Below are 57671 nucleotides of genomic sequence, written 5' to 3' on the forward strand. Positions count from 1 at the left end.
GCGGGCGGCCGAGGAAAAGCAGCAAAGCCAGGCGGAAGAGCAACAGCGCGCCGAGGAGAAGGCTCGCCGACGCGCCGAGCGGGAGCAGCAGCGGGCAGCCGAGCAGGAAGCTCAACAGGCCGAAGAGCAGCAGAGGGCAACCCGCAAGAAGCGTCAGGCCGAGAAGCAGCGGGCGGCCGAGGAAAAGCAGCAAAGCCAGGCGGAAGAGCAACAGCGCGCCGAGGAGAAGGCTCGCCGACGCGCCGAGCGGGAGCAGCAGCGGGAAGCCGAGCAGGAAGCTCAACAGGCCGAAGAGCAGCAAAGGGCAACCCGCAAGAAGCGTCAGGCCGAGAAGCAGCGGGCGGCCGAGGAAAAGCAGCAACGGCAGGCCGAGGAGCAACAGCGCACCGAGGAGAAGGCTCGTCGACGCGCCGAGCGGGAGCAGCAGCGCGCCGAGCAGGAAGCTCAACAGGCCGAAGAGCAGCAAAACGCAACCCGCAAGAAGCGTCAGGCCGAGAAGCAGCGGGCGGCCGAGGAAAAGCAGCAGGCCGAGGAGCAACAACGCGCCGAGGAGAAGGCTCGTCGCCGCGCGGAACGGGAGCAGCAGCGGGCCGCCGAGCAGGAAGCACAACAGGCCGAAGAGCAGGAAAATGCACTCCGCAAGAAGCGTAAGGCTGAGGAGCAGCGGGCTGCCGAGGAAAAGCAGCAGCGCCGGGTCGAGGAGCAACAGCGCGCCGCTGAAGAGGCCGAAGACCAGGAAAGGGCAGAGCGCAAGGAACGTCAGGCTGAGAAGCAGCGGAGAGCCGAGCAGCAACGCGCTGTAGAGCTGATAGATGAGCGCACGCAAGAAGAGAAGCTGAAGATCGCCGAGGACCCTGCCTCCACCGATGAGACCATTGTGCTTCCTGTAGAGAGAGGCGCGGCTGTGCTCGACAGCGACAAGGATGCAGACAATATCAGCGGCAATCGTGCACGCGAGGCCCGCCGCAAGCAGCGCGAAGAGCTGCGAGCCCGGGCTGAGCAGGTGACGCTTCCGACGGACGATGCTGCGGCGCAGATGGCGATCCCGGCCGTGGTTAGAGAGGCACTGCCGCAGCGAATCGAGGCGTTGCTGAGCGAAGAAGGCGAGCGCGTCGAAGAAGTGCCGGCCTTCGCCGTGCCTGACACGACCAATATCGTAAACAATACGATCATCAACAACACGGTCATCAACAACACCACAGAGAACAACGTCACGGAAGTGACGGTCGTCGAAGAGACGGAAAACCGCGTCATCCTCGAGGCCGGCGATCGCATCTTCGTCCGCGGCGACGACCGGCCGCGGCTGCGGCGCGATGCGCAGGAAACCTTTTATGAGGAACTGCCGCGCGGTCGCTACCGTGAGACCATCGTGCGTCCGGACGGCTACCGGATCGTCACGGTCTACAGCCGCTATGGCGACATCCTGCAGCGGACGCGGATCGACAGCGACGACAATGAATATGTGCTGATCTATGCACCGGAATATGAAGAGCGTCAGCGCCCGGCGATCGTCGACGTCGGTTACGAGCTGCCGCCGATGCGGCTGACGATCCCGGTCGACGAGTACATCGTCGATTATGCCGACGAGCCGGATCGGGACTACTACGAATTCCTGGCCGAGCCGCCGGTCGAGCCGGTCGAGCGGGTCTACACGATCGACGAGGTCCGCCATTCGGCTCGCCTGCGCGACAAGGTCCGCCGCATCGACCTCGACACCATCACCTTCGCGACGGGCAGTGCCGAAGTGTCGATGTCGCAGGCCAAGACCCTGCGCAAGGTGGCGGACGCGATGGCGAAGATCCTGGACAAGGACCCGGGCGAGACCTTCTTCATCGAGGGTCATACGGATGCGGTCGGCTCCGACCGGTCAAACCTCGTGCTTTCCGACGAGCGCGCTGAATCCGTCGCTTCGTTGCTGTCCGAGGTCTACGGCATCCCGCCGGAAAACCTGGTGACCCAGGGTTATGGCGAGCGCTTCCTCAAGATCCGCACGCCGGAGGCGGAGCAGGAGAATCGCCGCGTCACCATCCGCCGCGTGACACCGCTGGTGCGCCCGGTGGCGCAACGGTAAGGCAAGAACGAGAGGATATTCCCGCCGGAGAGCGGCGACGCGACACGCTCACGCCGCTTCAGCCAACCCAAATGGGCGGGCACCTTTCCGCCAGGATCAGAGGCGAGCGCCTCGGCCGCACCTCCGGGTACGACCTCAGGCAGTCGCCCTGCCCTGTCGAAACCTTTTCCGGCTGACCGCCAGCTACACCAATTCCACGTCGACAACGCCCGGAGCGGAGCGAAGGGCAGCGGCGATCTCCGGCGAGATGCGGTATTTGTCGCTGAGCTCGACTTCTATTTCCCGCTGGCCATTGTCCTTGATGACGATAAAGGAGACGACGCCGTCCCCCCTTGCATTGAGATGAGAGGCGATGGAGCGGAGGGGACCGGAATCGCGGACATAGACGCGCAGCGCCTTCTGCATCTGCAGCGATTCCTCTTCCAGCGAACGCAGCGTCCGGATGCGAAGGCCGATGCCCTCCGGCCGTTCCTCGGCATCGACGGTCATCACCAGCGATTTGCCCGGCTCGAGGAGATCGCGGTACTGGTGCAGCATCTCGGAGAAAAGAACCGCCTCGAACTGGCCGGTCGCATCGGAGAACGCGACGATACCCATCTTGTTGCCGGTACGAGTCTTGCGCTCCTGCTTCGATGTGACCGTGCCCGCAAGCCGGCCCGCCGTTGCTCCCTGCTTCACCGCCGCTGAAAAGTCGGCGAAAGTCTGCACCCGCATTTTCTGTAGCAGATTGCTGTAGGTATCGAGCGGATGGGCGGAGAGATAGAAGCCCAGCACCTGGAACTCGCGATGCAATTTTTCCGAGGCGAGCCAGGGTGTATAGGACGGGAGCACGATCTTCTCGGGACCCGTGGCTGCGCCGGCGCCGAACATGTCGCTCTGGCCGCTGACCTTATTCTCCTGGGCACGCTGCGCGAAGCCGAGAACACGATCGAGGCCTCCGACGAGCTCCGCGCGGTCATATCCGAAACATTCGAATGCCCCGGCGGCGATCAGGCTTTCGAAAACGCGCCGGTTCAAAAGCTTCGGGTCGATCCTGAGGCAGAAGTCTTCGAGGCTTGCAAAGGGCCGATCGCCGCGAACCTCGACGATGTGATCGACGGCCGCTTCACCCACGCCCTTGATCGCCGCGAGCGAGTAATAAATGCGGTTGTCACCGGTCTCGAAATGTCGGAACGACGTCTGCACGGAGGGCGCGATCACCTCGATACCGAGACGCTTGGCGTCCTGGCGAAAGTCGTTGACCTTATCCGTGTTCGACATGTCGAGCGTCATCGACGCCGCCAGGAACTCGACCGGATAATGCGCCTTCATATAGGCGGTCTGGTAGGAGACGATCGCGTAGGCTGCCGCGTGCGATTTGTTGAAGCCGTAATTGGCGAATTTCGCGAGAAGATCGAAGATCAGGTCGGCCTGCGGTTTCGAGACGCCGTTCTGGATGGCGCCGTCGACGAAGCGGGCGCGCTGCTTGTCCATCTCCTCCTTGATCTTCTTGCCCATTGCACGGCGCAGGAGATCGGCTTCGCCGAGCGAATAGCCGGAGAGCACCTGGGCGATCTGCATCACCTGCTCCTGGTAGACGATCACGCCCTGCGTTTCCTTCAGCAGGTAGTCGATCTTCGGGTGGATCGACTCGATCTCCTCCTCGCCATGCTTCCGGGCGTTGTAGACCGGGATATTTTCCATCGGGCCCGGACGGTAGAGCGCCACCAGCGCAATGATATCCTCGATACAGTCCGGACGCATGCCGATCAGCGCCTTGCGCATGCCGGCACTTTCCACCTGGAAGACGCCAACCGTCTCACCGCGGGAGAGCATCTCATAGGTTTTCTGATCATCAAGCGGGATGCTTGCGAGGTCGATCTCGATGCCGCGCTTGGCGACGAAGTCCACCGCAGTCTTGAGCACCGTCAGCGTCTTCAGGCCAAGGAAGTCGAATTTGACCAGACCGGCCTGCTCCACCCATTTCATGTTGAACTGGGTGACCGGCATGTCGGAGCGCGGATCGCGGTACATGGGCACAAGCTGCGACAGCGGCCGGTCGCCGATGACGATCCCGGCCGCGTGAGTCGAGGCATGGCGATAAAGCCCCTCGATCTTCTGTGCGATGTCGAGCAGGCGCGCGACGACGGGCTCCTTTTCCGCCTCCTCCTGCAGGCGCGGCTCCTCCTCGATCGCCTTCGAAAGCGGCGTCGGATTGGCCGGATTGTTCGGCACCAGCTTGCAGATCTTGTCGACCTGCCCGTAGGGCATTTCCAGCACACGGCCGACGTCGCGAAGCGCCGCGCGCGCCTGCAGCGAACCGAAGGTGATGATCTGCGCCACCTGCTCGCGCCCGTATTTCTGCTGCACGTAGCGGATGACCTCTTCGCGCCGGTCCTGGCAGAAGTCGATGTCGAAGTCGGGCATCGACACGCGCTCGGGATTGAGGAAGCGCTCGAACAGCAGCGAGAATCGCATCGGATCGACGTCGGTGATCGTCAGCGCGTAGGCGACGAGCGATCCGGCGCCCGAGCCGCGGCCGGGGCCGACCGGAATGTCATTCTGCTTGGCCCATTTGATGAAGTCGGACACGATCAGGAAGTAGCCCGGGAACTTCATCCGTTCGATCACGCCCAGTTCGAAGGCGAGCCGCTCGCGGTAGTCCTCTTCCTTGAAGCCGGGCGCCATCCCGAGCCTGGCGAGACGCGCCTCGAGTCCCTCCTCGGCCTGGCGGCGAAGTTCTGCCGCTTCCGCCCGTTCCGCCTCGTTGGGATCGTCCGAGGCGCCGGTGAAGCGCGGCAGGATCGGCGAGCGGGTCTTCAGCATGAAGGAGCAGCGCCGCGCTATCTCCACCGTATTTTCCAGCGCCTCCGGCAGATCGGCAAAAAGTGCCGCCATTTCCTTGCGGCTCTTCAGGTAGTGGTCGGGCGTCAGCCGGAAACGGCTGTCATCGGAGACCACCGCGTTGTGCGCGACCGCCATCAGCGCATCATGGGCATCATAGTCGGCCGGCGACGGAAAGAAGGCTTCGTTAGTGGCGACGAGCGGCGCATCATAACGATAGGCGAGTTCGATCAACCGGTTTTCGTGACGCTTGTCGTAGCCGCCATGCCGCTGCAGCTCGACATAGAGCCGGTGCCCGAACAGCTCGATCAGGGTTTTCAAGCGCGCCTCGGCGAGAGCCGCGGAGCCGGCCTTGAGCGCTGCATCGACCGGCCCACCGCCGGCACCGGTCAGGGCGATCAAACCATCGGTTCCGCGTTCGGCAAGCCAGGAGCGCGTTATCCGGGCCGCCTGAGGCCCCTCGCCTTCCAGGTACGCGCGGCTGACAAGATCGACCAGTCGGGTGTACCCTTCGTCCGTGGCCGCAATGAGCACGATCGAGGGCAGCTTGGCGAATTGCTGGGCGTGCCCGCGCCGATCGCCATGCTCGTCCTCCATGTCGATCGAGAGCTGACAGCCAATGATCGGCTGCAACCCTTCGTCCGCGGCCTTTTGCGAGAATTCGAGCGCTGCGAACAGATTGTTGCTGTCGGCAATACCGATCGCCGGCTGGTCGTCGGCAACCGCCTTGCCGATGATCTTCTTCAGCGGGAGGGCACCCTCGAGCAGCGAGTAGGCCGAGTGCACGCGCAGATGCACGAATTGCGGATCCTCGGCACCCGCCACCCCCTGCCCAACGCCTTCTTCAACTGCCATCGCCGCACTCCGATTCTAAAGACGGTGCGAGCATATCCCGTTTCCCGTCCCGACTGTCCAGTGTTGCAGCCGGGACCGGATGAATTTCGGGCAATCAGCATCGGTCACAGGCAAGCCGTTGGGTCACATGCCGAGCGCGATCACCGAGATACCCGCGAGGAAGAGCGTCATCGATGTGAAGGCAGCAAGATCACGAACGAAATCAGTCATAACATGGCTCCTTTCCGCTATGTTCCCAGTTTGTTCTGTTTATGTTCGATAGTCAAGCACGAGCGAATGAAACGCCCGCTATTCATCGCGCATGGTTAACGCAACCAGACGGCGTGAAGGATCCTTGGTCGGGGCCAGCCGGCGCGACCCGCAATGGCGGAAAAATTGATACGCATTTCGGCGGGTTCGACTTCACCGCACAGGAGAACGTCTGGCCAATGGCGAGCCGCGCTGGTCCATCAACTATTCGGCCGAATTGCCCGTCCGCATCGATGCGCGAGAGGGGCACCGTCACTCAGAGCAGGGCTCGAGGCGGCTATCGCAATTCGACGATTTTACCGTCCTCAATGGAGACGCGGCGATCCATGAGCGCGGCGAGTTCGTGATTATGTGTGGCGATCAGCGCCGCAAGCCCGGATTGGCGGGCAAGTGCTTCCAGCGCCTCGAAAACGTAGCCGGCGGTTTCCGGATCGAGGTTGCCGGTCGGCTCGTCGGCGAGCAGGATGAGCGGCGCATTGGCGACCGCTCGCGCAATCGCGACTCGCTGCTGCTCGCCGCCGGATAGTTCGGCAGGGCGATGCGAGGCTCGGTGGCCGATGCGCATATAGTCGAGAAGGGCTGTCGCGCGCTCCGCCGCCTCCGCCTTTGGCAGACCGGCGATCAGTTGCGGCATCATGATGTTCTCGAGTGCGGAGAATTCCGGCAGGAGATGGTGGAACTGGTAGACAAACCCGATCTCATTGCGCCGGATCGCCGTGCGGCGGTCGTCGCTGAGGCCGTTGCAGGCAACGCCGTTCACGGACACGTCGCCCCCGTCCGGATGTTCGAGGAGCCCCGCAATGTGGAGGAGCGTCGACTTTCCGGTCCCGGACGGCGCCACCAGCGCAACCGTCTCGCCGCTGCGCAAGGTCAGGTCAGCGCCCTTGAGAATCGGCAGGAACGTGTCGCCTTCGCCATAGTGTCGTTCGACGGCGGAGAGCTGCAGTGCCACGCGCGCATTCATCTATTCTTGTCCTTGTTATTCGTACCGCAGGGCCTGCACCGGATCGAGGCGAGAGGCGCGCCAGGCCGGAAAGATCGTCGCCAGGAAGGATAGCGCCAGCGCCATGACAATGACGGCGATGGTTTCATCGGCGTTCATGTCGGCCGGAAGCTGGCTCAGGAAATAAAGCTCCGGATCGAACAGCGTCGCGCCGGAAAGCCAGGAGAAGAACTGACGGATCGATTCGACGTTGAGGCAGACGAGCACGCCAAGGACAACCCCGGCGATCGTCCCGGCCACGCCGATTGCGGCACCCGTCATGAAGAAAATCCGCATCACCGCACCGGAGGTCGCGCCCATCGTGCGCAGGATGGCGATGTCGCTGCCCTTGTCCTTGACCAGCATGATCAGGCCCGAAACGATGTTGAGCGCTGCGACCAGCACGATCAGCGTCAGGATCATGAACATCACATTGCGCTCGACCGCGAGCGCGGAGAAGAAGGTCTTGTTGCGATCCCGCCAGTCGGTGATGAAAATTTGCCGGCCGGCGGCCTCCTCGAGCGGCTGGCGCAAGGAGTCGACCGAGTCCGGATCGTCGACGAAAAGCTCGATCGACTGGACCAGCCCTTCCGCATTGAAATAAAGCTGCGCCTCCTCAAGCGGCATGAAGATGATCGTCGCATCGTATTCCGACATGCCGATCTCGAAGATCGCCGAAACCGTGTAGGCCTTGACGCGCGGATTCATGCCAAGCGGCGTCACATCGCCGTTCGGTGAGGTCAGCGTGATTGTGCCACCGACACGGATGCCCAGCTGTTCGGCCATTCGCGATCCGATCGCGACTCCGGTCCCGGATGCAAAGCCCACGAGGTCGCCGGATTCGATGTGGTCCGAGATCGACTTCATCTTCATGAGATCGTCAGGCCGCACACCGCGAACCAGCGCGCCCGTGGAAGCGTCGCCGACGCCCTGGGCAAGCACCTGCCCTTCGACAGTCGGGATCGCCAATCTCACGCCCGGGACCGTCGAGAACTTGGCGGCGAGATCCGCATAATCGGTGAGCGGACCATCGAGGGGCTGGACGATGACGTGACCATTTATCCCGAGGATGCGGGAGATGAGCTCGGTGCGGAAGCCGTTCATCACCGCCATGACGATGATCAGCGTCGCAACGCCAAGCATGATGCCGATGAAGGAAAAACCGGCGATGACGGAGATGAATGCCTCCTTCCGCCGCGAGCGGAGGTAGCGCCAAGCCACCATGCGCTCAAAGGCGGAGAAGGGACGGCTGGAAGCCATGGCCGATGGAGCGGCTGTCTTCAGTTGTTCTTCCGTCGCCGCGGTCATGGTTGGTCCCTTCGCCTCTTATTTTGTCGCAACCAGCTTGTTGATCGCGGCTTCGACAGTCATCGTCTCGCGCGCCCCGGTTTTGCGGTCCTTGACCTCGACCTCACCATTGGCGATCGAACGCGGCCCGACGATGATCTGAACCGGAACGCCGATGAGATCGGCGGTCGCGAATTTCGCCCCGGCACGGTCATCGGTGTCGTCCAGAAGCACGTCGAACCCGGCCTTGCCAAGGTCGGAGTAGAGCGTCCCGCAGGCAGCGTCACAAGCATCATCGCCCGTTTTCATGTTGATGACGACGACGTCGAACGGTGCGATCGACTTCGGCCAAATGATGCCGTTCTCGTCATGGGAGGCTTCGATGATCGCCGGCACCAGACGAGTCGGGCCGATGCCGTAGGAGCCCATATGCACCGTGTGCTCCTTTCCGTCGGGGCCGAGCACCTTGGCGCCCATGGCTTCCGAGTACTTCGTGCCGAAATAGAAGATGTGGCCGACTTCGATGCCGCGCGCCGACAGACGCTCGCCCTCCGCAATAGCATCGAACGCCGCCTCGTCATGCATTTCGGACGTCGCGGCATAGCGTGAAGTCCATTTCTCGAAGATCGCCTGCAGCCCGGCGACATCCTCGAAATCGGTTTCCTCGCCGGGAATATCAAAGCCCAGGAAATCCTTGTGGCAGAAGACTTCCGACTCGCCTGTATCCGCGAGGATGATGAATTCGTGGCTCAGGTTGCCGCCGATCGGTCCGGTGTCGGCGCGCATCGGGATGGCGCGCAGGCCCATGCGATCGAAGGTGCGCAGGTAGGCTGCGAACATCCTGTTATAGGCGTGCTCCGCCCCCGCACGGTCGAGGTCGAAAGAGTAGGCATCCTTCATCAGGAATTCGCGCGAGCGCATGGTGCCGAAACGCGGGCGGATCTCGTCGCGGAACTTCAGCTGAATGTGATAGAGATTGAGCGGCAGATTGCGGTACGATTTAACGTAGGAGCGGAAGATGTCCGTGATCATCTCCTCGTTCGTCGGGCCATAGAGCATCGGTCGGTCCTGCCGGTCCTTGATGCGCAGCATTTCCTTGCCATAGGCATCGTAACGGCCACTTTCCTGCCAGAGGTCCGCGGATTGCAGCGTCGGCATCAACAGTTCGATTGCGCCTGACCGGTTCTGCTCCTCGCGGATGATCGCATTGACCTTGTCCAGCACCCGCTTGCCGAGCGGCAGCCACGTATAGATGCCGGCCGACTGCTGGCGGATCATGCCCGTCCTCAGCATCAGGCGATGGGAAACGATTTCCGCTTCCTTCGGATTTTCCTTCAAAATGGGCATGAAAAAGCGGGAGAGGCGCATGACGGGTTCCAGAACTGCTGAATCTCGCACTATCGGTGGATTCGGGCGAAATGACGTTGTGCTTCAGCCCCTCCAATGCCCCGGAAAAGGGGCCTAGGCGGGCATTTGCCTTTGTTTCGGGCTCTTGATTTTCCGCCGGGCCGACGGAAGGCCTTCAAGATCGCCGTTCATAGCCGCTTCGCGCGCGGAAGAAAACCCTGCCGCAACCGTATAAACAGGCACCGCGACGGGTCTGTCGCCTACCAAATCGAGAGAGATTGCAGTCAGCCGCCGTTCTCCGTTCCTGCGCCGGGCACAGGAACAAGCTTCGAGGTAAGCCATGCCGGACCTATTACCGAGCGGAACCGGCTTTACCCTGCGTCAGAAGAGCACGGTAGTAACAGGACCTGCATGGTTGCTGTCAACCGGAAAATTTTGCCTGACTGTAGCAAAAATGCAAAAAAATCGGGTGACAGAGCCTAATGTTTGGGCTAATTTCGCCCCACAAAAGAGGCAGGAAGGCTAAATTCCTGCCAAATTTCGCGGTCAAGTCTTGGGAGGATAAGATCTTAGGCGCGCTCGCTCGCTGCCGCCGGAAACGGATGAAAGATCACGCGAAACTTTAAAAACAAGGCTTTGGCCTTGTTTTTTTTTGCTCTTGTTCCGGCGCAGACCACGAAGCACCTGCGAGAAGATGGCAATTCGTCGGCTGTCAAGGGGCCCAATACTTCTTAAAGTTGCATCAGGTCGCAGCCTCACGACTTTCCCGTACGCCACGGGCGCGTGAAGCCGGTGGGCCGTAATCCCTGGTCCGCTTGTTGCGTTTTGCCAAGTCCGCCAAAATAGGCCGCCAACCGCCTCAGGCGTCCGGACCGATGAAGCCGAACAGCGTGTCCAGGTCATAGCCGAGCTTGACCGACAGAACATACCAGCCGAGGTGAATGAGAGCGGCGATGACCGTCGTCAGCAACACGGTTCGCAGGCCACGGAATCGCGCCGGTGCACTCTCGACAGTACCGAGTACGACATCGTTTTCTTCAGCCTGCGTCCTCACGCCGAAGGGCAGTACCGCAAAGAGCGTAAGCCACCAGATAATGAAATAGACGGCAAAGGTCGAGAAAGCGGACATCCATCAGTCCTGAAAGGAAACGCTGCAAAGGCTCGCCGCCTTATAGCCCCGTTGTGGTGAAGGACGCAAATGTTAGAGCTGCGCTTGCTTGATACCAACGGTCGCAGGTCTTGGCTGCAGCGTTCGTGCAGCGCGCCTTTTCGCGTGGCGGGAAAGTCCGACTTTGATCGCGACCAGCACGGGGGCGGCGATTACAAAGAGCAATGCGACCGCATTGAACGCCGTGTCGAAGGCGATCACCGTGGACTGACTTGCCACGGCCCGGCCGAGAAGGCTCGCCGCGGCCCGGCCAGCGGCCGCTGCATCCATTCCCTTCGCCGTCAGCATTGCAGCCATGGTCGTCAGCCGCTCGATCACCGCGGCCCGCCCTGCGGTGAGGTTAGCGCCGAGGACCGCGACATTGGCGGCGACGTTGTGGTCGATCAGCGTCTGCAGCGCTGCTACTCCCAAGAGACCGCCGAGCTGGCGACCGGTATTGAAGAGGCCGATTCCAGAGGCAAGATTTCGGCTGTCGAGCTTGCCGAAAGCGATCAGGGTAATCGACAGGAACAGGAAGCCGAGGCCGAAGCCGCGCAACAGGATTGCTGCCATCATGTCGTCCGCGCCGCTCTCGCTGGTCGAGCCGGACAGCATCCACATCGCAAGCATGATCATCAGGATGCCAAAGGGTACCGTGGCGAACGGAGGAACGTGGCGGACCTGAATGAGAAAGGCCGCGATGAGGAGCGCGCCGATGAACAGCGCGCCGCTCGGCAGCAGGAGCAGGCCGGCATCGAGAGGCGTGAAGGCTAGGACGGACACGGCAAACGCAGGAATGAGGAAAGCGCTCCCGAACAATGCGGCGCCGGCGACAAAACTGACGATGAAGGCGAAGGAAAAATCCTCCGACTTGAACAGGCTGAAGTCGAGCAGACCCCTTCCCTTGGCCAGCACTTGCTGGCCGAGAAATACCAGCAGAGTGGCGGCACCGATCACGGTCAGCCACAGGATGCGCGCTTCCTCGAACCAGTCCCATCGGCTCCCCTGGCTGAAGACATAGGTGAGGCAGAACAATGCGACGGAGATCAGGCAGAAGCCGAGCCAATCAAAGGCACCGTGTGCGGTCTTGGCGGGCACCGCTACGTCCGCGAAGAGCAGGAGTCCGGCAGCCGTCAAGGCCACCGGAACAACGCTGAAGAAGATCCACGTCCAGGACTGGCTATCGAGCAACCACCCCTGAAGGGCCGGCGCAATCGTTGCCGGGGCGACCACGGACCCCATCGCGAACAGGGCTTGCAGGATCGGTTGGCGGGATCGAGGATAGGCGAGAAAAATGATCGCCTGGCCGCCCACAAGCATAATGCCCCCGGAGAAGCCCTGAATCGTTCGAAGCGCGACCAGCAGGTCCAACTGAGTCGTTATCGCGGCAATGCCGCACGCCAGCCCCATGGCAAGCGTAGAGCCGATGATCAGGCTCAGCGGATGGATACGATTCATCAGCGAAGATGCGGTCATGAAGCCGATGAGCTTGAGCGCGGTGTATCCTATATCCAGCCCGGCGAACTCGTCCGGCGTTGCGTATGTGTCGCCGGTGATGTCGCCGCGTCCGAGCGACAGGACGGTGCTGGCGATCGCCTCGGTCAGCGTGGCAAGCACGATGCCCGCGACAAGTAGGGCTCCGGTCGTCGATGTCGCGAGGCTCGGCGTGGCGGTGCGGACGGTCATCATGAGCCACTCCCCAGATCGACCCTGACGCGCGCGGAGAGGCCGGGCACGAGGCGTCCGGGCAAAGGATTGCTGGCAAAGCGGATCTTGACCGGAACGCGCTGGACGACGCGAACGAAATTTCCCGTCGCATTGTCGGTCGGCAGCAAGCTGAAAGCAGATCCGCTGCCGGGCGCAATACTGTCAACCACGCCTGCAAGCGCCTCGTTCGGGTAGCCGTCGACGGTGATTTGAACGCGCTGACCCGGCCGGATGTGTTCGAGCTGGGTTTCCTTGAAATTCGCGACGATCCAGACATTATTGACGGGAACGATATCGAGCAGGGAGGCGCCAGGTACAACCAACCGGCCGATGCGGACCTGGCGGTTGCCGATAACCCCATCGACGGGCGCGCGTACCACGGTACTGTCGAGATCGATCTCAGCGAGAGCGCGCGCGGCCTCTGCCTGCGCCAAGGCGGCCACGGCCGCTTGGCGCTCTGCAGCAAGAACGGCAATACGTTGCTGCTGCCCCTCCAGCGTTGCAGAAGCTGCCGATAGGCTCGCCTCGGCTCTCGACCGTGCCGCATCGCTTTCGTCGACAATGGCCTGGCTGATAGTGTTGCTGCGGATAAGTTCGCGCCTGCGGTCGTAGGCCTTGGTCGCCAGATTGAGCTCGGCCACCGCCGAACGTCTCTGCGCCTCGGCCTGCCGGATGAGGGCATGCTGAAGGTCTGTCTCCGCGTCGACATTGGTGAGGCGAGCCTGGGCTGCTTCGACATTGGCCACCGAGTGCGCAAGCCGTGCCCGGTAGTCCCGGTCGTCGATCCGGAACAGGACGTCACCCGCTCGGACGGCTTGGTTGTCCCGAACCGCCACGGCCGTGACGTAGCCCGCAACTTTCGGAGCGAGCGAGGTCACGTCCCCGCGGACATAGGCGTTGTCGGTCGACGCTTCGCCGCCCGACCTAGCCCAGGCCCATCCACCGGCCACGACGACCACCGCGCCGAGGCACAGAGCCAAGCCGACCATCTTTCTCTTTCTCGGTTGCGCCACGACGACGTCGGCCACGGAATCTCCGCGAGTGACGATGGCGACCTTGTCCGCGAGCGAATCCATTTTCTCAATTCCTCTTGAATGCCGATGGTTGGGAAGCAGCCCTGGAGGCGGTGGCCTCCCAGGGCTGCGGGCCGAAGCGCGTTCGTTCATTGCCCGACGGGCGTGACAAGTTCCTTTTCGTCGGTGTCGACGACGAACACCGCCAGCAACCGGGCAGGCTCCGTGTCGCTGGCATTCGCGCTTACTTCGTGATGGGAACCTGGCTCTTCGTAGAAGTTTTCGCCGGCCTTGTAGACCTTTTCCGGCGAGCCGTTGACGCTGCTTCGGATCGCGCCCTCGAGTACCGTCGCATAGATGAAGGCGGACTTCGGGTGCGTGTGGGCGGGCGAGCCGCCGCCCGGCCCGTATTCGACGAGAACGCCCTTCATGCTCTTGCCGGGGACGTTGGGAAGCGCATGGTCGAAGACGACCGTCACCTTACCCGCGGGCCGGTCGCCGGCCGAAGCTGTGGTGATCGAGAGCGCTGCGAAGGCAGCGGCCGTGAGAAATCGTGTAAACATCGTAAGTCTCCTTCGAGAGTATTTGTCGTGAAGGCGAGGCCCGGTGCCGGGCCGATGCTTTCTGATCTTGCCCTCAGGCTTAGCGCGCTTGCTGTCCGAGCCAGTCCTCGAAGCGGATCGCGCCGATGCGTGCGTTGCCGCTGGGGGTCAGCGATTGATCGTCGAGAGAGGAGCCAAAGTAGCGTGCGTGGACATCCGGCACGACCTTGCGCGTGTCCTGCATTGCGCGCAGGTAGCGCCTGACCACTTCATCGAGCGGGATCGCCTCAGGGCCGGCGACTTCGACGGTGCCGTTGACCGGAGGCGCGACCGCGACGTTTGCGAGCGCAGCCGCCACGTCGTCAGAGGCGATCGGCTGGAACAGCGCCGGCGATACGCGAATCTCGTCGCCGACCGCCCCCGCCTGCGCAATGCCGCCGACGAACTCGAAGAACTGCGTGGCGCGCAGGATGGTGTAGGGAATGCCGGATGCCTTGATCAGCTCTTCCTGGGCGACCTTCGCCCGGAAATAGCCGTTGTCGGGAAGCCGTTCGCTACCGACGATGGACAAGGCAACGTGATGGCGGACGCCGGCGGCAGTTTCGGCAGCCAGCAGGTTTCGGCCGGACGTTTCGAAGAACTCGAGAACGGCCTTGTCTTCCCAAACCGGCGCGTTCGCCACGTCGACTACGATCTGAGCCCCGTCCAACGCATGGGCCAACCCCTCGCGGGTAATGGTATTCACGCCCGTATTGGGGGCGGCTGCGAGCACGTCGTGGCCGCGCTCGCGGAGGCTTCTCACAAGCTTCGATCCGATGAGGCCGGTGCCTCCGATGACGACGATCTTCATTGCTCTCTCCTCTTTTGTCGACCGCAACCATTGCCGTCGATGTGGATGGAGAGTGCCTGCTCGCTTGCTGCAAGTCCTTGTGGGAGGCTTCAATGGTCCTTTAGGAATGCTTGGATATCTGTCCAAAAGACAGTTGCCGACCGCTGCCCTTGCGGCGGACGGACGAGCGAGCTACGCGATATCGTGCTATCAATTTCAGACCAGACGCGCCCAGCTCTGCTGCGGGCGCTCGGCCGGGGGGATGCCGACCTTGCAATTCATGTTTGGAGACTACGTGCTCGACCAGGAGCGCCGGGAACTGACCCTTAGCGGGCAGGTCGTCGCCGTTGGGCCGCAGGTCTTCGACCTGTTGCTGCATCTCGTCAGGAACCGCGATCGCGTCGTCAGCAAGGACGACCTCCTGGAGGCGGTGTGGAGCGGCCGCATCGTCTCCGAGTCGACCATCACCAGCCACATCAACGCGGTTCGCAAGGCGATCGGCGACAGCGGCGAGGAGCAGCGCCTCGTCCGGACGGTGGCGCGCAAGGGTTTCCGCTTCGTTGGTGAGATCAGGCCCCCTGGGAGCGAGGGCGCGCGACAGCCCGGCGGGTCGAGCGACATCGAATACACCGTCAGCGAATCGAGGGAGCCGCCGTCCGCGCTCGTCCTCCCGGAAAAACCGTCCATCACCGTCTTGCCCTTCCAGAATCTCAGCGGCGATCCGGATCAGGATTATTTCGCCGATGGCGTGGTGGAGGATATCATCGCTGCCCTGTCGCGCATTCGCTGGCTGTTCGTCATCGCGCGCAATTCGAGCTTTACCTACAAGGGCCGGTCGGTGGATATGAAGGACGTGGGCCGCGAGCTTGGCGTGCGCTACGTGCTCGAAGGCAGCCTGCGCAAGTCGGGGAACAAGGTGCGCCTCACCGGACAGTTGATCGACGCCATCACCGGGGCGCATCTCTGGGCGGAGCGCTTCGAAGGCACGCTCGACGATATCTTCGAACTGCAGGACCAGATGGCCGAAAGCGTCGTCGGCGCGATCTCGCCGCAGCTCGAGCGCGCCGAGATCGAGCGCGCCAAGCGCAAGCCGACGGGAAGCCTGGACGCCTACGACTACTATCTCCGCGGCGTGGCCAAGCTGCACAACGGAACCCGCGAATCAATCGAGGCGGCTCTGTCCCTGTTCTACAGGGCGATCGAACTCGACCCCGAATTTGCGTCAGCCTATGCCGCGGCGGCCTGGTGTCATTTCTGGCGCAAGCTAAACGGCTGGATGACCGATCGGCCGAACGAGATCGACGAGGGCGTACGGCTGGCGCGGCTGGCAGTGGAACTCGGCCGGGACGATGCGGTCGCCCTGACGAGGGGTGGGCATGCGTTCGCCCATCTGGCCGGCGACCTCGACGGCGGCATCGCCTTGCTCGACAGGGCCGTGCTCCTCAATCCGAACCTCGCCATTGCCTGGTTCCTTGGCGGCGCCCTGCGCGCGCTCCGTGGCGAGACGGACGCAGCAATCGAGCACCTGGCGCACGCCGTTCGCCTGAGCCCGCTGGATCCGGAAATGTTCCGGATGCAGGTCGGGATGGCGCTGGCACATTTCTTCGCCGGGCGCTTCGATTCCGCCTCCGCCTGGGCGGAAAGGGCGCTGGGAAACCTGCCTAGCCTGCTGGTCGCGGTCGCCCTGGTCGCGGCGAGCCATGCGCTTGCCGGTCGCATCGATGAAGCGCGGCAGGCGATGGAGCGCCTGCGCACGCTCGATCCATCCCTGCGCGCCTCCAATCTCAAGGATTGGCTGCCGATCCATCGCCCCGAAGATCTCGCGCGGTTCGCAGATGGGCTGCGCCTGGCCGGGCTGCCCGAGTGATACCGACGGCGGTAAAGCTCGTGAGCAATCGACGGCCTTCGGATCACACCTCTTCCAGTTCGATCAGTGTGCCTTGGAAATCCTTGGGATGCAGGAAGAGCACCGGCTTGCCATGGGCGCCGATCTTCGGATTGCCGTCGCCGAGCACGCGAGCGCCGGCCTGCCGCAATCGATCGCGCGCCGCGATGATATCCTCCACCTCGTAGCAGATGTGATGCATGGCGCCAGCCGGGTTCTTCTCCAGGAACGCGGCGATCGGCGATGCGTCGCCGAGCGGCTCGAGAAGTTCCACCTTGGTGTTGGGCAGCGTTACGAAGACGACGGTTACGCCGTGCTCCGGCAGTGCCTGCGGCTCCGTAACCGAAGCGCCCAGCGTCGAGCGATAGCTTGCCGCCGCGGCCGCCAGATCCGGCACGGCGATCGCCACGTGGTTTAATCTTCCCAACATCGAACGCCCTCCTCCAACAGAGCGGCCCTGCCAATCAGATCTTGGTGACGAAGACCGTCACGATCGGTTTCTTGCCCCAGACCTGGTTGGCCGTGCTGCGCACCGCGCGCCGGACCGCCTCTTGCAGCATCGCCAGATCCTTGCGCTTGGCCCGCGGGATGCTTTCCACCGCACCGAGCACCGCATCATAGAGCGTATCGTTCATCTCCTCGCCCTCATCGTCGAACTCGGGCAGTCCGATCGGCACGACGATCGGATCACTCAGGAAATCGTAGCGATTGTCGAGCACGACGTTGACCGACACGTGGCCCGCAAAGGAAAGCTTGCGCCGCTCGCCGATCCCCATCTCATCGAAATCGCCGATCAGCATTCCGTCCTTGAAGATCCGGCCGTGCGGCGCCTCGTCGATGACTTCCGCGGGCCCGGGCGCCAGGCGCAGCATTTCGCCATTGCGCAGACGCGGAACATTCGGAATGCCCGAATGCAGCGCAAGCTCGGCATGCGCCGTCAGGTGCGCCGCCTCCCCGTGCACCGGAACGACGATCTGCGGCTTCAGCCACTGGTACATCTGTTGCAATTCATTGCGCCGCGGATGACCGGAGACATGCACCAACGCCTCGCTGTCGGTGATGATATGGATGCCTTGCTCGATCAGGCCGTTCTTGATGTCGTTGATCGCCTTTTCGTTCCCCGGAATCGTCCGCGACGAGAAGACGATCGTGTCGCCCGCCGAGAACGCTACGTTGCGCATCTCGTCGCGTGCGATCTTGGCAAGTGCAGCGCGTGGCTCTCCCTGGCTGCCCGTCAGGACGACGACCACCTTGTCGCGCGGGATATAGCCAAACTCATCCTCGGCGAGGAAAGGCTTCAGCCCGTCCATGAGGCCGATATCCCTGGCAACATCGACGACACGCTTCATCGAACTGCCCAGCAGCAGCACTTCCCGGCCTGCGGCTTCAGCCGCTTCCGCGACCGACCGAATGCGGCCGACATTGGACGAGAAGGTGGTGATGCCGACGCGCCCCTCGGCATTGGCGATGATCTTCGCCAGGCTTTCGGAGACCTGCCGCTCCGACGGCGAAACGCCGTCGCGCAAGGCATTCGTCGAATCGCAGATGAGCGCCAGCACGCCCTCCTCCCCCAGTTGGAGAAAGCGCGCCTCGTCGGTCAGCGGCCCGAGCGAAGGTTCGAGATCGATCTTCCAGTCGCCCGTGTGGACGACAGTGCCGAGCGGCGAGCGGATGATAAGCGACATCGGCTCGGGAATCGAATGGTTGACGCCGACGGCCTCGATGCTGAAGGGACCGACATTGATTTGATCGCCTGCCTTGAAGATCGTCACCGGAATTTCGCCGCGCGCCTTTTCGTAATCGCGCTTCGCCTCGAGCATTCCGGCCGTGAAGGGTGAGGCATAGACCGGTACGTTCAGCCCCGGCCATAGATCGTTGAGGGCTCCGTAATGGTCCTCATGCGCATGCGTGATGATGATCGCCTTGAGATTGCGGCGCTCCTCTGCGAGAAAGGAGATGTCCGGCAGAACCAGTTCGACGCCTGGCAGGTCCGGACCGGCGAAGGTAACGCCGCAATCGACCATGATCCATTGGCGGTTGCCCGGCCTGCCGTAACCATAAAGGGCGAGATTCATGCCGATCTCGCCGACGCCGCCGAGCGGCAAGAAAACCAGTTCTTCTTCCTGCGCCATTTTATCGATGCGCCTCTGTTCCTCGTTCATCCGAAAAATACGTCGCCGGCCGCGATCGCCTGCGACGCGCCGGTGCCCGTGTCGAGCAGCAACCGGCCCTCCTTGTCGATCCCGGCGAAACGCCCGGAAAGCGACCGGTCCGGCAGATTGACGGTGATGGGCTCGCCGATGCCTTTTGCTGCCGCCCGCCATTGGTCGATAATGGAAGCGATGCCCGCCCCCTGATCCCAGACAGACAGGGTTTCGGCCATCTCTGCGAAGAGATGTGCAAAGAGTTCCACCGGCGAAACCGTCGACCCCTGGCGTCGAAGCGACGTGACCGGATAAAGCGCCTCCTCAGGCACTGCCGCAACATTCACTCCGCAGCCGACTACCAAGGCGTGGCGGCCATCCGGCAACGCCTCGCCTTCGAGGAGAATGCCGCAGGCTTTCCGACCATCGATCAGAATGTCGTTCGGCCACTTGATCGCCACTTCCGGCGCGCCAGGAGGCATCACCCGGCGAATGGCGCGATGCGCTGCCACGGCCGCGGCAAGCGGCAGCGAATGCAGGCGCTCGACAGGAGCAGGATCGACGAGCAGCAGCGACGCGTAGAGGTTTCCCGGTTCGGAGAACCAGGCGCGGCCCCGGCGGCCGCGCCCGCCGGTCTGGCGCGTTGCCGTGATCCAGAGATTGCCCGGATCGCCCTCGCGCGCCCTTTTCAGGCACTCGCTGTTCGTCGAAACGGTGTCCTCGAGCGCGACATGCCGGAAGTCACTGGCTGAAATCCGGCCGCTGCCCTCACCGCGTGTCAAAAGAAGGTCCGCGCCGCGACTTCCGCGGCGTTGCCGAGCGGTCCGCCGATCAGCACATATCCGAGCACGAAGAGCCCGGAAAGCCCGAACACCAGCCGCAATTCGCCGGCCGTGCGGGCAAACTCGCCCTTGGGCGCGTCAAACCACATGACCTTGACCACGCGCAGGTAATAATAGGCGCCGACGACGGAAGCGAGCACGCCGATGATCGCGAGCCCGTAGAGCTGCGCTTCGATCGCCGCGACGAACACGAAATACTTCGCGAAGAAGCCGGCGAGAGGCGGAATGCCGGCAAGCGAGAACATCAGGATCGTCAGTACGGTCGCCATGAAGGGGTTGGTCTGCGACAGGCCTGCGAGATCATCGATGCCTTCGACATTGTCGCCTTCCCTGCGGCGCATTGCGAGAATGCAGGCGAAGGTGCCGAGCGTCATCACCATGTAAATCAGCATGTAGAGGATGACGCCGCGCACGCCGGTCATCGAGCCGGCGGCAAGGCCGACCAGGGCGTAACCCATGTGGCCGATCGACGAATAGGCCATCAGCCGCTTGATGTTGCGCTGGCCGATCGCAGCGAAAGATCCGAGCAGCATCGAAGCGATCGAGATGAAAACGACGATCTGCTGCCAGTCGGCGACGACCGGTTCGAAGGCGTGGATGACGACGCGGATGAGCATGGCCATGGCCGCGACCTTCGGCGCTGCCGCGAAGAAGGCTGTGACCGGCGTCGGCGCGCCCTCGTAAACGTCCGGCGTCCACATATGGAACGGCACGGCGGAGATCTTGAAGGCGATGCCGGCGAGGATGAAGACCAGCCCGAAGACCAGGCCGAGCGAACGGCCCTCGGAGGTCAGCGCATTGGCGATCTGGTCAAAGCCGGTATGGCCGGTGAAGCCATAGACGAGCGACATGCCATAGAGCAGCATGCCGGACGAGAGGGCACCGAGAACGAAATATTTGAGGCCCGCTTCCGTCGAGCGGATGCTGTCACGATTGATCGCTGCGACGACATAGAGCGCCAGCGACTGCAGTTCCAACGACAGGTAGAGCGAGATCAAGTCGTTCGCCGAAATCATCAGCAGCATGCCGAGCGTGGCGAGCAGCAGAAGCACCGGAAACTCGAACCGGTCGATCTGGGCCGACCGGGCATGGCCGACGGTCATCACCATGACGGTGATCGACCCGATCAGCGCCAGGACCTTCATGAATTTCGAGAACGGATCGGAAAGGAAGGCGCCGCCATAGGCCGCGCCTTCGCCTGTCCTCAAAACCAGCCACAAGCCGGCGAAGATCAGCACCGCAACCGCGAGGCCGGTCACAGTTTGCGTCGACCTCTCGCTTGAGAAAACGCCAACCATCAACAGCACCATCGCGCCGATCGCGAGGATCAGCTCGGGCATCGAGAGTTGCAGGCTTGCAATAAGGGTTTCAGCAGTCATGTCCAATCACGTCCTGTGGTCATTGCGCCGAAAGCGCGACGTCTTGCGCTGCCTGCAGCGCCGCGGCGTAGTTGTTGACGAGCATATCCACGGAAGCCGCCGTCGCGTCGAAAACCGGCGCGGGATAGATCCCGAAGAAGATCGTCAGGATTACCAGCGGGTAGAGAATCAGCTTCTCGCGCCCGGACAGGTCGAGCAGCGACTTGAGGCTCTCCTTTTCCAGCGCGCCGAAGATCACCCGGCGATAGAGCCAGAGCGCGTAAGCCGCCGACAGGATGACGCCGCTGGTCGCGAAGAGCGCTACCCATGTATTGACGCGGAACACGCCGACCAGCGTCAGCACCTCGCCGATGAAGCCGGACGTGCCCGGGAGGCCCACATTGGCCATGGTGAAGACCATGAAGGCGACGGCATATTTCGGCATGTTGTTGACGAGGCCGCCATAGGCGGCGATTTCGCGCGTGTGGAGCCGATCGTAAACGACGCCGACGCAAAGGAAGAGCGCGCCCGAGACGATCCCGTGCGACAGCATCTGGAAGATGGCGCCCTGGACCCCTTGGGCGTTGGCCGCGAAGGTGCCCATCGTGACGTAGCCCATATGGGCGACCGACGAATAGGCGATCAGCTTCTTGATGTCTGTCTGCATCATCGCCACCAGCGAGGTGTAGATGATCGCTATGATCGAGAGCGTGTAGACGAGCGGCGCGAAGAAATCGGACGCGAGAGGAAACATCGGCAGCGAGAAGCGCAGGAAGCCATAGCCGCCGAGCTTCAGGAGGATGCCCGCCAGGATCACCGAACCGGCCGTCGGCGCCTGGACGTGCGCGTCCGGGAGCCAGGTGTGAACCGGCCACATCGGCATCTTCACGGCGAAGGACGCGAAGAAGGCCAGCCACAGCCAGGTCTGCATCTGGCGCGGGAAGTCATACTTCAGCAATTCGGTGATGTCGGTCGTGCCGGCCTGCCAGTACATCGCCATGATGGCAAGCAGCATCAGCACCGAACCGAGCAGCGTGTAGAGGAAGAACTTGTAGCTCGCGTAAACCCGGTCCTTGCCGCCCCAGACCCCGATGATGATGAACATCGGAATGAGCCCCGCCTCGAAGAAGACGTAGAAGAGCACGATGTCGAGCGACACGAAGACGCCGATCATCAGCGTCTCCAGCATCAGGAACGCGATCATGTATTCCTTGAGGCGCTTCTCGATTGTCACCCAGCTCGCGAGTACGCAGAACGGCATTAGCAGCGCCGTCAGCGGCAGGAACAGGACAGAGATGCCGTCGATGCCGAGGTGATAGGAAATGCCGGTGCCGAGCCACTCGTGCTTCTCGACCATTTGGAAGCCGGGGTTCGAGCTGTCGAACTGGTGCCAGATGTAGAGCGAAAGGACAAAGGTGAAGATCGTCGTCAGCAGCGAGACATTCAGGATGTTGCGGCGGCCGTAGGCACCGTCTTCCCGCATCAGGAGAAGAAGCAGCACGCCGACGAGCGGCAGGAAGGTGACCGCGGAAAGTACGGGCCAATCGGTCATCAGAGGGAACTCCCGAGCATCATCCATGTAACGAGCGCTGCAATGCCGATCAGCATCGCGAACGCGTAGTGATAGAGGTAACCGGTCTGCAGCCGTACGACACGGTCGGTCACGTCGAGAACGCGCGCCGCCACCCCGTTCGGTCCGAATCCGTCGATCACCCGGCCGTCACCCTGCTTCCAGAGGAAGGTGCCGAGGCGCTTGGCAGTGCGCACGAAGAGGAAATCGTAGAGCTCGTCGAAGTACCACTTGTTCAGGAGGAACAGGTATAGGCCACGGTGCTGTTCGGCCAGGTACTTCGGCGTCTCGGGCGAACGGATATACATGTACCAGGCGGTCAGGAGACCAATTGCCATGGCGACGAACGGGCTCCACTTCACCCACAGCGGAACATGGTGGAATTCCTCGAGAATCTCGTTTTCCGGCAGCGTGAAGAGCGCGCCCTGCCAGAACTCCGCATAGTGGTGGCCGAAGAAGTGATCGTGGAAGAGGAAGCCCGCGACAAGCGCACCAAGCGCCAGGACATAGAGCGGCACCAGCATGACCTGCGGCGATTCATGCACGTGATGCATGACGTCGGCCGACGCGCGTGGCCTGCCGTGGAACGTCATGAAGGTCAGGCGCCAGGAATAGAAGCTGGTGAAGAGCGCGGCGACCACCAGGAGGATGAAGGCTAAGCCTGAAACGACGCTGTGCGAGGCAAACGTCGATTCGATGATCGCATCCTTCGAGAAGAATCCAGCCGTACCGAACAGCGTGCCGGGGATGCCGACGCCGGTGAGCGCGATCGTTCCGATGAACATCATCCAATAGGTAACCGGAATGTGCGTGCGCAGGCCGCCCATGTGGCGCATGTCCTGCTCACCATCCACGGCGTGGATGACGGAGCCGGCGCCGAGGAACAACAGCGCTTTGAAGAAGGCGTGTGTAAAGAGATGGAAAATCGCAGCGCCATAGGCCCCGACGCCGAGCGCGACGAACATGTAGCCGAGCTGGGAGCAGGTCGAATAGGCGATGACGCGCTTGATGTCGTTCTGGACGAGGCCGACCGTCGCCGCGAAGAAGGCGGTGATGGCGCCGATCACGGTGACGACGGTCAGCGCGTCCGGCGACAGTTCGAACAAGGGCGACATGCGGGCGACGAGGAAGACGCCGGCGGTCACCATGGTTGCGGCATGGATGAGGGCCGAAACCGGTGTCGGGCCTTCCATGGCGTCCGGCAACCAGGTGTGCAGCAGGAACTGCGCCGACTTGCCCATGGCGCCCATGAAAAGCAGGACGCAGGCGGCGGTCAGGGCATCCGCCTTGTCGAGCTGCATGCCGAAGAGATTGATGACGGCCTCGCCTGCCGCGGCGCCCTCAGCAGGCAGGTAGCTCTGAGCGGCAGCAAAGATTGTTTCTAAGTTGACCGATCCGAAGAGAACGAAGACGGCGAAGATGCCGAGAGCGAAGCCGAAGTCGCCGACACGGTTGACGATGAACGCCTTCATTGCCGCGGCATTGGCCGAGGGCTTCTTGTACCAGAAACCGATCAGCAGGTAGGACGCAAGACCCACGCCTTCCCAGCCGAAGAACATCTGCAGCAGGTTGTCCGCCGTCACCAGCATCAGCATCGCGAAGGTGAAGAGCGACAGATAGCCGAAAAAGCGCGGACGATGGGGATCGTGGTGCATGTAGCCGATCGAATAGATATGCACCAGCGTCGAGACCGTATTGACGACCACGAACATGACCGCTGTCAGCGTGTCGACGCGGAAGGCCCATTCGACGTCGAAGCTGCCGGACTGGATCCAGCGCAGCACCGAAACCCTGATCATCTCCTCCTCGCCGAGCGCGACGTCGAAGAAGACGAGCCAGGAGAGCGCCAGCGCGATGAGCATCAGCCCGCTGGTCACGTATTCGGATGCCTTTGCGCCGATCTGCGTGCCGAGGAGGCCGGCGATCAGAAAGCCGATCAGAGGCAGGAAGACGATAGCCTTGATAATGGTGTCCATGGCCCTGTCAGCCCTTCATCATATTGACGTCTTCGACCGCGATTGAGCCGCGGTTGCGGTAGAAGACGACGAGAATTGCAAGTCCGATGGCCGCTTCGGCGGCCGCGACGGTCAGAATGAACAGCGCGAAGACCTGCCCGGTGATGTCGTTCAGGAATGACGAGAAAGCCACCATGTTGATGTTGACCGCGAGCAGGATGAGCTCGATCGACATCAGAATGACGATGACGTTCTTCCGGTTGAGGAAGATGCCGAAGACGCCGAGCGTGAACAGAATGGCGCTGACGGTCAGATAGTGGGAAATTCCGATTTCCATTTTTGTAGTCCTCGACCTCGCGTCCGGATTAAATGCCCTGCCCCGGCTTGACCGTGACCACCTCGACGGCGGTTTCGGGCGTGCGGGCAACCTGGCGCGGAATGCTTTGGCGCTTGATGTTCTGACGGTGACGCAGGGTCAGCACGATGGCGCCGATCATGGCGACGAGCAGCACGAGCCCCGCGATCTGGAAGAAGTAAACGTAATGGGTATAGAGGACATCGCCGAGCGCCGCGGTGTTGCTGCGTTCGCTCACGGCAGGCATCGGCATCGCGATCCCTTTGGCGATCTCCGGCGAGAAGGTCGTGCCGCCAACGACGATGATCAGTTCGGCCGCGAGGATCAGACCGATCAGCGCGCCGATCGGCGCATATTCAAGCACGCCGGCGCGCAGCTCGGCAAAGTCGATGTCGAGCATCATCACGACGAAGAGGAAGAGAACGGCCACGGCGCCGACATAGACCACGAGCAGGATCATCGCCAGGAACTCGGCACCCGTCAGCAGGAAGAGGCCTGCCGCGTTGAAGAAGGTCAGGATCAGGAACAGAACCGAATAGACCGGATTCTTCGCCGCGATGACCATGAAAGCCGACGCCACGGCGATGAAGGCGAAGAGATAGAAAAAAAGAGCCTGCAGACCCATGATCGGTGCCTTTTTGTCTTTGCTCGGCGTGAAGGCCCCGCCCCCACTCCATGAGGCAAGGCCGGACCTCAGTCCGGCCGGTGCCCCAAACCCGTTTTCTACGCACCGCTTCAAGGAGCGACGCGATACTCCGTGACGCGGACGGCCTCAGCGATAGGGCGAGTCCATTGCGATGTTGCGCGCGATTTCCCGTTCCCACCGGTCGCCATTGGCGAGGAGCTTTTCCTTGTCGTAGTAGAGCTCTTCGCGCGTCTCGGTGGCGAATTCGAAGTTCGGCCCTTCGACGATTGCGTCGACCGGACAGGCTTCCTGGCAGAAACCGCAATAGATGCACTTCACCATGTCGATGTCGTAGCGCACAGTGCGGCGCGTCCCGTCGTTGCGACGCGGACCGGCTTCGATGGTGATGGCCTGGGCAGGACAGATCGCCTCGCAGAGCTTGCAGGCAATGCAACGCTCTTCGCCGTTCGGATAGCGGCGCAGGGCGTGCTCACCGCGGAAGCGCGGGCTGACATGCCCCTTCTCGAAGGGATAGTTCACCGTTGCCTTCGGCCGGAAGAAATAGCGCATCGACAGCATGAATGCCGCGACGAATTCCTTGAGGAACAGCGAGTTGACGGCTTGGGTGAGGCCGGCCATCTTAACCTCCAAACTTGCCGGCCTGGGAGGCGCCGGCGGTATGCAGCGAAGCTCGAGTGGCCATTACGCCCACCCCATCAGCTTCAGAACGAATGCGACGATGACCACCATGCCGAGCGACAGCGGCAGGAAGACCTTCCAACCGAGACGCATCAGCTGGTCGTAGCGGTAGCGCGGCACGAAAGCCTTCACCATCGCGAACATGAAGAACACGAGCGAAGCCTTCAGCACGAACCAGACGATGCCCGGCACCCAGTTCAGGAGCCAGATGTCTACCGGAGGCAGCCAGCCGCCGAGGAAAAGGATCGTCGTCAGGGCGCACATCAGGCAGATGGCCGCGTATTCGCCAAGCATGAACATCATGTACGGGGTCGAGCCGTATTCGACCATGAAGCCGGCGACGAGTTCCGATTCGGCTTCCGGCAGGTCGAAGGGCGGGCGGTTCGTCTCGGCAAGCGCCGAGATGAAGAACACGATGAACATCGGGAAAAGCGACAGCCAGTGCCAGTCGAGGAAGGAAGCCGGCAGGCCGATCCTGGTTCCGAGGCCGTCGGTCTGGGCGGTGACGATGTCCGTCAGGTTCAGCGAGCCGACGGTGAGCAGCACGGTGATGATGACGAAGCCGATCGAGACTTCGTATGACACCATCTGCGCGGCAGAGCGCAAGGCTCCAAGGAACGGATATTTCGAGTTCGAGGCCCAACCGCCCATGATGATGCCATAAACCTCGAGAGAAGATATGGCGAAGACGAAGAGGATGCCGACATTGATGTCCGCGATCACCCAACCCGCATTGAGCGGAATGACGGCCCAGGCGGCAAGAGCCAGCGTCACGGAGACCAATGGGGCGAGCAGGAAGATCGTCTTGTTGGCACCGGCGGGAATGATCGGCTCCTTGAAGACGAACTTCAAAAGATCGGCGAAAGACTGGAACAACCCCCAGGGACCGACGACGTTCGGGCCACGGCGCATCTGAACGGCCGCCCAGATTTTGCGGTCCGCGAGCAGGATATAGGCGATGAAGAGAAGCAGCGCGACCAGAAGCAGGAGCGACTGGCCGATGATGATGGCCCCGGGCCAGACATAGGTCGAAATGAAAGCGTCCATGATGCTCTATTCCCTCGCGCTCATTCCGCCGCAGCTTTGAAATTATTGCGCGCCAAGGCCGAGCATTCGGCCATGACGGCGGATGCGCGCGCTATCGGGTTCGTCAAATAGAAGTCTTTGACCGGAGACGCAAACACGGATTTCGCCATCTCACCGGCTTTTTGCGCGAGTGCGGCAATTTCGTCGTTGGCGCCCACGGCGATGCCGTCGACCTCCGCGAAATGCGGATAAGCGGCGAAGAGCCTGGTGCGCAATTCGCCGAGCGAATCGAACGGCAGCTTCCTGCCAAGCACATCCGAAAGCGCGCGGATGATTGCCCAATCCTCGCGGGCGTCGCCGGGCGCAAAGCCGGCGCGGTTGCCCATCTGCACCCGGCCTTCGGTGTTGACCCAGATACCGGATTTTTCGGTGTAGGCGGCACCCGGCAGAATGACGTCGGCAGCGTGCGCGCCATTGTCGCCATGTGAGCCGATGTAAACGGTGAAGCCCGATTTGCGCGCCGAAAGATCGAGTTCGTCCGCGCCGAGCAGGAACAACACGTCCGTTCCCGCCACCATCTCGGCCGCGGCCTTGCCGCCTTTGCCGGGCACGAAGCCGAGATCGAGACCGCCGACGCGCGCGGCAGCGGTATGCAGGATGGCGAAACCGTTCCATGCCGCGCCGACGGCGCCGACCGCGACCGCCAGCTTTGCGGCATTGGCGAGAACGGCGGCGCCGCCCTCCCCTGTGAGGGCACCCTGGCCGACGATGATCAGCGGCCGTTCGGCCTTCTTGAGCGTCGCGAAGAACTTCGCCTTGCCCGAAACGAGCTCGGCCAAAGTATCGGTGCCGGCACCGAGATATTCATGCTCGTATCGCAATTCGCTCCGCTCGCCGATCACGGCGATCGGGAAGTTGCCCATGCGGTAGCGCTTGCGGATGCGGGCGTTGAGAACCGAGGCTTCGAAACGCGGATTGGAACCGATGATGAGGAGCGCGTCGGCGCTTTCGATGCCCTGGATCGTCGGGTTGAAGAGATAGCTTGCGCGCCCGAGCGACGGGTCGAGAGCTGCGCCGTCCTGACGGCAATCGAGGTTCTCGGAGCCGAGCGAGGAGACGAGCTCCTTCAGCGCATACATTTCCTCGACGGCGGCAAGATCGCCGGCGATCGCGCCGATCCGGTCGCCCGAGGTACTGTCGACGGCGGCCTTGATGGCCTGGAACGCCTCGCCCCAGCTCGCCGGCTGCAGACGGCCGTCCTTCTTCACATAGGGGCGGTCGAGGCGCTGCGTCTTCAACCCATCCCAGATGAAGCGGGTCTTGTCGGAGATCCACTCCTCGTTGATGTCCTCGTTGACGCGCGGCATGATCCGCATCACCTCGCGGCCGCGCGTGTCGACGCGGATCGCAGAGCCGAGCGCATCCATCACGTCGATCGATTCGGTCTTGTTGAGCTCCCATGGACGGGCGGTGAAGGCGAACGGCCTCGAGGTCAGCGCGCCGACCGGGCAGAGGTCGACGACGTTGCCCTGCAGTTCCGACGTCATCGCCTGCTCGAGATAGGTGGTGATTTCCGCATCCTCGCCGCGGCCGATCAGGCCGAGCTCGGCAATGCCGGCAACCTCGGTCGTAAAGCGGACGCAGCGAGTGCAATGGATGCAGCGGTTCATCACCGTCTTGACGAGCGGGCCGATATACTTGTCCTCGACCGCGCGCTTGTTTTCCTGATAGCGCGAGTTGTCGATGCCGAAGGCCATCGCCTGGTCCTGCAGGTCGCACTCGCCGCCCTGGTCGCAGATCGGACAATCGAGCGGATGGTTGATCAGCAGGAACTCCATGACGCCTTCGCGCGCCTTCTTGACCATCGGCGTGGTCGTGAAGATTTCCGGCGCCTCGCCATTCGGCCCTGGGCGCAGGTCGCGGACACCCATGGCGCAGGACGCCGCCGGCTTCGGCGGACCGCCCTTCACCTCGATCAGACACATGCGGCAGTTGCCGGCAACCGAAAGCCGCTCATGGAAACAGAAGCGCGGGACCTCGGCGCCGGCCTCTTCGCACGCCTGCAGCAGCGTGAAATGATCCGGGACCTCGATCTCTTTTCCGTCGACTCTCAGCTTAGCCATCTTCGTACTCAATCCTGTCTTCCGTCCGCCTGCTCTTGCTTGCCGGCAGACAATTCCTTTACGGCCTTGTTCGTCACGACCTTGCCGCTTGCGGTGATATCCCGGCGGCCATCACCTTATTTCTTTCCGATCAGCGCCTTCGCTTGGCCGACCCAATCGTCGCGCGCGATGCGGCCTTCCAGACCTAACTCCGCATCGAGCCGCGCCACATCCGCCGCGCTCAAAGCCGCGACGTCGGCGAGCCGGCGAATGCCCCTGCCGTTCAACACCTGCTCCAGCTTCGGGCCGACCCCGGAGATGCGCTTGAGATCGTCGCTGGGATTGCTCCTCGGCGCCGACGCGGCCGGCTTTCTGGCGGCCTTCGGCTTCCGTGCGGTAACGGGAGCCACCGGAGCTGGCGACGCCTTCGCTTCGGCCGGCTTTGCCGGCGCCGACGCGGCCGGCTTTGTGGCGGCCTTCGGCTTGGGCGCACTAACGGGAGCCGCCGGAGCTGGCGACGCCTTCGCTTCGGCGGGCTTTGCCGGCGCCGGCGCGGCTGGCTTTGTGGCGGCCTTCGGCTTCGGCGTGGTAACGGGGGAAACCGGCGCTGGCGACGCCTTCGCTTCGGCCGGCTTTGCCGGCGACGCAGCGCTCGGCTCCGCGGGGCGCGGCGGCACACGCTCCACGACGGTCTTTTGCAGAACGCTTGCCGCGCCCTGCATCACGCCGAACATGATTCCGGCAATGTGGCTCGTCAGGCCGAAGCCAAGAGCCGTCGCGGTGGCCACAGCCGCGGCGGGGTGCGCCATCATCGGATGCAGCGACGCATTCGGGATCTTCTTCACCCATTCGGCCACGGCGAACGGATCGGCCGGATTCGCGTCGGCGACACGCGCAAACGGAATAACGGTTACCACTTCCCTGCCCTGCCCTTCCTTGCGTTCACCGGCCATGTTTCGTTACTCCGCTGCTTCCAACACCGCGCCGTGCGACGTCGCATTGCGCGTATATTCGTCGATTCGCTTTTCCATTTCCGGACGGAAATGCTTGATCAGACCCTGAATGGGCCAGGCGGCGGCGTCGCCGAGCGCGCAGATCGTGTGGCCCTCGACCTGTTTGGTCACGTCGAAGAGCATGTCGATTTCGCGCTTTTGGGCGCGGCCCTGCACCATCCGTTCCATCACGCGCATCATCCAGCCCGTGCCTTCGCGGCAGGGCGTACACTGGCCGCAGCTCTCATGCTTGTAGAAGGCGGAGAGGCGCCAGATGGCCTTGATGATGTCGGTCGACTTGTCCATGACGATGACGGCGGCGGTTCCGAGGCCGGAGCCAAGCTCGCGCAGGCCGTCATAGTCCATGATCGCGTCCTTCATCTGCGCGCCGGGCACGCAGGGGACGGACGAACCGCCGGGAATGACCGCGAGCAGGTTGTCCCAGCCGCCGCGGATGCCGCCACAGTGCTTCTCGATCAGCTCGTGGAACGGAATCGACATCGCATCCTCGACTGTGCACGGGCGATTTACATGGCCCGAAATCGAGTAGAGCTTGGTGCCGTGGTTGTTCGGGCGGCCGAAGCTCGTGTACCAGCCGGCGCCGCGGCGCAGGATGGTCGGCGTCACTGCGATGGACTCGACATTGTTGACTGTCGTCGGGCAGCCATAAAGACCCATATTCGCCGGGAATGGCGGCTTCAGGCGCGGCTGGCCCTTCTTGCCCTCGAGGCTCTCGAGCAATGCCGTTTCCTCGCCGCAAATGTAGGCGCCGGCGCCGTGATGGACGAAGATGTCGATGTCGTAGCCAAGCTTGTTGTTCTTGCCGAGGAGGCCGTATTCGTAGCACTCGTCGATCGCCGCCTGCAGCGCTTCGCGCTCGCGGATGAACTCACCGCGCACATAGATGTAAGCCGAATGAGCGCCCATGGCGAAGCTCGCAATGACGCAGCCCTCGATCAGCGTGTGCGGATCGTGGCGCATGATGTCGCGGTCCTTGCAGGTGCCGGGCTCGGACTCGTCGGCATTGACGACGAGGTAATGCGGCCGGCCGTCGCTTTCCTTCGGCATGAAGGACCATTTGAGGCCGGTCGGGAAGCCGGCGCCGCCGCGGCCGCGAAGGCCGGATGCCTTCACCTCATTGATGATCCAGTCACGGCCTTTCTCGAGGAGCTCCTTGGTGCCGTCCCAATGGCCGCGTGCCATGGCTCCCTTCAGCGACCTGTCCTTGAGGCCGTAGATATTGGTAAAGATGCGATCTTCATCTCTCAGCATTGTGTCACCTCTTTACCGCTTCTTCTGAGGCTTGGATTTGTCGACGGTGGTCTCGCCCTCGACCTTGGCGATCTTCGCCGCTTCCTTCTTGGCAGTTGCCGGGGTCTTGAGCGCCGGATTGGTGACATCGGCTGCGGTTTTCGGCTTGGCGGCGTTCGCAGGCGGCACGCTGATCGCCTTTTCGTCCGGCGCCTTGCGCGCGCGGCCTGCCTTCTTCTCGGCCGGCTCCGGCGCGTTCAGGCTCGTCAGACCACCGATCGGCGCCGAATAGATGCGCTCGACCTGCGGACCTGGCTCGATTTCAGCGCCCCTGCCCGCCTCGAACGCATCGATGATTTCCTCAAGCCGCTCTGGCGTCAGGTCCTCGTAACTATCCTTGAAGATCATGACCATCGGCGCGTTCACGCAGGCGCCCTGACACTCGACCTCTTCCCAGGAGAGCGTGCCGCTCTGGTTCAGCTCGAAGGGCTCAGGAGCGATCTTCTTCTTGCAGAGCTTGATCAGGTCCTCCGCGCCGCGCAACATGCAGGGCGTCGTGCCGCAGACCTGCACATGCGCGCGCGTTCCGACGGGCTTCAGCTGAAACTGCGTATAAAATGTCGCCACTTCGAGAACGCGGATATAGGCCATGCCGAGCATATCGGCGATCGCTTCGATGGCCGCCCGCGTCACCCAGCCGTCCTGCTCCTGGGCGCGCATCAGCAATGGGATCACCGCCGACTGCTCGCGACCCTGCGGATATTTCTTGATCGTTGCCTTGGCCCAGGCGGCGTTCTCCTTGCTGAAGGCAAAGCTCGCTGGCTGGACAGTGTCTTCGGCTAGTCGACGAACGGACATTCTAGTGGACACCTTATCAATTGATCGAACCGCACCGCGACCTCGTCAGCGTGACGAATTCGCAGGCATAGGCCGACTGGTCTTTCTGCAAAAACACGATGTAGCGCGTGCCGTTGGCGACGGCTGCCTTGATCTCGTAACCCTTTGCGAGCAGCGCGGCCATGGACCCACCGGAGGAAGTCTCGCTCGCCACCTGCTCCTGAGCGAAGGCCGGGCCAACAAGCGCAAACGATCCAAGAGCGGCAAGCAGCGCCAGACGCATCAGCGATCCACCTCGCCGAATACGATGTCGAGCGAGCCCAGCACAGCCGAAACGTCGGCAAGCTGGTGTCCGCGACAGAGGAAATCCATGGCCTGAAGATGCGCATAGCCCGGTGCACGGATCTTGCAACGGTATGGCTTGTTGGTGCCATCCGAGACAAGATAAACGCCGAACTCGCCCTTGGGCGCCTCGACGGCGGCATAGACCTCGCCGGCCGGCACGTGGTAGCCCTCGGTGTAGAGCTTGAAATGATGGATCAGTGCTTCCATCGAGCGCTTCATCTCGCCGCGCTTCGGCGGCACGATCTTGCCGTCGAGCGAGGAAATCGGCCCGACCTTCGCATCGCCAAGCAGGCGATCCACGCACTGGCGCATGATGCGCGCGGATTGACGCATCTCGATCATACGGATGAGATACCGGTCGTAGCAGTCGCCGTTCTTGCCGATCGGGATGTCGAACTCGAGATCCGAATAGCATTCATAGGGCTGCGCCCGGCGCAGGTCCCAGGCGGCGCCCGAGCCGCGAACCATCACGCCCGAGAAGCCCCACGCCCAGGCATCCTCCAGCTTGACAACGCCGATATCGACATTGCGTTGCTTGAAGATGCGGTTGCCGGTCAGGAGCTCATCGATATCGTCGACCGTCTTCAGGAACGGCTCGATCCAGTTGCCGATATCCTCGACGAGCTGATGCGGCAGGTCCTGGTGTACGCCGCCGGGACGGAAATAGGCCGAGTGCATGCGCGCCCCGCTCGCCCGCTCGTAAAAGACCATCAGCTTCTCGCGCTCTTCGAAGCCCCAGAGCGGCGGCGTCAGCGCACCGACGTCCATCGCCTGCGTCGTGACATTGAGCAGATGCGACAGGATGCGGCCGATTTCCGAATAGAGCACACGGATGAGCTGACCGCGGATCGGCACCTCCGTGCCCGTCAGCCGTTCGATGGCGAGCGCGAAGGCGTGCTCCTGGTTCATCGGCGCAACGTAGTCGAGCCGATCGAAATAGGGCACGGCCTGCAGATAGGTCTTGGCCTCGATCAGCTTCTCGGTGCCGCGATGGAGCAGGCCGATATGCGGATCGACACGCTCGACGATTTCGCCGTCGAGCTCGAGCACCAGGCGGAGAACGCCGTGGGCGGCCGGATGCTGCGGACCGAAATTGATGTTGAAGTTGCGGACGTTATGTTCGGTCATACCGATTGCTCCAGGCCGGAAGGCGCCCCATCTGGGTCGCCCGGGCCGACTTATGTCACCGTGCCTTCGCCTTCTCGTCGCCGGGCAGCACATATTCCGTGCCTTCCCAGGGCGAGAGAAAATCGAAGTTGCGGAACTCCTGCCTCAGTTCGACGGGCTCATAGACCACCCGCTTGACCTCGTCGTCATAGCGCACCTGGACGAAGCCGGTCAGCGGGAAGTCCTTGCGCAGCGGATAGCCCTCGAAACCGTAATCGGTCAGGATGCGCCTGAGATCCGGATGGCCGGTGAAGAGAATGCCGTACATGTCGTAGGCTTCCCGTTCGAACCAGTCGGCACCGGGGAAGACCGCGGTGGCGGAGGGAACCGGCTCATCCTCGGCCGTCAAGACCTTCACCCGGACGCGGATGTTCTGCCGCGGCGACAGGAGATGATAGACGACGTCGAAACGATCCGGCCGCTGCGGATAGTCGACGCCGCAGACGTCGATCAGGTTGACGAAACCGCACTGCACGTCGTCGCGCAGGAAGGTCAGGAGCGCGATCAGGTTCTCTGCCTTCGCCGTGAGCGTCAGCTCACCATACTTGATGACAGAGTCGGCAATCAGCGCGCCGCGCGCCTCGCGGAGATAGGACGCAAGCTCGTTCAGGGCTTCACTCATCTTAGGACCCCCTGCCCTTAGCGCTCGATCGTGCCGGTGCGGCGGATCTTCTTCTGCAGCAGAAGCACGCCGTAGAGCAGCGCTTCTGCCGTGGGAGGACAGCCTGGCACGTAGATGTCGACGGGAACGATACGGTCACAGCCACGCACGACCGAATAGGAATAGTGATAGTAACCGCCACCGTTGGCGCAGGAACCCATCGAGATGACGTAGCGCGGCTCGGGCATCTGGTCGTAGACCTTGCGCAGCGCCGGCGCCATCTTGTTGGTGAGCGTGCCGGCGACGATCATGACATCGGACTGACGCGGAGAGGCGCGCGGCGCGAAACCGAAGCGCTCGGCGTCATAGCGCGGCATCGACATCTGCATCATCTCGACGGCGCAACAGGCAAGGCCGAAGGTCATCCACATCAGCGAACCGGTGCGCGCCCAGTTGATCAGCTCGTCCGTCGAGGTAACGAGAAAGCCCTTGTCGGCCAACTCATTGTTGATCTCGCCAAAGAAAGCGTCATTGCTGCCGATCGGCTTGCCGGTCGCGGGATCGAGGAGACCCTTCGGCTGCGGCGCAACGAGCGTGGTGCCGGATGCTAGTTCCATTCCAGCGCTCCCTTCTTCCATTCATAGATAAAGCCGACCGTCAGCACCAGGAGGAAGACCATCATCGACCAGAAGCCGAACCAGCCCAGATCCTTGAACGAGACCGCCCAGGGGAAAAGGAACGCGACCTCGAGGTCGAAGATGATGAAGAGGATCGACACGAGATAGAAGCGGATGTCGAACTTCATGCGGGCGTCGTCAAACGCGTTGAAGCCGCACTCATAGGCCGACAGCTTTTCCGAATCAGGCGCCTTGAAGGCGACGGCGAAGGGAGCGACCAGAAGCGCGAGGCCGATCACAAGTGCGATTCCAATGAAAATCGCGATCGGTACATAGGAACCGAGAAGTTCAGTCATTGTTATCCGTCCCTGCCTGCGAAGCGCACCGGGAGACGCGCTTAGAACACGTAAAGCCGCAGGCCGAAAATCATGTTGCAACGCCAGAGTGGTTAGCGCAGGCCGAGCCCATGCGCAAGCCTCGAACAGGCATTTAAACCGCTTCGAGACACAGGGTTCGAGCGCCCTTGTCTCGCCAATGAGGCAACTTGACGCGCCATTGACCGGCATCGGCCAGTTTCCAGAGGAAATGACTTCGAGACAGTTTGCCGCAACGCAAAAGACATCGTGTCGAACGTGCCGATCGCTTATGGAATGAAAGGAAGTGGCGCGAGTGACGGGGCTCGAACCCGCGACCTCCGGCGTGACAGGCCGGCACTCTAACCGACTGAGCTACACCCGCGCATATGGCCAGGGGCCATTATCTCACCATCGGCACGTTTTGAGAATGCCGATGCCACCAGACTTGAGAGTGGCGCGAGTGACGGGGCTCGAACCCGCGACCTCCGGCGTGACAGGCCGGCACTCTAACCGACTGAGCTACACCCGCATCCTCTTTGACTGGCCGGAGCGCTCGCGCGCCCCGCTCAAGGCGGCCGGGCCGTCTTGATGTGCGGCTAACTAAGCGGTTCGCATTTGGGTGTCAAGCGTGTTTGAAGACAAATCCGTGACGGACCGGATTTTGATCCACAGGGGCATTGAGGCGGTGAAAAAAGGCGCATGCGGAGCGTCCGAGCGCCCCTCCCCTCGCCGCCTCATTGCGCATCACGGAGCGCCAGATGCCCGAAACAAACGAGCCGCCGCACCCGGCGGTCAGTCCACAGGCTTCCTCATACCGATCCAGGGCCCTCACCGGCGCTCACAAAAAAATCGATAAATTCGCTGAAATCCCCTTGCGGTTTTCGCCGGTTGCGCATAGATGACGCCCACCGACGCGGCGGACATTGCTTCGCGACGCGAAGGGCGATTAGCTCAGTTGGTAGAGCGCCTCGTTTACACCGAGGATGTCGGGAGTTCGAGTCTCTCATCGCCCACCATTTTCCCTGGCATACTAACTACAACCGTCTCGGTTCACCCTCCGCGATACTGCTCGTCCGTCACATGCTCCAGCCAATCGACCGCCTTGCCGTCGAGCGCTTCCTGGATGGCGATGTGGGTCATCGCCGTCTCCGCGGCGGCGCCGTGCCAATGCTTCTCGCCGGGCGGAAACCAGACGACGTCGCCGGCGCGGATCTCGCGGATCGGGCCGCCCCAGCTCTGGGCGAGGCCGCAACCGGCGGTGACGATCAGGGTCTGGCCGAGCGGGTGCGTGTGCCAGGCGGTTCGCGCTCCGGGCTCGAAGGTGACCGTGACTACGCGAGCCCGAGCCGGTGCCGGCGCTTCGAAGGCCGGGTCCTGCCGCACGGCACCTTGAAAATATTCAGCCGGCCCACGCGCCGACGGCCTTGACCCGCATTCAAAGATTTCCATCTGAAATGCCTCCTTGATGCAATGTGGCCGACGCTGGCGCCGACACGGGGTTCCCGCTGGTGAAAGATGGAAGTCCTCTCCAGACGAATCGGACGCCCTGCGGACTCAGCAGTCTTCCACTCAACGAAGCGATTTAATCAGAAGCACCCAGTGCTCTGTGTCGGTGTCCCAGCCTTCCTTCACACAGGGGAGTGTTGCAGCTTCCTCGTAGCCATGCCGTTCATACAGTCGTCTTGCACCTACATTGTTGCTGGCGACGATGACACTCATCCGACAAAGCGCCCCTTCCCGTGCTATTTGTTCTGCAAGATCGAGAAGCCGTGAACCAAGCCCTTGCCCCCTGTGTTCCGGATAGCAGGCCAGTACATTGACATACCAGCTTTCGAGCGCCTTGTTCTCCAGTTCTTGAAGCGGCCGAAACAGGGCGGGGAAGTCCTCGCCAGTCGGCCTGGGCTCCGAGCCGATCGGATAGCCAGTCAGACTTGCTACGGCACCGTCTCCAAAGTCCACAACCACGATCTGGCCTTCGCGCACCTTTTCCATTTGCCGAGCGCGACCAACCTCCCAAGGATCCTGGCCGTCCATTGCAAGTCCCTCCCAAATGTAGAGGGGCAAACCCTCGCCAGCGAAGTTGACGAGATCAGCCAGCTCCCTTGCATCTGCTTCGGTTGCGACTCGTAGGGGTGGTTCAAGCCGGATCATTTGCATCCTCCGGACGTCCAAGAACGGAGAACTTTTATAGAAGGTATTTCGAATGACGTCAGGAGATCCTCGATTTTTTTGACCGCCTGCCTTGAGGATCCTTGCTGCCCGAGACAGCCATTCCCATCGCTTCAGACGCGTAACACGGTGCCATGCGAGAGCGTCAGCCAATTGGGACCAAGCCTTCAAGCGCTGTGAGCGGAATAGAAGTCGCTTTGAGCCGTTTCTCCAGAGCCATTCATCAGGAGAATCGGGATGTTTCAGACTCTACGAAGAGAGCCGCGGGTGATCCGCTTTTTATGCCGGCCGGAGGACAGCGGCGTCATTGCGCCGCCGGTTCCCGCCAAGGCTGTCTTGCCGGACTGGTTCCGCAAGCTTCCCGCGGTCGACAAAAAACACGTGTCGACCACCAATAACGGCTTGACCGTCAAACGCTGCATGCCTTTTCTCGATGCCATGACCACCGGCTGGATCTTGCCGCTTGCCGCGACCGTCAGGCTCGAGATCAGGGATGGAGGCAGTTCGGTCGAGGCCGGCTGGGAGTTCGATCGGGTGATGGTCAGCAATCACGGGGCCCACCAGGTGGCGGGGAATCCAAGGGAACCCTCGCCTCCCTGCAAGTTTCACAACTACTGGTCGATCCGCACTCCGCCGGGCTGGAGCTGCCTATTTCTGCCGCCCCTCAACCGCCCGGGACAGCCATTCGAGTGCGTCGCCGGCATTGTCGATACGGATACTTACGCCGCGCACATCCATTTTCCATTTTTTGCAACGGCTCCGGACGGGCTCTATGTCGTTGAGAAGGGAACGCCGCTCGTACAGGTCATTCCGTTTCGCCGCATGGACGCGGCCGTGACAGCGGAGATCCGTGCAGAGAATCGCAAGGAGGCCGCCGAACGCGAAACCATTTACAGGAACACGCTTGCCGGGGAAGGCTGGTACCGAACGCTGGCGCGCGCTTCTCGCTGACCCCAGATGACGATGATTTGAGGTCGATCGACCTAAGATCATAACCTGGTCGATAAACGAGCGGGGGCCGGATCGACATCCGGCCCCTCTCTGGCTCGCTCTCTTGCAAGGTCAGCGCACGTGCCACAGCTTGCCAGGACGATAGTCCCGACCCGAGCCGTTCGAGCTTGAGTTGGAAGAACTGTTCGAGGACGAGTTCGAACTGGAGTTCGAAGAGCTGTTCGAGGATGAGTTTGAGGATGAGTTCGAGCTTGAATTCGACGAACTGTTGGAGGACGAGTTTGAACTGGAATTGCTCGACGAATTCGAACTCGAGTTGGACGAACTGTTGCCGGCTACGATGATCGTGCCGTTGGTGTGGGCATGGGCTTGGCTGGTGGACGAGCCGCCACTGTCATCAAGCAGCCGCGGCTGTTCCTTTGCCGCCGCAGCAGAACCAACAATTGCCGCCAAACCCGCGGCGAGTGCCGTGTTTATCCAGATTTTGGTCATGCCAATCACTCCTCATTTGAACCGGACCTGTCCTTAGGTCCGGTGGAGTAACGGGCGACGTGCGCTTCTATTCCACGACGGAACTCTTCGTCGCCACCTTTACGTCCCGCCGCGAAGGTCGCGCAGGGCTTTAGCCTCTTCGGCCGTTTCGAGCGGCGGCCCGGCATCGATCGCCGACAGATAGGCGTCCAGTGTTTCGGTGGATGATGCCGGCGCATAGCCGCCGCTGTCGCCGGGGGCGACGACGGCGAAAGCCACGCGCCATTCGGCTCCGGTACGGCAGGCAACGGAAACCACGGTTGAGCGGTCGGCCGAATCCAGCTCGAATTCTCTACAGAGCGCCCGTGCACTATCACGGAATGTGGCGATCGCCCGGAAGCGCTGGTTTGAATTCGGCAATTGCCTCTCCTCCCCAGAGGGCACGCTGACGAGCGCCGCGTCAAGCGCGGGGCTGCTGACGGCCAGAGGCAGGAGGCCCGATGGCACCGGGTCTGTGCCGAGGCCAAGCCAATATCCGCCGAACCCGGCGACGACGGCTGCAAGAGAAGCAGCCATCGGCGCCAGCCAGCGGCTCGCCCTCCGATCGTTCGCACCGCCTCGCTGGAAGGGAAGAACAGCGGCGCCGGGCGCGTTCCGCGCGGCGAGCTTTTCCGCGACCATCCTTTCGACGGCGGCCTCGAGATCGGCCGGCAGCGGCTCCTCGAGAAGCGGCTTCATGGCGGTCTTCGCCGCGTGGCGTGTCTCGATGAAAAGCGCCACCCGCGCGACAAGCTCGTCATCCGCCTCCATGGCCCGCTCGATCTCAGCGGACGTGGCGGCATCAAGCTCGCCGTCGGCGAAGCGCATCAGCAGTTCGTCGGAGAAATCCGTTCTGGTCATCAGTTTACGCCCTTCATCGTCTGAGAACGTGCCGACGTCTCTGTTATTCCCGCAGCTTCGGCCAGATTCTTGCGGGCTCGTGCCAGTCGGCTCATGACGGTGCCGATCGGAATGTCGAGAACGTCCGCCGCCTCGCGATAGGAAAACTCCTCGACACAAACGAGCAGCAACACCTCCCGCTGCTCGTCCGGCAAATCGGCGATCGCTTCAGTCACCGTCTTGAGCGTCAGCCGCGCTTCGGCTTCGCGCTCGCCGGATGGGCCGGCAATGTCCTGGCGTTCGGAAATGTCGTCCTGAACGCCTGCAGTTTTCTGCCTGCGCAGATGGTCGATCCAAAGGTTGCGGAGAATGCGGAACATCCAGGCGTCGAAGCGCGAGCCGGGCTCGAAGCGCTCGGCATTGGCGAGCGCCCGCTCGCAGGCCGCCTGGACAAGGTCATCGGCGAGATCGCGGGAGCCTGAAATCGAGATGGCGAAGCGGCGAAGATTAGGCAGGAACGCTATGAGGCGCTCACCGACGTCTTTCACCGTATTGCTCATCTTCCCGAAACTCCGCAAAATTGGGGAATAGACCGGCGACTCAACCGTTACCGTGCAATGTACAGGCGCCGCTCCAGTCGTCCAAGGAATAGCGCTTCCCTGATGGAGCTCGGCCATAAAGACGGAGGTTTTCAGATGCCGACCACGCTGAAACTTTCCCTCATCGCTCCGCTCGCTGCAGTCGCGCTCGTCGCGGGAGATATCCTGGTTCCGCCGGGAAGCGGAGCGCTCGGACTTTTGGCGGTAAGCGAAGCCTTCGCCGACGATGACGACGACGATAACGATCGGGGTGGATCCGGCGGTTCCGAGCGCTCCGGCGCCTATCGCCCCGGCGTGGGATGGAGCGGCGGCAGGACCCTGCTCCCGTTACGCGGGCTCTTCCCGCGCCGGAGCACTTCACGGCGTATAAGAGCACCTGCGCCTGAACCGACCCAGGCGCCTGATGAGATCGTCGGGCTGGGCTTTGCCCCGGCGCAGCTCCATGAACTGACGGGGGCGGGCTTCCGCATCCTCGATCGCGGCAGAATGGCGACGTTCGACACGGAGATAGTCAAGCTTCGCATCCCCTCGGGGTCAACCCTGAATGCTGCCAGAAAACGGGCGCAAGTTCTCGCGCCCGAGGCGGTCATCGAATACAACCACTATTTCAGGCCGGAACAGCGGCCCGGGGGCCCATGCGCTCAGGGAGACTGCCTCGCGCGCACGATGATCGGCTGGCCAACGGCCCACGAGTGGCCCGGCGCCTGCATACCCACCTCGACGATCGGCCTGATCGACACCGCTATCAACCCTCAGCACGATGCCTTCGCAGGTAGCGCGATCGAGATCATCCGTCTCACCGATGAAGAACTGCCCGGGTCGGGCAGGCAGCACGGCACTGCCGTCGCTGCCCTGCTAGTCGGCTCCGCCGCGAGCCGCACGCCGGGGCTCATACCGGGCGGCAAGCTGATTGCCGTGGACGCTTTTCACCGAGCCGGACGGCAGGACGACCGCTCCGGGGTTTTCGATCTCGTACGCGCCCTCGATCTCCTTGCCGCACGCAAGGTGCAGGTGATCAATCTGAGCCTTGCCGGCCCACCCAATCCGCTGCTGGAGCAGACCGTAAAGAAGGTCGATGAACAAGGCATCATCATGGTTGCAGCCGCTGGGAACGAAGGTCCGAAAGCCGAACCGGTCTATCCTGCGGCCTATGAGGAAGTGATCGCCGTAACCGCCACGGACAGGGACAAGCGCCCCTACCGGCGCGCCGGTCGCGGCGAGCACATCGACTTCGCCGCTCCAGGCGTCGCGGTCTGGACCGCAGCATCGATAAGCGGAGCACGCCCAAAAACGGGAACTTCGTTCGCAGCGCCGTTCGTTACCGCCGCGGTGGCATTGTTGAAGGCGTCAAACCCTGAAATCCCGCCCGAGCTGATCCGTGACCGATTGACCGGGAACGTCGAAGATCTGGGTGATCCGGGCAAGGATCCCGTCTTCGGCTGGGGCTTGTTGAATGCACGAGCAATCTGCGGGACGGCACGGTAGTTTGAAATCGGCCGAAACGGCCACTGCACTGTCGCCTCCGTCCGGCTCACCGGCGCCGCCGAGGCGCCCCTTCCGACATCCGGTCGAAACGGACCCGGGTCAGTGCAACGAGCGTATCGTCGGACCGAACGCCGCATCGGGATGCCGGCAAGGCACTATCCAGAGCCGCGTCGCAGGGTGGGTTCGTGCCCAAACGTCTATTGATAGGTCAGGCAGGTTCGCGACAATTACCAGCAAGCCCGGACGCCCCAGCGCTGCGCGGAGCGCGGCAAGGCGGACACGGTCGGCATCCGATAGATCCGCGGCCCCTTCGGCAATTCGGCGGTCCAAACCGCCGAGACCTTCAAGGACAGGTCCAAGGTTCTGTACGACCAGCCTCTTGCGAATGGTCTCATCGGAGGGACGGTCCAACACGCCGAGCGTCAATGCACGCCGTATGCTTCCACGCAAAACCGCTGGCCTTGGACCAATGACGGCGACGTTGCGACGCAGACTTCCCAAAGTCAGCCGGCCGATCGGCTGTCCTCCAAGCGCAACTCCATCCACAGGCGCAGCGTCGTGGCCGGACAAGATGGGCACGATTGAAGATGCTGTTTCGGGGAGATGCCCGTCTTCGCCCGGCTTCAATGTCAATGGGGTTATGTCAGGAAGCGAGAGAGAAAGCGACAGAGGGCCCCTCCCTAGTCGAAGGTCCCGGAAGGAATCGGCACGCAGAGGACGAGCGAATGCCGCTGCCAGCTTGGCATGTGCGGCGCGGAAGGCGGCAAAGTGGTTCACGACTCCCATTGCCTGGCGCAAGGGATACAGCGAGAGACCAAGAGCTGCCAACGCTGCTGCAATTGTTCCCGAGGCCAACCCGGCGCGCGATCCATAGATGAGGATCACGGCAGCGGCGATTCCGACTAGCGCCTCCGGCAGGCCGTGCAGCAATTCGGCCAAAGCGACTCGTTCGAGGGCCACGCGGCGCAAGGCGGCACTACGCTTCCTGATGAGGCGCAACTCGCGTGCGCGGCGCCCCAGCGCAGCCAGTTGCGGGGCGAGCGGCAGCCTTTCCGCCATGTCGGCCGCCAACTGCGCTCTGCGCGCCCGCAACAGCCTGTGCGATGCCGTTAGACTTTTGGCTCCAGCCAAAAGTGCCACAAGTGCCGCGGCGGTCATTACCAAGCCGGTCCACCCGAAAGGGGCTGCCAAGCAGAACAACACGCCGATGGCGGCAGGCAATAGTGCGGCCGCTTGCACAAGCCGTGGCAAACCAAGACCCGGCCAATTCTTCAACGCAGCCAGGTCGCCGATAAACCGCATCGCCATGTGGCCAGCCCGTCGCTTCTTCAGTTCCGAAGCGGCGGTTCGACTGGTATGGTCGAACAGAGCCAGCCGCACGTCACGGGCATAGTCCTGACCGAAATCTTCAGCGAGCGTTCTGAACAAGGGGCGTATTACGGCCATCGCCAACCCTGCGCCCGCTAGCGCACAGAGCACGAAGGGTGGAATCTTCCCCGTCTCGTCGAGCCAGGAGAAGGCCGCCCTTGTCGCGAAGGCGGTGGCGGCCAATGACACAGCCTGAGCGAGCGCCGCTCCGATCAGACCTGCGAACAATATCCGCCGTCGCCCCGAGAAGAGTAGCGGCGCGTTCATGCCGCACTCGCAACCCGTTGCGCGCCGACCTGCACCGCAAAACGGTTCGCTTCCGCCGGATCCAGAAGCTGTGACCGATTGATGACAGGAACGCCCGTGGCGGCAAGCGCCTCGGCAGAAGCCATCGGTGAGCAAGACAGAAGGCCCGTCAATGCCAATGGGTGAACCCCCTGACGGGCCAACTCCGCCACACCGCCGGCCGCCGCCACGGCATCCCCACAGGCAAAGATGACACCCGAGGCCCATGTCCGGAACCCCGGATCAGCGATCAAAGCCGCCGTCTCCCGCTGGAAAATGCCATCGGCAATCTCCATTACTGCCAAATCGCATCCCGCATCTTCGGCGGCGGCCAATACGTCCCTGATACCTAGCGCTACGCGCGCCAACGGCTCGCGATAGGTCGTGACCATTCCTGCATCGGTGAAATCGGCCACGAAGGCTGAGCCGGCATCCAGATAGTGGTTAAAGTCGCCAAATGATCCCGTTCCCGTGCCTTTTAAAGTCGCCACGCGCCATCCCGCCAGCGTCAGACCGTGCGAAAGAGCGACCGTCGCCGTCGTCTTGCCGGAATTCATTGCGGTCCCCAAGACGACGATCACCGGCAGCGAGGGCGTGGCCGTCGCGCGAGGCAGGGCAAAATTCAACGTATCCAGCACCTGCCCATCGGGAGCAGTAATGCGTCCGAGGGGCTGCACCCGCGTCGGTGGCTTGATCCGATCATTGCGGTGCATCATTCGCCCCAAGCATCCACCGCCCGCCAGCATGTCACAGCCCTTGGGATCGATCTCGGCAATCCCCTCGAACTGATCCGGCGCATAGCGCGCACCGCAGGGCATGACGATTAGATCGCCGGGGTAGAGGGTCGACGGCCGCCCTGATGCGAGCTGCATCCGCCCGTGCTGTCCGATGGAAATCACCTGCCCAAGGATGAACTGACCGGGTGCCACCTCGTCCCACCGCTGGTCAAGATCGGACGCAAGGGCACGGGTAGCACGCCGGGTGGAGAAAGCCCATTTAGCACGGGCGAAGAGATGCTGGTTCATTGTCGTCTCCTTTGGTTACTGAAAAACCGCAGACCTGAGCAGCAAGGCCAGCGACGTGGGCGCATTGCGGGAAATCGTGACCGCAGCCGGGTAGGATCGTGAGGCTCAGGGTCGGAACGATGCCGCGCGCGTGCGCAGCGCTCTTGAAGGCAGCGGCAAATGCATGGGCACGGGCCACGCGATCCCGGCCTTGCGTTTTATCTATGCGTCGGTCCCGCCGTAGGGCGGGGTCTCGCAGGCGGTCATCTTCGCCTACGTAGATTCGAAGCGGGATTTTCAGGAAGGCTGAAAGCTGCGCCCGCATCAAACCCGCGATATCCGGTTCGCCCGGGGTAACCCTGTCGGCTTCGGTCCGCAGTCCCATCGGGAAGGGCACGCTATCGTCCGGCAAGCAATACCAGCCGGCGGCAGCCACGTGGAGCGCCGCCACATGCTGCGGATAGAGCATCGCAAATCGGTGCGCGAGTTGCGCGCCACCTGAAAAGCCGAACAGGTCGACTTTCCGGGTATGCGCGAGCCCCACCGCTTGCAATCGGGAGAGAAGGGCCAGCAAAGGCTTGTCTGGCCGCGCGCCGCCGATCCGCTGAAACACTGGCCAGTCGCCCGGCGGAAATCGCGGAACGATAAGCACTCGACCCGCGGCGGCGGCCGGCGCCGCAAACGCTGTGGAGAGTGCGTTCGCGGCGCGCGAAATCCCGTGCAAGGCTAAAAGCGGAGGCACCGAAGCCTGCGGGTTAGCCGGCACAAAAACGTCTGCGCGCAGGCGTCCCTCTGGCAATCGGACCCACAGACGTGTCGGGGCGGGCTCCTCTCTCCCCGCCAGCACCTCCGGATTGACAATGTTGAGCATTGCAGCCTTCCCGTCCGTTGAAATCGAAAGTAGAACGGGCGAGGCCGACGGTTATTCCGTGAAAATTGTGATTGCGTTTCTCATCCTGTCGCAGAAGGCACGGGACCGTGTGTGATATCGGTCAGTTCGCTTGCTCCCGTGACTCGGCTATTGCAGCGGACGGCTGCACCTCTGGGCACCGTGGAGGCTGCGTGCCGCCTGGTCCCCCTCCAACGATCATCGTGTAGCTGACGCTGGTCCCGCAATTCGTGTCGCCAAACAAACAGTGTTCGAGAACTTCGGCCGTAACGCTGCCCGACTGGGCTAATGCCGGCGCGAAGGCGTGCGCGGCAGTTGAATGCGGCGATACTGGCATGGTAAACAAGAACTTCGTTTCTCAGAATGAGACTTTGCACCAGTTTGAGACGCCTGACGTTGATCGATCGACGGATAGCTGCAGTCACGAGCTGTAATGTTGAGATGCTCAACTGCCACTTGGCAATGACAGTATCTGCCGGACATCACGATCGGGAAAGTTCATTCGAAGACGCGATAGGGCCGGTATTTGGAAAACTCGAAAGAACATCCGAGCCTATTTGACCGACTGGGCAACTCGGACGGTCTTCAGGTTGCAGTGATCGGCTGCGGAGCATGGGGCAAGAACCTGGTCCGCTGCTTTGCAGAATTGAACTGCCTTGGCGCTGTAGCCGATCACCACTCTGCAACAGTCGCCGAGATTCTTGCCCTGCATGGCGGCCAAGCCCTTACCTTTGAACAGATATTGGTCGAGCCCTCGATTCAGGCGGTGGCGATCGCGACGCAACCGTCACGGCACTTCGACCTTGCCAAACGCGCCTTGCTTTCGGGAAAGCATGTCTTTGTCGAAAAGCCGCTCGCGCTTGAGTTCAGGCAAGCCAAGGAGCTGGCGGCGCTGGCGCGGCGTTCGGGCCTGCGGCTAATGATCGGACATATACTTCGCTTTCATCCCGCCTTCGCCCGGCTCCAGACCTTAATCGCGAGCGGTGGCATCGGCCGTCTCCTGCGGCTAGAGGCCAACCGCAAGAACCTTGGTGCAATCCGTTCCGAGGAGGACGTGCTTTGGTGTCTCGGCCCGCATGACGTCTCCATCATTCTGGCTCTCGTCGGTTCGCAACCGACCGAGCTTCACGTCGTCGGCGGGTATCATCTGCGGCAGGGGAGAGCCGATACCGTCACTCTACATCTAGCCTTTCCGGCGGGGGAGCGGGCTCAAGTCAACCTGTCCTGGCTGCACCCAGTCAAGGAACACCGCCTCACGGTAATCGGGTCAGAAGCCATGGTCGTGTTCGACGATGGAGCGCAATGGGATCGCAAACTGCTCCTATACCCGCACATTGTGAAGGTGGCAGAGAATGCAACGGCGACGATCCGGGCCGAACCTGTTCCTCTCACGATAGAACAACACGAGCCGCTCAAACTCGAATGCCAGCATTTTATCAACTGCATCGTCCAGGGATCTGAGCCAATCACGAATGGCGAGGAAGGATTGCGCGTGACGCAGGTCCTGGCCGAAGCCAGTGCCATGATGAAACGGGGCCATGGCCTCCGGACGACTCCTGGACGCGTGAATGCTCGCCACCACCATTTGGATGTCTGAAGCGAAAATGCCGGAGCAGCTAGCCTTCAACGATCTCGGCGCGCAGCGCCGCCGCCTCGGGCGGGCAGTCGACGAGGCGATCCGCGGCGTTCTCGATCACGGCATGTATGTCATGGGTCCGGAGGTTGCGGAACTCGAGCGGGACCTCTCCGAATTCTGCGGTGTCAAGCACGCGATTTCCTGCGGCAACGGAACCGATGCCTTGTCTCTTGTGCTGTTAGCCCAGAATGTGAAGGCTGGCGACGCGGTGCTCTGTCCGTCCTTCACGTTCGCGGCCACGGCAGAAGCAATAGCCGGGCTTGGCGCGACGCCGGTCTTCGTCGATGTCGCCGAGGATAGTTTCAATCTCGATGCGACCAGTCTTGTGTCGTCGATCTCCATGCTCAAGCGCAGCGGTACCAAGCCGGTCGGCATTATCGCGGTCGATCTCTTCGGCCAGCCGGCCGATTACAACCATATTGAGGAAATCGCGTCCCGGGAGGGCCTGTGGCTGGTCTGTGATGCGGCTCAAGCTTTCGGTGCAAGTTACAAGGGACGCCCGATTGGTTCGATCGGGCTTGCCACCACGACCAGCTTCTTCCCGGCGAAACCGCTGGGCTGCTACGGCGACGGCGGTGCGGTGTTCACAAATGACGAGGAGTTGGCGGACACCATCCTTTCGCTCCGCATGCATGGCCGCGGGACTGATAACGGTGACCACGTCCGGATCGGCATGAACAGCCGCCTCGACACGATACAGGCGGCAGTTCTGATCGAGAAGCTAAAGATATTTCCGGATGAACTCGTGGCTCGCAACCGGATCGCCAAGCGTTACAATGAACAGCTGGGCGACAGCGCCGTCGTGCCGAGCATCGGAGAGGGGGCGACCTCGGTCTGGGCACAATATACGCTGCGCCTGCCACGATGCGACCGAGGGGCGTTCCAGGCCTCGCTCGCGGCGGCAGACGTTCCGACGGCCGTCTACTACCGAACACCGATGCATCAACAAGCTGCTTACAGGCACTTTCCCACTGCCCCGAATGGGCTGCCCGCATCCAACCGGCTCGCCGCCGCGGTGGTAAGCCTGCCAATGCATGCCTATCTGAGCGAGGAGGTGCAGGATCGGATCACGGCCGCCGTGCGGTCAGCTTTGGCACCGTGCCACCGCCCCAAACGGTGACCTCTTTCGTCTTTCCAAGGATCGGCCATCGCGTCTCCCCGCACAGGCGGGCAGCGCCACGCCGGGCGCTATTCGCGCTGCAAGGAACGCTGAACTGCGGCTGAATGTCCGGTTCAGCCTGGGTTCGAGGATGGTTCCTTAAAAGAGAGACCGTCAGTGCCACTCGCCAAATCCAGGAGACGGAAAATGACGAAAAAGTTCCTCATCACCAGTGCCATTGCTACGCTCATTGGCTTTATGACGGTCCCGGCCAAGGCCAATGATGTCTTCATCGAGCAGTACGGGTTCGCGCACTCTGCGGGCGGCGCCCAGACCGGCTACAAGAACCGGATCGGCATCCACCAGAGGGGCCGATCCAACAATGCCATTGCCAACCAGAAGGGCTGGCGCAATCTCGTGGCAATAGGCCAGGATGGCTACAACAACGCCGCCGATGTCTACCAGCGCGGCAGGCGGAATAATGCCGGCGTCGGCCAGTTCGGGTCGAACCACACCTCGATCGTGACCCAGGACGGCCACGGCAACATCGCCGCCGGCGTCCAGGTCGGCAAAGGCTGCAGCGCCGATGTGAAGCAGGAGGGCGGCGGCAATGTCGCCGCGTTTGTCCAGGCCTGCCGCTAGCACGAGCACTCCCACAGCGCCTAGCACCGCGGACGCGCAAAGGGTGAATCCAGGGGGCCGAGGGAGACTGATCCAGCGGCCCTCACCGGCAATCACGGAGAAGAGAGATGTTCAGAAAGGGTACGCGTTTCCCCGCAGGAACGGTGCTGCTGCTTTTCGGCCTCGGCGCGGCCGGCATCGCGATCGGCGCAGGCCAGGCCGGTACGGCGGCCGGGCCGGTCCGCTGCGAAATCCGCGCCGACTTGACCAACGGCACGACAAGCCTGGAAGGCGTGGTTCATGCCGACAAGGCGGTCAGTGGCTCCTATCGATTGCGCGTCAACAGCTCCGGCGCATCCGGGCGTTCCAACATAGACCAGGGCGGCGACTTCACCGCAGGCCCCGGAAACCCCGCGAGGCTCGGCTCGGTCACGCTGGACACCCGAGGCGCGCGCCTCGATGCTAGCCTGACGATCACCGTGAACGGGAAGACGATCGAGTGTGCCGACCAAATCGACGGCGCGATCTGAAACGCTCGCGTGCACGTTATGCTGAATTCAGCTGTTATAGTCTTGTCCTGAGGCCGTGGACCACCCATTGCGGTGCCGGCCTGTCTGCAATGCTTCGGCTGGTTGTTGGCGGAGGGGAAAACGGTGCCTTGGCTCGTGATTGGTGTGATAGTTTTTCTCGGGGTGCATTCGATCCGCATCGTAGCGCCTGGCTTCCGCGACCGGACAATCGCCGCACGCGGCGAACGGGCGTGGAAGGCTATCTATTCGCTCGCCTCAATTGCGGGCTTCGTACTTGTCATCTGGGGCTATGGCCAGGCTCGCCAGACCGCCCCTGTTGTTTACACCGGTACGCCGGCACTCGCCGGCGTCGCGATGCTTCTGATGATCCCCGCCAGCATTCTTCTGGTCGCGGCGCTGCTGCCGGCCGGGCGCATCAAGGTCGCCGTCAAGCACCCGACGCTGACGGCAGTGAAGACCTGGGCTGTCGCGCACCTGCTCGTCAATGGCGATCTGGCTTCGATCGTCCTCTTCGGTGGTTTCCTCCTCTGGGCGGTCGCGGACCGCATTTCGGAAAGTCGCCGGCTTGAGGCCGGGCTCGCGAAGAACCCGGTGCTCGTGTCCGGCCGGTCCGACGTGATCGCGGTAATCGTCGGACTGGTCATTTATGGCCTCTTCGTGTGGAAGCTGCATGAGTGGCTGTTCGGCGTCGCGCCAATCATTGAGTGAGCCGAACTGGAGCAGTATGGCGTCAGGTCGGGGGATGCCGTCCTCCTCCTCACAGCCTGTGAATCTTGACCTCCGGGCAGGCGTCGAGCGCGATTTCGCAAAGATGCTCGTGGTGCGTCAGGTAGATCACCTGTCCGACACGCGCCATCTCTGCCATCAGTTCGAAGGCGCGTCCGGCGCGGTTGTCGTCGAACGTCTCCATGATGTCATCGGCGACGAACGGCAAGGTCTCACGCGCCACCGCCACTTCGTGATAGCCGGCGATCCTGAGCGCCAGATAGAGTTGGAAGCGCGTCCCTTTTGAGAGGTCGGCGGCAAGCTTCGAACCGCCGGTGACCGTATTGGCGATAAGGAATTCCTGTCCCTTGTCGGCCTGCGTCGAAAGACCGGAATATTCCCCGCCGCTGATATGCGCGAAAGTCAGCGAAGCGCGCTGCATCATGGCGCTGCGATGGCGCTCGCGAAACAGCCGAAGCGCGTGCTCCGCCGCAGCCACGCCTGCGCGAAGCCGGAGATAGTCGACGGCCCTGCTCTCTATTTCCAGAAGAAGTGTTCGCTGCCGTTGCTCGAGCTCGGCGGCCCTATCCCCTCCCTCGACTTCGGCAAGCTTCCGCTCCTTATTCCGCACCTCCGCATGCAACTCGCTGACGTCGCGATCGGCTGCATCGATCTCCTCTTCCAGCCGCGCAAGCTCGAGGTCGAGTTCAGTCGGATCCAGTGCCGCAAGCATTGCTTCCGCCTCTGCGGCCTTTGCCACGGCGAGGCGCGTCACCAGATCGTCTTCGAGTTCGGCGCATCTTAGCCGCAACCGCTGCTGATCGCGAACGCTCTCCAGGCAGGAAGCGGCTTCTTCGAGCGTCTCGCAGCCGAAGAAATCAAAGATCGTCTGCCGGTGGGCGACGTCGATCCGCTCCTCATGGCGGAGCGAGCGCAGGCCTTCCTCGAGGCGCTGGATGTTGCCGCGAGCGGCCAGGCGCCGCTGCTCCTCGCGCTCCGCAGCGGCGATGCGGTCGCGCAACAAAGCAAACTGTGCGTGTGGATCCCTCTCCACCTCTTGGCCGAAGGCGGCGGCGAGGTCCGCGACCGCCTCTTCAAAAGCGGCCTGATCCTTGCGCATGCCGGCAATGCGATGATCGAGCTCGCCCTTCTTTTGCATCAGCTTGTCGAAATCATGAAGGACAGCGAGAACCGGACCGATCTCATGCGGCAGCGGGCGATCTCCCCGAAGCGCAAGCCACGTCCCGGCAAACGCATCGTCCCACTCCTGCTGCCAGGCTGCGACCGCCGCCTCGGCAGCCTCGAGCATGACCTCGCGGCTCTCCAGGGCTTCCGACGCGCGGCGAAGCTGGGCGATGGCGGCGCCACGGGCAGCCGAAGCCGCTTGTGCCCGCGTGGCGACCTGTTCTGCAACAACCAGCATCTCGTCGAGCCGATCGGGGACCGTGTCGGCTACGCCGAAGCACTCCAACGCGTCGCGCAGGCCACCCACGGCGACCATCTCTTCCGCGGCGGCACTCTCCAGCGCCTGCCTGGCCGCGCGCAAATCGGAGCGCAGTTGAAGCGCCATCGCCCGTGCCGCAAGCCATGCTTCCAGTTGCGATAACAGCGTGACGCTAGGTAAACCGCATGCGCCTGCGGCAGCGGCCACGGCCGCACTCAACTGTTCCCGCTCCGCGGCGAGCGCCGCTCTCTGCGCTTGGAGGACCTTTAGACGTGCATGCCGCTCGGCGATCGCAAGCCTCAGCCCGCGCATTTCGGCCACCCGCTCCGCCCGCGCCAGGCGGAGCGCTGCGGCCGTATCGTCATCCTTCAACGCCGCCTCGAACGCCAATGCCGTTGCCACATCGAGGCTGGCGCGATGCCTTTGCCAGGCGAGATCGCGCTGCCGCCGCAGTTCGTGTGCCGCGGCATCGTCGATCACGGTGCCGTCGGCCGCGAGCAGCGCCAAGCGCGCCTCGTCTCCGGCCTGCCGCTCGCCTTCGTCGTTGATGCGATCATCAAGCCTCAAGCGCCGCTCCATGAGAGCGGCATCCTGTGCCCGCCACCCCTCGACCACGCCTGGGGCGGGAATGGGCAATGCCGACAGCTCGTCCACATCGCCGGCAAAGGGCCGCAAGCCATCAAGTGCTTCGGCGAGGCCCGCCTCGAACCGTTCGCTCTCTCTTGCGGCCGTCTGGCGGCGCAGGTGACAGTCGTTCTGACGCAAGAGATGCAAGCGCTCGATGAGCGGGCCTGGATCCGCCTCGCCGTCGTTCAGCCCGGCCAGTTCACGTTCCGCCCGGAACCGCTCGCCCCTTGCGCTCTCCACCTCATCGCGCGCAGATGTCACCCTTTCGGCAAGGCTTGCATGACGGCGGACCAATTCCTGGAGCCGGGCGGTGCGGGCCGTCGGCAACAGGAGTGAGGCGGGATCAGGATTGCCCGCCTCACCGAGGCGCGCGAGGCAGATTTCGATTTCGGCAACGATCCTCGCCCGCTCGTCGAGACGAGACGGCATGTCGCGCGCGGCCGTCTGGTACCGCGCATCGAGCGCCGTCTGGCGGATCGTCTCGAAGCGCTCCGCAAGTGCAAGCGCCGCGCCGTCGCGAGGCACTGCCTCAAGCTCACGGCGGCAGAGTTCCAGTTCCTCATTCAACTGCAGGAGCCTGGCGGCGATCTCGGCGTCGCGTTTTCGCAGCCTCGGCACCTCGCTCCACCAGTCTGCCGGCGGTACCGGCAGCGGCATCTGGCCTGCGAGCTCGGCACGGGCCTCGCAAAGCCGCGCGAGCAGCGGCAGGGCGTCGCGCTTGGCGCGCAGGCGGTCACGTTCGGCGCGCAGTTCCACCCGGGCGTTCGCCGCCGCGTCGTGGCGCTCACGCGCCTTTACGAGCGCCTTGCGCAGCACGGCATAGTCGCGCGCGTTCACGTCTATCGCCTTTCGCTCGGCCTTCAACGCCTCGAGCTCGGTCTTCAGCTCCGCTAGCCGATGCTTCCGCGCCTGCGGCCGGAAGAAGGCATCCGCCTCCGCTCTGAGATTCGAGAGCACCGCAGCGCTGTCCGGCAGGCCGGAACTTGCGGAAAAGAGGAGAGCGCCCAACTCGCCCTCGCTGTTGAGGATCGCCTCGCCGCCCTCCTCAATGCTCTCGTCATCGAGCGAGAACATCATCCGGTAGGTATCGCGATCGACGGCGCCGAGCGCTGCCGAAAAGAGATTGTCCGGCAGCGGCTGTTCGTCGGGGCCGACCAGGCTGTTGGCATTGCGCTTGACGCGATAGGCATGATGGGTGCGGCCGCCAGCTTCGATGATGCCGCCGACCCGCATCGCCTGATAGGGATGCAGGAAACCGTAGGGGCTCTTGCGGTCGATTCCGAAGAGAAGATCAAGAAAGCCGGAGAACAGGGTGGACTTGCCCGCCTCGTTCGGCCCGTAGACCAGGTGAAAATCCCGCGTCCCCGGCTGTGCTCCACCGAAATCGAGCCTCCGCTCGGTGAACTTACCGTAACGGACGAGGTCGAGCCGACTGAGGCGCATCAGTCGCTGCCCTCTCCCGCACCGCGCCAATGAAGATGCGAGAGCACATCGACGCTTCCCGCAAGGGCCGCATCGCGCACCAGCCTCTCGAGCGCCCCCTCATCCGTGGCGAAGTACGGACGCAGTTCAGCCGGCAATTGCTGCAGAAGCTCCTCGGCAACGGATTTCATTTCTGCGCAAAAACCGAAGGCCGACAACACGTCCTTTTCGACGAGCACTGAAAGCTCGCCCATCGGATCGGCCGTGCTGCCGATTTTCTCGTGCTTGCCCTCGCGGCAATGATTCTCGACCTTCTCCACCCAGCAGTCACCGAGTGCTGCGGCGACATTCGCAATCTCGGCCACGAGGAGATCGGCATCCCGCCTGAGACGCCATGCGAGCGGCGTCGCTCCCGTCAGGCTCACCCGCACTATCAGATTGTCCGCCGACAATCCTTGGCGAAGACGCGCTAAGCGGTTGCCTACCGCCTCCAGCAAGCCGCGCCAGTCGACGATGCCGGTCATGTCGACCTCCAGCCGCTCGAACACGGCGGCGCCGATAGCACGCTCCGCCAGCGTCAGGTGGCCGTCATGGTCGATCGTGACGAGGGTCACGCCTTTCACCCCCGCCTCGTTGATGTCGCGGCCCTGCGGCATTCCCGGCATGACGATGCAAGGCGTCTGGCTGTGCACCCGCCGCTGGTGGATATGGCCAAGCGCCCAGTAATCGAATCCGTGCCGCTCCAGGTCGGCCACGGAGCAAGGCGCATAAGGATCATGGATGGAAGAGCCGGAAAGGCTCGTATGCAGCATGCCGACATTGATGGCGTCTGACACCGGCGGATGGAAATGCGGCAGCAGGCTTTCCGGCGCATGTGGTTCGGCAAAGCTGATGCCATGGATGTGGACAGCCCTGCCGTTCTCGAGCGTCTTGGCGAGCACCGGCTTGCCGCGCCCGGAAAACACATGCACCGACTGCGGCAACGTAAGCTCCCGCGTCACCTGCGACTGGGCATCGTGATTTCCGCGGATGATGAAGGTGCGGATGCCCGCTTCGTCGAGACGGCGAAGCTCCCCCGCGAGGAAGAGCGCCGTGTTCATCGAAGTTTGACTGCCGTCATAGAGATCGCCGGCGATCAACAGCGCATCCACACCTTCGGTGAGGCAGAGATCGATGATCCGCACAAGGGCGTTGCGGGTCGCGTTGCGCACGAGCTCGGCAAGCTCTGCATTTCGGAGGGCCAGGCTGCGCAGGGGCGAATCGAGATGGAGGTCGGCGGTATGAACAAATCGGAAGGGCATGGCCGGACCATGGCCCGCAGCCGCCGCCCTCGTCAATGGCGCCGGCAAGGTTACCCCCTGTTAGCCGCAGTATGACCATGGCCGCCCCGGAGCGCGGGCGCCGCTGGGCTCCGCCGGCGCGCTTGATTAGCGTTTTTGTAACGCCTCGCGCACTAGCTTTCGCCTCAACGCCTCGACGCGTCCCTACGGGAATGATTCCTGCCCGGCCGCCGCTCGGTCATGATGATCAAGAGCCGGACCACCCATCTTTCGCGGACCATTCCGGAGTGAGACATGTCCCGCCTGAAAATATCGCACACGCTGATCGCGCTTTTTGTCCTGGTGACACTGATCGTCGCCGCACTTGCCGCCGCCTCCGTCAACGGCGTGCGAATGATGAATGAGCGAAACAGCGAAATTGCCAAGAGCTGGCTGCCGCGCGTCTCGCTGGTGCGCGCGCTCGACACGGAACTCTCGAACACGCGGACTGCCTTTGCGCGGCACCTGATCTCGCTCACGCCCTTTGAAAAGAAAGGAGCGGAAAAAGCGATCGGAGAGACCGTCCGCAGTTTCGACAAGCTCGTCGGTGAATACGCCGCTCTCGCGACCTCCGATGCGGACAAGGCCGCGCTCGATAAGATGCAGGCTGCCTACAAGTCCTATCTTGCGGTCGCCGACGGGATGCTGAAATACTCGAACGACCTCCAGAACATGAAGGCCCAGCACATCTACAAGGTCGATATGCGGGCCGAAGGCGAAAAGGTCGACGCGGCCATTGATGAATTGCTCAACCTCAATCTCGCCGGTGCCGACACTGCCGTTGCCGAGAGCGACGCGACTCACAAGCAAATCGTGACGATCGACTCCATCGTCATCGGGTTTGCGGCGCTGATCGTTCTCGGGGCGATCGCCTATGCCGTTCGCGGCATCGCCCGTCCGATCCAGGTCATTACCCGTTCCATGGCGAAGCTCGCGGAAGGCGACACGGCAAGCAATATCCCCTACGGCAACCGCAAGGACGAAATCGGCGAAATGGCACGAGCCGTCGAGGTCTTCCGCCAGGCGGCGATCGCCAATCACCAGCTCGAGGAAGAAGCGGGCCTCCAGCGCGCCGAGGCTGAAGCCGAACGCCAAAGAGTGACGCGCGACGCCGAGGCAGCGGCGCAGCTGCGCCTCCAGGAGGCGACAGCCGGCCTTGCAGCCGGTTTGCGGCGGCTCGCGGCCGGCGATCTGGCATTTCAGCTTGATGAGCCCTTCGCGCCGGATTTCGAGCAACTCAGGCACGACCTGAACCAGGCCGTTGCACAACTTGCCGCGACGCTGGCAGCCGTATCCGCGAGCTCGACAAGCATCGATGGCGGCGCGCGGGAAGTCAGCCAGAGTGCCGACGATCTGTCGCGCCGCACGGAACAGCAGGCGGCCTCACTCGAGGAAACGGCGGCCGCACTCGACCAGATCACCGTCAACGTCGCCAACTCGTCCAAACGTACGAACGAGGCACGCGGCATCGCCAGCCAAGCAAACGACAGCGCGCGCAAGTCCGGCGCGATCGTCTCCGGCGCAATCGACGCCATGGGTCGTATCGAGCGTTCCTCCAATCAGATCTCGAACATCATCGGCGTCATCGACGAGATCGCTTTCCAGACGAACCTTCTCGCGCTCAATGCAGGCGTCGAGGCGGCGCGCGCGGGCGAGGCCGGCAAGGGCTTTGCGGTCGTTGCACAGGAAGTACGCGAACTCGCCCAACGCTCTGCAAAGGCGGCCAAGGAAATCAAGGAGTTGATCCGCAACTCGGCAAGCGAAGTCGAAAGCGGCGTCAAGCTCGTGCGCGAAACCGGCGAAGCCCTTCGCACCATCGAAGGCCTCATCGTCGAAATCAACGGGCATATGGACGCAATCGCCGTCTCGGCACAGGAGCAGTCCGCCGGACTTTCCGAAGTGAACATGGCGGTCAACCAGATGGATCAGGTCACGCAGCAGAACGCCGCCATGGTGGAGGAGGCCAATGCAGCAAGCGCGACGCTCGCGCAGGAAGCCACCCGCCTGCGAGAGCTGATCTGCGGCTTCAGCCTCACCGAAACGTCGGATCGGACCTATGGCGACCATGGCCATGGCACCACGACGGGGTCGCGTTACGCCGCATGAAGCGGCAATTCACCAGTGTCGGAAGATCAACGGCCCCCGTTCGGGGCCGTTTCTTTTTCGTCCCGCGAGCGCGCTCCTTAAGAATTAGGTGGTTTTGGTCGACAAACATGGCGATTGTAACTATCAATAGGGTTACTGCCATTTGACATGCGCCCTCAACATACCGCCACCATGGTCATGAAGAAGACACTGGAAGTTTCCGAAAAACTGTTCGAGCTCTACCATCGCGTTCATCGTCTGGTTAATGAGTCCATGACCGAGGAAGGCGTCTCGCTTGCCCGAAGCAAGTTCCTGTTCTTCCTGAGCAAGCTCGGCCCCTGTCGATCCACTGATATCGCCTGCGCCCTGAATTTCGCGCCGCGAACGGTCACCGAGGCGATCGACGGCCTGGAGCGCGATCGGCTCGTCATGCGTAAGCCCGACCCGGAAGACCGCCGCGCTAAGATCGTGTCGATTACCGACACCGGCCGCGCCGTGCTCGAG

Annotated in this window: 49 protein-coding genes and 3 tRNA genes (1 of these 52 running past the window's edge); 13 read left to right on the forward strand and 39 right to left on the reverse strand. The window is 62.6% G+C overall.

The window, feature by feature from the left end; translation table 11 throughout:
* Positions 1-2071 (forward strand): OmpA family protein (locus J2Z31_RS06435; protein ID WP_209601100.1); only part of this gene is annotated, 2071 nt, incomplete at its 5' end.
* 183 nt (positions 2072-2254) lie between these two features.
* On the opposite strand, the gene dnaE is transcribed toward J2Z31_RS06435, so the two are convergent.
* From dnaE to J2Z31_RS06480, 9 genes are all read right to left on the reverse strand, one after another.
* On the reverse strand, positions 2255-5749 hold the full coding sequence (gene dnaE, locus J2Z31_RS06440) for a DNA polymerase III subunit alpha (RefSeq protein WP_209601101.1): 3495 nt from the start codon (positions 5747-5749) through the stop codon (positions 2255-2257).
* A 526-nt stretch (positions 5750-6275) separates the two neighbouring features.
* A complete protein-coding gene (locus tag J2Z31_RS06445) occupies positions 6276-6962 on the reverse strand; it encodes an ABC transporter ATP-binding protein (RefSeq protein ID WP_209601102.1) in 687 nt (228 codons plus the stop codon).
* 15 nt (positions 6963-6977) lie between these two features.
* Positions 6978-8288 (reverse strand): lipoprotein-releasing ABC transporter permease subunit, encoded by a 1311-nt coding sequence (locus J2Z31_RS06450; RefSeq protein ID WP_209601103.1) that lies wholly within the window; start codon positions 8286-8288, stop codon positions 6978-6980.
* Between the two features lie 18 nt (positions 8289-8306).
* Positions 8307-9635, reverse strand: coding sequence for a proline--tRNA ligase (gene proS / locus J2Z31_RS06455; RefSeq protein ID WP_209601104.1), 1329 nt, complete (start codon positions 9633-9635; stop codon positions 8307-8309).
* A gap of 838 nt (positions 9636-10473) precedes the next feature.
* Positions 10474-10743 (reverse strand): DUF1467 family protein, encoded by a 270-nt coding sequence (locus tag J2Z31_RS06460; RefSeq protein ID WP_209601105.1) that lies wholly within the window; start codon positions 10741-10743, stop codon positions 10474-10476.
* A 72-nt stretch (positions 10744-10815) separates the two neighbouring features.
* Complete coding sequence (locus J2Z31_RS06465; protein WP_209602251.1) at positions 10816-12447, reverse strand: MFS transporter; 1632 nt, start codon at positions 12445-12447, stop codon at positions 10816-10818.
* Positions 12447-13544 carry an HlyD family secretion protein gene (locus J2Z31_RS06470; RefSeq protein WP_209601106.1) on the reverse strand — a complete coding sequence of 366 codons (1098 nt, stop codon included), beginning with the start codon at positions 13542-13544 and terminating at the stop codon, positions 12447-12449. The genes J2Z31_RS06465 and J2Z31_RS06470 overlap by 1 nt, the downstream gene beginning before the upstream one ends.
* An 86-nt stretch (positions 13545-13630) precedes the next feature.
* The gene (locus J2Z31_RS06475) at positions 13631-14044 is read right to left on the reverse strand and encodes a cupin domain-containing protein (protein WP_209601107.1); all 414 of its coding nucleotides are present in this window, start codon (positions 14042-14044) and stop codon (positions 13631-13633) included.
* A 79-nt stretch (positions 14045-14123) separates the two neighbouring features.
* On the reverse strand, positions 14124-14873 hold the full coding sequence (locus tag J2Z31_RS06480; RefSeq protein ID WP_209601108.1) for an SDR family oxidoreductase: 750 nt from the start codon (positions 14871-14873) through the stop codon (positions 14124-14126).
* Between the two features lie 250 nt (positions 14874-15123).
* On the opposite strand from J2Z31_RS06480, the gene J2Z31_RS06485 reads away from it, so the two are divergent.
* Positions 15124-16719, forward strand: a complete 1596-nt coding sequence (locus J2Z31_RS06485; RefSeq protein WP_209601109.1) for a winged helix-turn-helix domain-containing tetratricopeptide repeat protein — start codon at positions 15124-15126, stop codon at positions 16717-16719.
* 43 nt (positions 16720-16762) lie between these two features.
* On the opposite strand, the gene mce is transcribed toward J2Z31_RS06485, so the two are convergent.
* From mce to J2Z31_RS06590, 21 genes are all read right to left on the reverse strand, one after another.
* A complete protein-coding gene (gene mce / locus J2Z31_RS06490; protein ID WP_209601110.1) occupies positions 16763-17167 on the reverse strand; it encodes a methylmalonyl-CoA epimerase in 405 nt (134 codons plus the stop codon).
* A 34-nt stretch (positions 17168-17201) separates the two neighbouring features.
* A complete protein-coding gene (locus J2Z31_RS06495) occupies positions 17202-18869 on the reverse strand; it encodes a ribonuclease J (RefSeq protein WP_209601111.1) in 1668 nt (555 codons plus the stop codon).
* A 26-nt stretch (positions 18870-18895) separates the two neighbouring features.
* Entirely contained in the window at positions 18896-19663 is a 768-nt protein-coding gene (locus J2Z31_RS06500; protein ID WP_209601112.1) for a biotin--[acetyl-CoA-carboxylase] ligase, read from the reverse strand.
* Complete coding sequence (gene nuoN, locus J2Z31_RS06505) at positions 19660-21102, reverse strand: NADH-quinone oxidoreductase subunit NuoN (protein WP_209601113.1); 1443 nt, start codon at positions 21100-21102, stop codon at positions 19660-19662. Before nuoN ends, J2Z31_RS06500 begins: the two co-directional genes overlap by 4 nt.
* Before the next feature lie 19 nt (positions 21103-21121).
* Positions 21122-22633: an NADH-quinone oxidoreductase subunit M gene (locus J2Z31_RS06510; protein WP_209601114.1), complete on the reverse strand. Its 1512-nt coding sequence runs from the start codon at positions 22631-22633 to the stop codon at positions 21122-21124.
* Positions 22633-24627, reverse strand: coding sequence for an NADH-quinone oxidoreductase subunit L (nuoL, locus tag J2Z31_RS06515; RefSeq protein WP_209601115.1), 1995 nt, complete (start codon positions 24625-24627; stop codon positions 22633-22635). The genes J2Z31_RS06510 and nuoL overlap by 1 nt, the downstream gene beginning before the upstream one ends.
* Positions 24628-24634: 7 nt before the next feature.
* Positions 24635-24943, reverse strand: coding sequence for an NADH-quinone oxidoreductase subunit NuoK (nuoK, locus tag J2Z31_RS06520; protein ID WP_209601116.1), 309 nt, complete (start codon positions 24941-24943; stop codon positions 24635-24637).
* 28 nt (positions 24944-24971) lie between these two features.
* Positions 24972-25586 (reverse strand): NADH-quinone oxidoreductase subunit J, encoded by a 615-nt coding sequence (locus tag J2Z31_RS06525; RefSeq protein ID WP_209601117.1) that lies wholly within the window; start codon positions 25584-25586, stop codon positions 24972-24974.
* Positions 25587-25733: 147 nt separating this feature from the next.
* A complete protein-coding gene (gene nuoI / locus J2Z31_RS06530) occupies positions 25734-26225 on the reverse strand; it encodes an NADH-quinone oxidoreductase subunit NuoI (protein ID WP_209601118.1) in 492 nt (163 codons plus the stop codon).
* Positions 26226-26288: 63 nt separating this feature from the next.
* Positions 26289-27332, reverse strand: a complete 1044-nt coding sequence (gene nuoH, locus J2Z31_RS06535; protein ID WP_209601119.1) for an NADH-quinone oxidoreductase subunit NuoH — start codon at positions 27330-27332, stop codon at positions 26289-26291.
* Positions 27333-27352: 20 nt separating this feature from the next.
* Positions 27353-29434, reverse strand: a complete 2082-nt coding sequence (gene nuoG, locus J2Z31_RS06540; RefSeq protein ID WP_209601120.1) for an NADH-quinone oxidoreductase subunit NuoG — start codon at positions 29432-29434, stop codon at positions 27353-27355.
* Between the two features lie 116 nt (positions 29435-29550).
* Positions 29551-30366, reverse strand: coding sequence for an NADH:ubiquinone oxidoreductase (locus J2Z31_RS06545; protein ID WP_209601121.1), 816 nt, complete (start codon positions 30364-30366; stop codon positions 29551-29553).
* Positions 30367-30372: 6 nt separating this feature from the next.
* Positions 30373-31677, reverse strand: a complete 1305-nt coding sequence (nuoF, locus tag J2Z31_RS06550) for an NADH-quinone oxidoreductase subunit NuoF (RefSeq protein ID WP_209601122.1) — start codon at positions 31675-31677, stop codon at positions 30373-30375.
* A gap of 12 nt (positions 31678-31689) precedes the next feature.
* Entirely contained in the window at positions 31690-32514 is an 825-nt protein-coding gene (gene nuoE, locus J2Z31_RS06555) for an NADH-quinone oxidoreductase subunit NuoE (RefSeq protein WP_209601123.1), read from the reverse strand.
* A 16-nt stretch (positions 32515-32530) separates the two neighbouring features.
* Positions 32531-32776, reverse strand: coding sequence for a hypothetical protein (locus J2Z31_RS06560; protein WP_209601124.1), 246 nt, complete (start codon positions 32774-32776; stop codon positions 32531-32533).
* The gene (locus J2Z31_RS06565) at positions 32776-33966 is read right to left on the reverse strand and encodes an NADH-quinone oxidoreductase subunit D (protein WP_209601125.1); all 1191 of its coding nucleotides are present in this window, start codon (positions 33964-33966) and stop codon (positions 32776-32778) included. The genes J2Z31_RS06560 and J2Z31_RS06565 overlap by 1 nt, the downstream gene beginning before the upstream one ends.
* Positions 33967-34021: 55 nt before the next feature.
* Positions 34022-34627: an NADH-quinone oxidoreductase subunit C gene (locus J2Z31_RS06570; RefSeq protein ID WP_209601126.1), complete on the reverse strand. Its 606-nt coding sequence runs from the start codon at positions 34625-34627 to the stop codon at positions 34022-34024.
* A gap of 17 nt (positions 34628-34644) precedes the next feature.
* Positions 34645-35223, reverse strand: coding sequence for a NuoB/complex I 20 kDa subunit family protein (locus J2Z31_RS06575; protein WP_209601127.1), 579 nt, complete (start codon positions 35221-35223; stop codon positions 34645-34647).
* Positions 35214-35579 (reverse strand): NADH-quinone oxidoreductase subunit A, encoded by a 366-nt coding sequence (locus J2Z31_RS06580; RefSeq protein ID WP_026619307.1) that lies wholly within the window; start codon positions 35577-35579, stop codon positions 35214-35216. Before J2Z31_RS06580 ends, J2Z31_RS06575 begins: the two co-directional genes overlap by 10 nt.
* A 305-nt stretch (positions 35580-35884) precedes the next feature.
* Positions 35885-35961 (reverse strand) — tRNA-Asp (locus J2Z31_RS06585).
* Between the two features lie 70 nt (positions 35962-36031).
* Positions 36032-36108, reverse strand: a tRNA-Asp gene (locus J2Z31_RS06590).
* A 411-nt stretch (positions 36109-36519) separates the two neighbouring features.
* Between J2Z31_RS06590 and J2Z31_RS06595 the strand changes: the two genes are divergently transcribed.
* Positions 36520-36595 (forward strand) — tRNA-Val (locus tag J2Z31_RS06595).
* A 34-nt stretch (positions 36596-36629) separates the two neighbouring features.
* Here the strand turns inward: J2Z31_RS06595 and J2Z31_RS06600 are convergent.
* Entirely contained in the window at positions 36630-37028 is a 399-nt protein-coding gene (locus J2Z31_RS06600) for a (R)-mandelonitrile lyase (protein ID WP_209601128.1), read from the reverse strand.
* Positions 37029-37148: 120 nt separating this feature from the next.
* Positions 37149-37730: a GNAT family N-acetyltransferase gene (locus J2Z31_RS06605; RefSeq protein ID WP_209601129.1), complete on the reverse strand. Its 582-nt coding sequence runs from the start codon at positions 37728-37730 to the stop codon at positions 37149-37151.
* Positions 37731-37985: 255 nt separating this feature from the next.
* Here J2Z31_RS06605 and J2Z31_RS06610 point away from each other — a divergent pair, with 255 nt between their 5' ends.
* Both J2Z31_RS06610 and J2Z31_RS06615 read left to right on the forward strand, forming a co-directional pair.
* Positions 37986-38699: a DUF6065 family protein gene (locus tag J2Z31_RS06610; RefSeq protein WP_209601130.1), complete on the forward strand. Its 714-nt coding sequence runs from the start codon at positions 37986-37988 to the stop codon at positions 38697-38699.
* 172 nt (positions 38700-38871) lie between these two features.
* The gene (locus J2Z31_RS06615; RefSeq protein WP_209601131.1) at positions 38872-39228 is read left to right on the forward strand and encodes a hypothetical protein; all 357 of its coding nucleotides are present in this window, start codon (positions 38872-38874) and stop codon (positions 39226-39228) included.
* Between the two features lie 62 nt (positions 39229-39290).
* Here the strand turns inward: J2Z31_RS06615 and J2Z31_RS06620 are convergent, their stop codons facing one another.
* Together J2Z31_RS06620 and J2Z31_RS06625 are read right to left on the reverse strand one after the other, a co-directional pair.
* Positions 39291-40070, reverse strand: coding sequence for an anti-sigma factor family protein (locus J2Z31_RS06620; protein WP_209601132.1), 780 nt, complete (start codon positions 40068-40070; stop codon positions 39291-39293).
* Positions 40070-40609 (reverse strand): RNA polymerase sigma factor, encoded by a 540-nt coding sequence (locus J2Z31_RS06625; RefSeq protein WP_209601133.1) that lies wholly within the window; start codon positions 40607-40609, stop codon positions 40070-40072. Before J2Z31_RS06625 ends, J2Z31_RS06620 begins: the two co-directional genes overlap by 1 nt.
* Positions 40610-40744: 135 nt before the next feature.
* On the opposite strand from J2Z31_RS06625, the gene J2Z31_RS06630 reads away from it, so the two are divergent.
* Positions 40745-42133: a S8 family serine peptidase gene (locus tag J2Z31_RS06630; RefSeq protein WP_209601134.1), complete on the forward strand. Its 1389-nt coding sequence runs from the start codon at positions 40745-40747 to the stop codon at positions 42131-42133.
* 99 nt (positions 42134-42232) lie between these two features.
* Here J2Z31_RS06630 and J2Z31_RS06635 read toward each other — a convergent pair whose 3' ends face one another.
* Genes J2Z31_RS06635 through J2Z31_RS06645 form a run of 3 tightly spaced genes read right to left on the reverse strand, consistent with a single transcriptional unit; the run spans position 42233 to position 45661 of the window.
* A complete protein-coding gene (locus J2Z31_RS06635) occupies positions 42233-43768 on the reverse strand; it encodes an ABC transporter transmembrane domain-containing protein (protein ID WP_209601135.1) in 1536 nt (511 codons plus the stop codon).
* Positions 43765-44811, reverse strand: a complete 1047-nt coding sequence (locus J2Z31_RS06640) for a DUF1611 domain-containing protein (RefSeq protein WP_209601136.1) — start codon at positions 44809-44811, stop codon at positions 43765-43767. Before J2Z31_RS06640 ends, J2Z31_RS06635 begins: the two co-directional genes overlap by 4 nt.
* On the reverse strand, positions 44783-45661 hold the full coding sequence (locus J2Z31_RS06645) for a hypothetical protein (RefSeq protein ID WP_209601137.1): 879 nt from the start codon (positions 45659-45661) through the stop codon (positions 44783-44785). Before J2Z31_RS06645 ends, J2Z31_RS06640 begins: the two co-directional genes overlap by 29 nt.
* Positions 45662-46205: 544 nt before the next feature.
* On the opposite strand from J2Z31_RS06645, the gene J2Z31_RS06650 reads away from it, so the two are divergent.
* From J2Z31_RS06650 to J2Z31_RS06670, 5 genes are all read left to right on the forward strand, one after another.
* On the forward strand, positions 46206-47276 hold the full coding sequence (locus J2Z31_RS06650) for a Gfo/Idh/MocA family protein (protein ID WP_209601138.1): 1071 nt from the start codon (positions 46206-46208) through the stop codon (positions 47274-47276).
* Complete coding sequence (locus J2Z31_RS06655; protein ID WP_209602252.1) at positions 47269-48435, forward strand: DegT/DnrJ/EryC1/StrS family aminotransferase; 1167 nt, start codon at positions 47269-47271, stop codon at positions 48433-48435. The genes J2Z31_RS06650 and J2Z31_RS06655 overlap by 8 nt, the downstream gene beginning before the upstream one ends.
* A gap of 186 nt (positions 48436-48621) precedes the next feature.
* Positions 48622-49056, forward strand: a complete 435-nt coding sequence (locus J2Z31_RS06660; protein ID WP_209601139.1) for a curlin — start codon at positions 48622-48624, stop codon at positions 49054-49056.
* Between the two features lie 107 nt (positions 49057-49163).
* On the forward strand, positions 49164-49565 hold the full coding sequence (gene csgH, locus J2Z31_RS06665) for a curli-like amyloid fiber formation chaperone CsgH (protein WP_209601140.1): 402 nt from the start codon (positions 49164-49166) through the stop codon (positions 49563-49565).
* Positions 49566-49688: 123 nt separating this feature from the next.
* Entirely contained in the window at positions 49689-50273 is a 585-nt protein-coding gene (locus J2Z31_RS06670) for an NnrU family protein (protein ID WP_209601141.1), read from the forward strand.
* Between the two features lie 49 nt (positions 50274-50322).
* On the opposite strand, the gene J2Z31_RS06675 is transcribed toward J2Z31_RS06670, so the two are convergent.
* Together J2Z31_RS06675 and J2Z31_RS06680 are read right to left on the reverse strand one after the other, a co-directional pair.
* A complete protein-coding gene (locus J2Z31_RS06675; RefSeq protein ID WP_209601142.1) occupies positions 50323-53784 on the reverse strand; it encodes an AAA family ATPase in 3462 nt (1153 codons plus the stop codon).
* Positions 53784-55064, reverse strand: a complete 1281-nt coding sequence (locus J2Z31_RS06680; protein WP_209602253.1) for a metallophosphoesterase family protein — start codon at positions 55062-55064, stop codon at positions 53784-53786. Before J2Z31_RS06680 ends, J2Z31_RS06675 begins: the two co-directional genes overlap by 1 nt.
* 273 nt (positions 55065-55337) lie before the next feature.
* On the opposite strand from J2Z31_RS06680, the gene J2Z31_RS06685 reads away from it, so the two are divergent.
* Together J2Z31_RS06685 and J2Z31_RS06690 are read left to right on the forward strand one after the other, a co-directional pair.
* A complete protein-coding gene (locus J2Z31_RS06685; RefSeq protein WP_209601143.1) occupies positions 55338-57188 on the forward strand; it encodes a HAMP domain-containing methyl-accepting chemotaxis protein in 1851 nt (616 codons plus the stop codon).
* 177 nt (positions 57189-57365) lie between these two features.
* Positions 57366-57671, forward strand: the 5' portion of a protein-coding gene (locus tag J2Z31_RS06690) for a MarR family winged helix-turn-helix transcriptional regulator (protein ID WP_209602254.1). Its footprint extends 165 nt past the window's final position; the window shows 306 of its 471 coding nt (coding positions 1-306); the start codon lies at positions 57366-57368; the stop codon falls past the right edge of the window.

It is taken from the genome of Sinorhizobium kostiense (assembly GCF_017874595.1).
Lineage (GTDB): Bacteria > Pseudomonadota > Alphaproteobacteria > Rhizobiales > Rhizobiaceae > Sinorhizobium > Sinorhizobium kostiense.

Bases quoted from the DNA above. Each gene is read 5' to 3' on its own strand.
- J2Z31_RS06570 (WP_209601126.1), bottom strand. From the start codon at position 34,627: ATGAGTGAAGCCCTGAACGAGCTTGCGTCCTATCTCCGCGAGGCGCGC.
- J2Z31_RS06510 (WP_209601114.1), bottom strand. From the start codon at position 22,633: ATGACCGATTGGCCCGTACTTTCCGCGGTCACCTTCCTGCCGCTCGTC.
- J2Z31_RS06565 (WP_209601125.1), bottom strand. From the start codon at position 33,966: ATGACCGAACATAACGTCCGCAACTTCAACATCAATTTCGGTCCGCAG.
- J2Z31_RS06560 (WP_209601124.1), bottom strand. From the start codon at position 32,776: ATGCGTCTGGCGCTGCTTGCCGCTCTTGGATCGTTTGCGCTTGTTGGC.
- J2Z31_RS06495 (WP_209601111.1), bottom strand. From the start codon at position 18,869: ATGGCGCAGGAAGAAGAACTGGTTTTCTTGCCGCTCGGCGGCGTCGGC.
- nuoK (WP_209601116.1), bottom strand. From the start codon at position 24,943: ATGGAAATCGGAATTTCCCACTATCTGACCGTCAGCGCCATTCTGTTC.
- J2Z31_RS06525 (WP_209601117.1), bottom strand. From the start codon at position 25,586: ATGGGTCTGCAGGCTCTTTTTTTCTATCTCTTCGCCTTCATCGCCGTG.
- J2Z31_RS06605 (WP_209601129.1), bottom strand. From the start codon at position 37,730: ATGATCCGGCTTGAACCACCCCTACGAGTCGCAACCGAAGCAGATGCA.
- J2Z31_RS06655 (WP_209602252.1), top strand. From the start codon at position 47,269: ATGTCTGAAGCGAAAATGCCGGAGCAGCTAGCCTTCAACGATCTCGGC.
- J2Z31_RS06450 (WP_209601103.1), bottom strand. From the start codon at position 8,288: ATGACCGCGGCGACGGAAGAACAACTGAAGACAGCCGCTCCATCGGCC.
- nuoG (WP_209601120.1), bottom strand. From the start codon at position 29,434: ATGGCTAAGCTGAGAGTCGACGGAAAAGAGATCGAGGTCCCGGATCAT.
- nuoN (WP_209601113.1), bottom strand. From the start codon at position 21,102: ATGACTGCTGAAACCCTTATTGCAAGCCTGCAACTCTCGATGCCCGAG.
- nuoH (WP_209601119.1), bottom strand. From the start codon at position 27,332: ATGGACGCTTTCATTTCGACCTATGTCTGGCCCGGGGCCATCATCATC.
- J2Z31_RS06645 (WP_209601137.1), bottom strand. From the start codon at position 45,661: ATGCTCAACATTGTCAATCCGGAGGTGCTGGCGGGGAGAGAGGAGCCC.
- csgH (WP_209601140.1), top strand. From the start codon at position 49,164: ATGTTCAGAAAGGGTACGCGTTTCCCCGCAGGAACGGTGCTGCTGCTT.
- J2Z31_RS06625 (WP_209601133.1), bottom strand. From the start codon at position 40,609: ATGAGCAATACGGTGAAAGACGTCGGTGAGCGCCTCATAGCGTTCCTG.
- J2Z31_RS06630 (WP_209601134.1), top strand. From the start codon at position 40,745: ATGCCGACCACGCTGAAACTTTCCCTCATCGCTCCGCTCGCTGCAGTC.
- nuoL (WP_209601115.1), bottom strand. From the start codon at position 24,627: ATGGACACCATTATCAAGGCTATCGTCTTCCTGCCTCTGATCGGCTTT.
- J2Z31_RS06545 (WP_209601121.1), bottom strand. From the start codon at position 30,366: ATGGCCGGTGAACGCAAGGAAGGGCAGGGCAGGGAAGTGGTAACCGTT.
- nuoF (WP_209601122.1), bottom strand. From the start codon at position 31,677: ATGCTGAGAGATGAAGATCGCATCTTTACCAATATCTACGGCCTCAAG.
- J2Z31_RS06465 (WP_209602251.1), bottom strand. From the start codon at position 12,447: ATGACCGTCCGCACCGCCACGCCGAGCCTCGCGACATCGACGACCGGA.
- J2Z31_RS06480 (WP_209601108.1), bottom strand. From the start codon at position 14,873: ATGAAGATCGTCGTCATCGGAGGCACCGGCCTCATCGGATCGAAGCTT.
- J2Z31_RS06675 (WP_209601142.1), bottom strand. From the start codon at position 53,784: ATGCGCCTCAGTCGGCTCGACCTCGTCCGTTACGGTAAGTTCACCGAG.
- J2Z31_RS06580 (WP_026619307.1), bottom strand. From the start codon at position 35,579: ATGACTGAACTTCTCGGTTCCTATGTACCGATCGCGATTTTCATTGGA.
- J2Z31_RS06475 (WP_209601107.1), bottom strand. From the start codon at position 14,044: ATGTTTACACGATTTCTCACGGCCGCTGCCTTCGCAGCGCTCTCGATC.
- nuoI (WP_209601118.1), bottom strand. From the start codon at position 26,225: ATGGCCGGCCTCACCCAAGCCGTCAACTCGCTGTTCCTCAAGGAATTC.
- J2Z31_RS06620 (WP_209601132.1), bottom strand. From the start codon at position 40,070: ATGACCAGAACGGATTTCTCCGACGAACTGCTGATGCGCTTCGCCGAC.
- J2Z31_RS06470 (WP_209601106.1), bottom strand. From the start codon at position 13,544: ATGGATTCGCTCGCGGACAAGGTCGCCATCGTCACTCGCGGAGATTCC.
- J2Z31_RS06600 (WP_209601128.1), bottom strand. From the start codon at position 37,028: ATGGAAATCTTTGAATGCGGGTCAAGGCCGTCGGCGCGTGGGCCGGCT.
- mce (WP_209601110.1), bottom strand. From the start codon at position 17,167: ATGTTGGGAAGATTAAACCACGTGGCGATCGCCGTGCCGGATCTGGCG.
- J2Z31_RS06640 (WP_209601136.1), bottom strand. From the start codon at position 44,811: ATGAACCAGCATCTCTTCGCCCGTGCTAAATGGGCTTTCTCCACCCGG.
- proS (WP_209601104.1), bottom strand. From the start codon at position 9,635: ATGCGCCTCTCCCGCTTTTTCATGCCCATTTTGAAGGAAAATCCGAAG.
- J2Z31_RS06575 (WP_209601127.1), bottom strand. From the start codon at position 35,223: ATGGAACTAGCATCCGGCACCACGCTCGTTGCGCCGCAGCCGAAGGGT.
- J2Z31_RS06660 (WP_209601139.1), top strand. From the start codon at position 48,622: ATGACGAAAAAGTTCCTCATCACCAGTGCCATTGCTACGCTCATTGGC.
- J2Z31_RS06635 (WP_209601135.1), bottom strand. From the start codon at position 43,768: ATGAACGCGCCGCTACTCTTCTCGGGGCGACGGCGGATATTGTTCGCA.
- J2Z31_RS06610 (WP_209601130.1), top strand. From the start codon at position 37,986: ATGTTTCAGACTCTACGAAGAGAGCCGCGGGTGATCCGCTTTTTATGC.
- J2Z31_RS06685 (WP_209601143.1), top strand. From the start codon at position 55,338: ATGTCCCGCCTGAAAATATCGCACACGCTGATCGCGCTTTTTGTCCTG.
- J2Z31_RS06680 (WP_209602253.1), bottom strand. From the start codon at position 55,064: ATGCCCTTCCGATTTGTTCATACCGCCGACCTCCATCTCGATTCGCCC.
- J2Z31_RS06445 (WP_209601102.1), bottom strand. From the start codon at position 6,962: ATGAATGCGCGCGTGGCACTGCAGCTCTCCGCCGTCGAACGACACTAT.
- nuoE (WP_209601123.1), bottom strand. From the start codon at position 32,514: ATGTCCGTTCGTCGACTAGCCGAAGACACTGTCCAGCCAGCGAGCTTT.
- J2Z31_RS06460 (WP_209601105.1), bottom strand. From the start codon at position 10,743: ATGTCCGCTTTCTCGACCTTTGCCGTCTATTTCATTATCTGGTGGCTT.
- dnaE (WP_209601101.1), bottom strand. From the start codon at position 5,749: ATGGCAGTTGAAGAAGGCGTTGGGCAGGGGGTGGCGGGTGCCGAGGAT.